Source organism: Dactylosporangium sucinum, from assembly GCF_014647515.1.
Taxonomy (GTDB): Bacteria; Actinomycetota; Actinomycetes; order Mycobacteriales; family Micromonosporaceae; genus Dactylosporangium; species Dactylosporangium sucinum.
Window position 1 is genome coordinate 1 of the sequence record NZ_BMPI01000041.1, and the last position, 57,671, is coordinate 57,671.

General features: G+C 72.6%; 53 protein-coding genes and 2 pseudogenes (1 of these 55 running past the window's edge). 41 read left to right on the forward strand and 14 right to left on the reverse strand.

Going from position 1 to position 57,671, the window contains the following annotated elements:
- Nucleotides 1–74: 74 nt before the first annotated feature.
- The gene (locus IEZ31_RS34445; RefSeq protein ID WP_190254245.1) at nt 75–545 is read right to left on the reverse strand and encodes a hypothetical protein; all 471 of its coding nucleotides are present in this window, start codon (nt 543–545) and stop codon (nt 75–77) included.
- A 190-nt stretch (nt 546–735) separates the two neighbouring features.
- Here IEZ31_RS34445 and rimP point away from each other — a divergent pair, with 190 nt between their 5' ends.
- The 13 genes from rimP (at nt 736) to truB (ending at nt 13,050) form a co-directional block, all read left to right on the forward strand.
- Nucleotides 736–1,263 (forward strand): ribosome maturation factor RimP, encoded by a 528-nt coding sequence (rimP, locus tag IEZ31_RS34450; RefSeq protein WP_373294736.1) that lies wholly within the window; start codon nt 736–738, stop codon nt 1,261–1,263.
- Nucleotides 1,260–2,294 carry a transcription termination factor NusA gene (gene nusA, locus IEZ31_RS34455; RefSeq protein WP_190254247.1) on the forward strand — a complete coding sequence of 345 codons (1,035 nt, stop codon included), beginning with the start codon at nt 1,260–1,262 and terminating at the stop codon, nt 2,292–2,294. Before rimP ends, nusA begins: the two co-directional genes overlap by 4 nt.
- 35 nt (nt 2,295–2,329) lie before the next feature.
- The gene (locus tag IEZ31_RS34460; protein WP_190254323.1) at nt 2,330–2,620 is read left to right on the forward strand and encodes a YlxR family protein; all 291 of its coding nucleotides are present in this window, start codon (nt 2,330–2,332) and stop codon (nt 2,618–2,620) included.
- A gap of 161 nt (nt 2,621–2,781) precedes the next feature.
- Nucleotides 2,782–5,847 carry a translation initiation factor IF-2 gene (infB, locus tag IEZ31_RS34465; RefSeq protein WP_190254248.1) on the forward strand — a complete coding sequence of 1,022 codons (3,066 nt, stop codon included), beginning with the start codon at nt 2,782–2,784 and terminating at the stop codon, nt 5,845–5,847.
- A gap of 102 nt (nt 5,848–5,949) precedes the next feature.
- Nucleotides 5,950–6,354, forward strand: coding sequence for a hypothetical protein (locus IEZ31_RS34470; protein WP_190254249.1), 405 nt, complete (start codon nt 5,950–5,952; stop codon nt 6,352–6,354).
- Between the two features lie 52 nt (nt 6,355–6,406).
- Entirely contained in the window at nt 6,407–6,703 is a 297-nt protein-coding gene (locus tag IEZ31_RS34475; RefSeq protein WP_190254250.1) for a DUF503 domain-containing protein, read from the forward strand.
- Between the two features lie 123 nt (nt 6,704–6,826).
- Nucleotides 6,827–7,312 (forward strand): 30S ribosome-binding factor RbfA, encoded by a 486-nt coding sequence (rbfA, locus tag IEZ31_RS34480; RefSeq protein WP_190254251.1) that lies wholly within the window; start codon nt 6,827–6,829, stop codon nt 7,310–7,312.
- Nucleotides 7,313–7,516: 204 nt separating this feature from the next.
- Entirely contained in the window at nt 7,517–8,551 is a 1,035-nt protein-coding gene (locus IEZ31_RS34485; RefSeq protein ID WP_190254252.1) for a DHH family phosphoesterase, read from the forward strand.
- Nucleotides 8,552–8,591: 40 nt separating this feature from the next.
- The gene (locus IEZ31_RS34490; RefSeq protein ID WP_190254253.1) at nt 8,592–8,993 is read left to right on the forward strand and encodes a hypothetical protein; all 402 of its coding nucleotides are present in this window, start codon (nt 8,592–8,594) and stop codon (nt 8,991–8,993) included.
- On the forward strand, nt 8,990–9,208 hold the full coding sequence (locus IEZ31_RS34495) for a DUF6186 family protein (protein WP_190254254.1): 219 nt from the start codon (nt 8,990–8,992) through the stop codon (nt 9,206–9,208). The genes IEZ31_RS34490 and IEZ31_RS34495 overlap by 4 nt, the downstream gene beginning before the upstream one ends.
- A gap of 737 nt (nt 9,209–9,945) precedes the next feature.
- Nucleotides 9,946–11,238, forward strand: coding sequence for an MATE family efflux transporter (locus tag IEZ31_RS34500; protein ID WP_190254324.1), 1,293 nt, complete (start codon nt 9,946–9,948; stop codon nt 11,236–11,238).
- Nucleotides 11,228–12,148, forward strand: coding sequence for a DUF3626 domain-containing protein (locus IEZ31_RS34505; RefSeq protein ID WP_190254255.1), 921 nt, complete (start codon nt 11,228–11,230; stop codon nt 12,146–12,148). Before IEZ31_RS34500 ends, IEZ31_RS34505 begins: the two co-directional genes overlap by 11 nt.
- Before the next feature lie 11 nt (nt 12,149–12,159).
- On the forward strand, nt 12,160–13,050 hold the full coding sequence (truB, locus tag IEZ31_RS34510) for a tRNA pseudouridine(55) synthase TruB (protein WP_268241710.1): 891 nt from the start codon (nt 12,160–12,162) through the stop codon (nt 13,048–13,050).
- A gap of 96 nt (nt 13,051–13,146) precedes the next feature.
- On the opposite strand, the gene IEZ31_RS34515 is transcribed toward truB, so the two are convergent.
- A complete protein-coding gene (locus IEZ31_RS34515; RefSeq protein WP_190254256.1) occupies nt 13,147–13,794 on the reverse strand; it encodes an HAD-IA family hydrolase in 648 nt (215 codons plus the stop codon).
- Between the two features lie 34 nt (nt 13,795–13,828).
- On the opposite strand from IEZ31_RS34515, the gene IEZ31_RS34520 reads away from it, so the two are divergent.
- The 5 genes from IEZ31_RS34520 to dapB all read left to right on the forward strand — a co-directional run bounded on the left by IEZ31_RS34520 (nt 13,829) and on the right by dapB (nt 19,827).
- Nucleotides 13,829–14,761 carry a bifunctional riboflavin kinase/FAD synthetase gene (locus IEZ31_RS34520; RefSeq protein ID WP_190254257.1) on the forward strand — a complete coding sequence of 311 codons (933 nt, stop codon included), beginning with the start codon at nt 13,829–13,831 and terminating at the stop codon, nt 14,759–14,761.
- A gap of 109 nt (nt 14,762–14,870) precedes the next feature.
- On the forward strand, nt 14,871–15,140 hold the full coding sequence (gene rpsO, locus IEZ31_RS34525; protein ID WP_190254258.1) for a 30S ribosomal protein S15: 270 nt from the start codon (nt 14,871–14,873) through the stop codon (nt 15,138–15,140).
- A 204-nt stretch (nt 15,141–15,344) separates the two neighbouring features.
- On the forward strand, nt 15,345–17,738 hold the full coding sequence (locus IEZ31_RS34530) for a polyribonucleotide nucleotidyltransferase (protein ID WP_190254259.1): 2,394 nt from the start codon (nt 15,345–15,347) through the stop codon (nt 17,736–17,738).
- Nucleotides 17,739–17,741: 3 nt separating this feature from the next.
- Complete coding sequence (locus tag IEZ31_RS34535) at nt 17,742–19,061, forward strand: M16 family metallopeptidase (protein WP_190254260.1); 1,320 nt, start codon at nt 17,742–17,744, stop codon at nt 19,059–19,061.
- A gap of 10 nt (nt 19,062–19,071) precedes the next feature.
- Nucleotides 19,072–19,827 (forward strand): 4-hydroxy-tetrahydrodipicolinate reductase, encoded by a 756-nt coding sequence (gene dapB, locus IEZ31_RS34540; RefSeq protein ID WP_190254261.1) that lies wholly within the window; start codon nt 19,072–19,074, stop codon nt 19,825–19,827.
- Between the two features lie 119 nt (nt 19,828–19,946).
- Here the strand turns inward: dapB and IEZ31_RS34545 are convergent, their stop codons facing one another.
- A complete protein-coding gene (locus IEZ31_RS34545) occupies nt 19,947–20,567 on the reverse strand; it encodes a GNAT family N-acetyltransferase (RefSeq protein ID WP_190254262.1) in 621 nt (206 codons plus the stop codon).
- A gap of 156 nt (nt 20,568–20,723) precedes the next feature.
- Between IEZ31_RS34545 and IEZ31_RS34550 the strand changes: the two genes are divergently transcribed.
- From IEZ31_RS34550 to pspM, 19 genes are all read left to right on the forward strand, one after another.
- Nucleotides 20,724–22,058 carry a glycosyltransferase 87 family protein gene (locus tag IEZ31_RS34550; protein WP_229836100.1) on the forward strand — a complete coding sequence of 445 codons (1,335 nt, stop codon included), beginning with the start codon at nt 20,724–20,726 and terminating at the stop codon, nt 22,056–22,058.
- A gap of 70 nt (nt 22,059–22,128) precedes the next feature.
- Nucleotides 22,129–23,376, forward strand: coding sequence for a winged helix-turn-helix domain-containing protein (locus tag IEZ31_RS34555; protein ID WP_190254263.1), 1,248 nt, complete (start codon nt 22,129–22,131; stop codon nt 23,374–23,376).
- Between the two features lie 10 nt (nt 23,377–23,386).
- Nucleotides 23,387–23,938 carry a DUF2752 domain-containing protein gene (locus IEZ31_RS57075; RefSeq protein WP_229836101.1) on the forward strand — a complete coding sequence of 184 codons (552 nt, stop codon included), beginning with the start codon at nt 23,387–23,389 and terminating at the stop codon, nt 23,936–23,938.
- Between the two features lie 9 nt (nt 23,939–23,947).
- Nucleotides 23,948–24,685, forward strand: coding sequence for an FAD-dependent thymidylate synthase (gene thyX / locus IEZ31_RS34565; protein ID WP_190254264.1), 738 nt, complete (start codon nt 23,948–23,950; stop codon nt 24,683–24,685).
- 36 nt (nt 24,686–24,721) lie between these two features.
- Entirely contained in the window at nt 24,722–25,675 is a 954-nt protein-coding gene (gene dapA / locus IEZ31_RS34570) for a 4-hydroxy-tetrahydrodipicolinate synthase (protein WP_190254265.1), read from the forward strand.
- On the forward strand, nt 25,672–27,360 hold the full coding sequence (locus tag IEZ31_RS34575) for a ribonuclease J (protein WP_190254266.1): 1,689 nt from the start codon (nt 25,672–25,674) through the stop codon (nt 27,358–27,360). The genes dapA and IEZ31_RS34575 overlap by 4 nt, the downstream gene beginning before the upstream one ends.
- Nucleotides 27,361–27,364: 4 nt before the next feature.
- Nucleotides 27,365–27,766 carry a DUF2784 domain-containing protein gene (locus IEZ31_RS34580; protein WP_190254267.1) on the forward strand — a complete coding sequence of 134 codons (402 nt, stop codon included), beginning with the start codon at nt 27,365–27,367 and terminating at the stop codon, nt 27,764–27,766.
- Between the two features lie 2 nt (nt 27,767–27,768).
- Nucleotides 27,769–30,366, forward strand: a complete 2,598-nt coding sequence (locus IEZ31_RS34585; RefSeq protein WP_190254268.1) for an FtsK/SpoIIIE family DNA translocase — start codon at nt 27,769–27,771, stop codon at nt 30,364–30,366.
- 344 nt (nt 30,367–30,710) lie between these two features.
- On the forward strand, nt 30,711–31,625 hold the full coding sequence (locus IEZ31_RS34590) for an AEC family transporter (RefSeq protein WP_268241711.1): 915 nt from the start codon (nt 30,711–30,713) through the stop codon (nt 31,623–31,625).
- Between the two features lie 8 nt (nt 31,626–31,633).
- Nucleotides 31,634–32,227 carry a helix-turn-helix transcriptional regulator gene (locus IEZ31_RS34595; protein WP_190254270.1) on the forward strand — a complete coding sequence of 198 codons (594 nt, stop codon included), beginning with the start codon at nt 31,634–31,636 and terminating at the stop codon, nt 32,225–32,227.
- A 31-nt stretch (nt 32,228–32,258) separates the two neighbouring features.
- Complete coding sequence (locus IEZ31_RS34600; protein WP_190254271.1) at nt 32,259–32,714, forward strand: DUF3291 domain-containing protein; 456 nt, start codon at nt 32,259–32,261, stop codon at nt 32,712–32,714.
- Nucleotides 32,715–32,764: 50 nt separating this feature from the next.
- On the forward strand, nt 32,765–34,207 hold the full coding sequence (rimO, locus tag IEZ31_RS34605; RefSeq protein ID WP_190254272.1) for a 30S ribosomal protein S12 methylthiotransferase RimO: 1,443 nt from the start codon (nt 32,765–32,767) through the stop codon (nt 34,205–34,207).
- A complete protein-coding gene (pgsA, locus tag IEZ31_RS34610; RefSeq protein ID WP_190254273.1) occupies nt 34,204–34,824 on the forward strand; it encodes a CDP-diacylglycerol--glycerol-3-phosphate 3-phosphatidyltransferase in 621 nt (206 codons plus the stop codon). Before rimO ends, pgsA begins: the two co-directional genes overlap by 4 nt.
- Nucleotides 34,821–35,324 (forward strand): CinA family protein, encoded by a 504-nt coding sequence (locus tag IEZ31_RS34615; protein WP_190254274.1) that lies wholly within the window; start codon nt 34,821–34,823, stop codon nt 35,322–35,324. Before pgsA ends, IEZ31_RS34615 begins: the two co-directional genes overlap by 4 nt.
- Before the next feature lie 96 nt (nt 35,325–35,420).
- Nucleotides 35,421–35,948, forward strand: coding sequence for a helix-turn-helix domain-containing protein (locus tag IEZ31_RS34620; protein WP_190254275.1), 528 nt, complete (start codon nt 35,421–35,423; stop codon nt 35,946–35,948).
- 394 nt (nt 35,949–36,342) lie between these two features.
- Nucleotides 36,343–38,100, forward strand: coding sequence for a substrate-binding domain-containing protein (locus tag IEZ31_RS34625; protein ID WP_229836103.1), 1,758 nt, complete (start codon nt 36,343–36,345; stop codon nt 38,098–38,100).
- A 15-nt stretch (nt 38,101–38,115) separates the two neighbouring features.
- A complete protein-coding gene (locus IEZ31_RS34630) occupies nt 38,116–38,925 on the forward strand; it encodes a hypothetical protein (RefSeq protein WP_190254277.1) in 810 nt (269 codons plus the stop codon).
- Between the two features lie 158 nt (nt 38,926–39,083).
- Nucleotides 39,084–39,944 carry a PspA/IM30 family protein gene (locus IEZ31_RS34635; RefSeq protein WP_190254278.1) on the forward strand — a complete coding sequence of 287 codons (861 nt, stop codon included), beginning with the start codon at nt 39,084–39,086 and terminating at the stop codon, nt 39,942–39,944.
- Between the two features lie 29 nt (nt 39,945–39,973).
- A complete protein-coding gene (pspM, locus tag IEZ31_RS34640) occupies nt 39,974–40,732 on the forward strand; it encodes a phage shock envelope stress response protein PspM (protein ID WP_190254279.1) in 759 nt (252 codons plus the stop codon).
- A gap of 3 nt (nt 40,733–40,735) precedes the next feature.
- Here the strand turns inward: pspM and IEZ31_RS34645 are convergent, their stop codons facing one another.
- From IEZ31_RS34645 to IEZ31_RS34675, 7 genes are all read right to left on the reverse strand, one after another.
- The gene (locus IEZ31_RS34645; protein ID WP_190254280.1) at nt 40,736–41,524 is read right to left on the reverse strand and encodes a hypothetical protein; all 789 of its coding nucleotides are present in this window, start codon (nt 41,522–41,524) and stop codon (nt 40,736–40,738) included.
- A 178-nt stretch (nt 41,525–41,702) separates the two neighbouring features.
- Complete coding sequence (locus IEZ31_RS34650; protein WP_190254281.1) at nt 41,703–42,506, reverse strand: DNA-formamidopyrimidine glycosylase family protein; 804 nt, start codon at nt 42,504–42,506, stop codon at nt 41,703–41,705.
- Between the two features lie 67 nt (nt 42,507–42,573).
- Nucleotides 42,574–43,011 (reverse strand): hypothetical protein, encoded by a 438-nt coding sequence (locus IEZ31_RS34655; RefSeq protein WP_190254336.1) that lies wholly within the window; start codon nt 43,009–43,011, stop codon nt 42,574–42,576.
- Nucleotides 43,008–44,405 carry an MFS transporter gene (locus tag IEZ31_RS34660; RefSeq protein WP_190254282.1) on the reverse strand — a complete coding sequence of 466 codons (1,398 nt, stop codon included), beginning with the start codon at nt 44,403–44,405 and terminating at the stop codon, nt 43,008–43,010. Before IEZ31_RS34660 ends, IEZ31_RS34655 begins: the two co-directional genes overlap by 4 nt.
- A complete protein-coding gene (locus IEZ31_RS34665; protein ID WP_190254283.1) occupies nt 44,398–45,606 on the reverse strand; it encodes a glycoside hydrolase family 5 protein in 1,209 nt (402 codons plus the stop codon). The genes IEZ31_RS34660 and IEZ31_RS34665 overlap by 8 nt, the downstream gene beginning before the upstream one ends.
- 54 nt (nt 45,607–45,660) lie before the next feature.
- On the reverse strand, nt 45,661–46,503 hold the full coding sequence (locus tag IEZ31_RS34670; protein ID WP_229836104.1) for an SAM-dependent methyltransferase: 843 nt from the start codon (nt 46,501–46,503) through the stop codon (nt 45,661–45,663).
- Between the two features lie 69 nt (nt 46,504–46,572).
- Nucleotides 46,573–47,358, reverse strand: a complete 786-nt coding sequence (locus tag IEZ31_RS34675) for an SAM hydrolase/SAM-dependent halogenase family protein (RefSeq protein ID WP_190254285.1) — start codon at nt 47,356–47,358, stop codon at nt 46,573–46,575.
- A 15-nt stretch (nt 47,359–47,373) separates the two neighbouring features.
- Between IEZ31_RS34675 and IEZ31_RS34680 the strand changes: the two genes are divergently transcribed.
- Nucleotides 47,374–48,312, forward strand: a complete 939-nt coding sequence (locus IEZ31_RS34680; protein WP_190254286.1) for an LLM class F420-dependent oxidoreductase — start codon at nt 47,374–47,376, stop codon at nt 48,310–48,312.
- Nucleotides 48,313–48,470: 158 nt separating this feature from the next.
- Here IEZ31_RS34680 and IEZ31_RS60020 read toward each other — a convergent pair.
- Nucleotides 48,471–49,331: pseudogene (locus tag IEZ31_RS60020) on the reverse strand (Lhr family helicase); the annotation flags it as partial.
- Between the two features lie 366 nt (nt 49,332–49,697).
- A pseudogene (locus IEZ31_RS34685) lies at nt 49,698–53,321 on the reverse strand (Lhr family ATP-dependent helicase); the annotation flags it as partial.
- Nucleotides 53,322–53,500: 179 nt separating this feature from the next.
- Between IEZ31_RS34685 and IEZ31_RS34690 the strand changes: the two are divergent.
- A complete protein-coding gene (locus IEZ31_RS34690; protein ID WP_190254287.1) occupies nt 53,501–53,890 on the forward strand; it encodes a hypothetical protein in 390 nt (129 codons plus the stop codon).
- Between the two features lie 80 nt (nt 53,891–53,970).
- Here the strand turns inward: IEZ31_RS34690 and leuE are convergent, their stop codons facing one another.
- Nucleotides 53,971–54,624 (reverse strand): leucine efflux protein LeuE, encoded by a 654-nt coding sequence (leuE, locus tag IEZ31_RS34695; protein ID WP_190254288.1) that lies wholly within the window; start codon nt 54,622–54,624, stop codon nt 53,971–53,973.
- Entirely contained in the window at nt 54,625–55,857 is a 1,233-nt protein-coding gene (locus tag IEZ31_RS34700) for a bifunctional pyridoxamine 5'-phosphate oxidase family protein/GNAT family N-acetyltransferase (protein WP_190254289.1), read from the reverse strand.
- Between the two features lie 37 nt (nt 55,858–55,894).
- Between IEZ31_RS34700 and IEZ31_RS34705 the strand changes: the two genes are divergently transcribed.
- Together IEZ31_RS34705 and IEZ31_RS34710 are read left to right on the forward strand one after the other, a co-directional pair.
- Entirely contained in the window at nt 55,895–57,217 is a 1,323-nt protein-coding gene (locus tag IEZ31_RS34705; RefSeq protein ID WP_190254290.1) for an aminotransferase class I/II-fold pyridoxal phosphate-dependent enzyme, read from the forward strand.
- 124 nt (nt 57,218–57,341) lie between these two features.
- Nucleotides 57,342–57,671 carry the beginning of an LppX_LprAFG lipoprotein gene (locus IEZ31_RS34710; RefSeq protein WP_190254291.1) on the forward strand. It continues 468 nt past the right edge of the window, so the window shows 330 of its 798 coding nt (coding positions 1–330); its start codon is at nt 57,342–57,344; its stop codon lies beyond the right edge, outside the window.

A 57,671-nucleotide genomic window follows, 5' to 3' on the forward strand; every position in this document is an offset into this window, starting at 1 on the left:
CGCTCCGCTCCGGCCGCATGCCCTCCAAACTGAGCCCATGATGACCGGCCTCCTCCGCTGCGCTCCGGAACCGGTCACGTCAACACCTCCACGTGGCCGGCGCGGCAGGCGGCGATGGAACCGAGTAGGGCGGCCCGGTACGACGGGGCCGCGATGCAGGCGCCCTCGGCGTCCTCGCGCCCCTTGCGCTCCAGGTTGATCAGCTCGGTCAGGGCGGCGCCCTGCTCGGTCGGCAGTGCCGACGCCGACGCGGACGGCTGCGGGAACGGGCCCTCCTCGGGCATGCCGATCTCCCGGGCGAGCGCGACCACGTGCTGGGCGTGATCGTCCTTGAGCGGGCCGAGCCGGTCCTGCAGGGCCGGGAACGCGGCCAGCACCTCGCCATAGCGATCACGCAGCTCCACCGTGCGCTGCAGCAGCGGCAGCAGCACGTCGGGCGCCGGGTGCCACACGGCGGTGCGCTGGGTCGGGATGTCGCACCCCGAGGCCAGCCCGGCCGCGAGCGCGGCGGCGCCGGCGAGCACGGCTCTGCGCGGGATGGACACGCGCAATAGTCAACACCATCCGGACCGCTCCCGGTGTACCAGACTCACCGAGCGGGTCGCCTTTGGAGCGCCGCTGGGACGCTTCGAGCCCCGTCGCGTTACGCTCTGCCTGAGCCGCCCGCGAGTTCTGACGCAGGCGGCGTGAGGCCGTGCGCCCGTGCATCGGGTGTTACCAGGGAGGGTGTCGACCGTGGTTCAGCATCGTCAGCGCCTGCTTGCGGTGGTCGAGCCCGTCGTCGCCGCGGCGGGCTACGACCTGGAGGACCTGTCGGTCAGCCGGGTCGGCCGCCGCCATCTCGTCCGGATCGCGGTCGACAGCGACCACGGCGTCGACCTCGACCGGGTCGCCGACCTGTCGCGGTCGATCTCCACCGCGCTCGACAAGGCCGAGGCGGAGGGCGACGAGCTCGTCGCGGGGGAGTACGAGCTGGAGGTCGGTTCGCCGGGTGTCGACCGGCCGCTGACCGAGCCCCGGCACTGGCGGCGCAACCGCACCCGCCTGGTGAAGGTGAAGGTGGACGGGCGCCAGGTGATCGGCCGCGTGCTGGCCGCCGACGACGCCGGCGTGACGCTGGACGTCGACGGCGCGAAGCAGGCGGTGGCCTATGGCTCGCTGGGGCCGGGCCGGGTGCAGGTCGAGCTCAAGCGCCTGGAGGAGCTGCCCGACCTGCCGGACCTTGATGAGGACGACGACGAGGAAGAGGAGGACGGGGAGTGAACATCGACCTTGCGGCCCTTCGCGCGCTGGAGCGCGAGCGGGAGATCCCGTTCGAGACCATCCTCGCGGCGATCGAGACGGCCCTGCTGACCGCCTACCGGCACACCGAGGGCGCCAACTCGCACGCCCGGGTCGAGATCGACCGGCGGACCGGCGCGGCCTCCGTGCTGGCCCAGGACCTCGACGAGGACGGCACGATCGTCCGTGAGTACGACGACACACCGCACGACTTCGGCCGCATCGCCGCGATGACCGCCAAGCAGGTCATCCTGCAGCGGCTGCGCGAGGCGACCGACGAGGCGCACTTCGGCGAGTACGTGGGGCGCGACGGCGACCTGGTCACCGGCGTGATCCAGGCACACGAGGCCCGGACCGAGAAGGGCATCGTCACCATCGACCTCGGCAAGATCGAGGGTATGCTCCCGGCCGCCGAGCAGGTGCCGGGCGAGCGCTACGAGCACGGGCAGCGGATCAAGGCGATCGTCGTCCACGTCGCCAAGGGGTTCCGCGGCCCGCAGGTGACCCTGTCCCGCTCCCACCCGAACCTGGTGAAGCGGCTGTTCGCGCTGGAGGTGCCGGAGATCGCCGACGGCACCGTGGAGATCGCGGCCATCGCCCGGGAGGCCGGCCATCGGACGAAGATCGCGGTCCGCTCGACGGTGTCCGGGGTGAATGCGAAGGGGGCCTGCATCGGCCCGATGGGCCAGCGGGTCCGGGCCGTCATGAGCGAGTTGCACGGCGAAAAGATCGACATCATCGACTGGTCGGATGATCCGGCGCAGTTCGTCGGAAATGCCCTTTCTCCCGCAAAAGCGCTCAACGTCGAGGTGGTCGACGCGGCCAACCGGGCAGCCCGGGTGACCGTCCCCGACTTCCAACTTTCCCTGGCCATCGGCCGTGAGGGCCAGAACGCACGGCTCGCCGCGCGCCTCACCGGCTGGCGTATCGACATCCGCCCAGACAATGCGGCGGACGGCAACGTCGATCACGTCACCGGACCGGGCGCGGCGCGAGCCGAAAGCGCAGGGTAGACTTCTTGACGGTACGTCGCACGCCCCCGGCTGGCTTGCCCGCGGACCCGGCTGCGCCGGTTCGCACCTGCATTGGTTGCCGGAAGCGTGCGTCTTCCTCCGAGTTGTTGCGGTTTGTCGCGATCGAGTCCAGCCCTGACCAGTTCACGGCTGTCCCCGATCCGGCCCGCAAACGGCCGGGTCGGGGAGCGCACCTGCATCCTGATCCGGCTTGCCTCGTGCTGGCGGAACGCAAGCGCGCCTTCGGGCGGGCCCTGCGTCTCACCGGGGTCTTCGATTCCGGTCCGCTGGCCGAAGTGATTGCGGCTGTCGGCACTTCGCAGTGATTTCGGAACCGCCGGTGGTGAGTGCGCGACGCACTCGCCCGGACACGCAAGGTAGGACGACGGACATGAGCACACGATGAAGTCCCTGAGATGACCAGGCTTCAAGTGCACGAGTGAGGTCGGAGCGGAACTTGCCGCCCGGCCTCGAGGTGAGGAGTGTAGTGGCAGGCAAGGCCCGCGTACACGAGCTGGCGAAAGAGCTCGGGGTCGAAAGCAAGACCGTGCTCGCGAAGCTGCAGGAGCTTGGCGAGTACGTGAAGTCCGCATCCAGCACGGTTGAAGCGCCTGTGGCGCGCCGGCTGCGTGCGAGCTTCGAATCCGGAGGGTCCGCCCCGGCGCCCTCGGCGCCTCCTGCGCCGGCACCATCGGCTCCGGCCGCGCCCGTTCCGACGGCACCGCGCCCGACGCCGACCGGCCCGGCAGCCAAGCCCTTTGCGCCTCCGAAGCGGCCCCAGCCGCCGACGAGCGGTGGCCCGGGTGGCGGGCAGGGTGGTGGACGTGGCCCCGTGCCCGGTCCGCCGCGCCCGACGCCGCCGGCGGTCAAGCCGACGAGCGCACACGACATCGAAGTGGCGGCCGCCGAGCAGCGCGCCGCCGCGCTGAAGGCTGAGCAGGAAGCGACCATGAAGGCCGCTCAGCAGGCCCGTCAGCGCGAGAACACCCGGCGCGAGGCACCCCCGTCAGGTGGCCCCGCACCCACGCCCGGCCCGCGTCCCGGCCCCGCCCCGGCCCCGCCGGGTGGCGGTGGTGGACCGACGCCCGGTCCGCGTCCCGGTCAGGGTCCGCGGCCCGGTGGCGGCCCGCGCCCGCCGGCGCGTTCCCCGGGCAACAACCCCTTCGGCGTGTCCGGTGGCGCGGCCCCGCGTCCCCCGGCGGCCGGCGGTGGCAACATCCCGCGGCCGAACCCGTCCTCGATGCCGCCGCGGCCCAACCCCGCCTCGATGGGCGGCCCCCGGCCGAACCCGTCGCAGATGCCGAGCCAGCGCCCGGGTCGCCCGGGTGGTGGCCCCGGTGGTGACCGTCCCGGTCGCCCGGGCGGCGGTGGCGGTGGCTTCCGCGGCGGTCCCGGTGGTGGCGGTGCCGGTCGTCCCGGCGGTCCCGGTGGCGGCGGTGGCGGTGGCGGCTTCCGCGGCGGCCCCGGTGGCGGTGGCGGTGGCGGTGGCTTCCGCGGCGGTCCCGGTGGCGGCGGTGGCGGTGGCGGCTTCCGCGGCGGTCCCGGTGGTGGCGGTGGCGGCGCGCCCGGCGCGGGTGCCGGCACTGCCGGTCGCCCCGGCGGCGGTGCCGGCGGTCGCGGCCGTGGCGGCGGTGCCGCGGGTGCCTTCGGGCGTCCGGGCGGTCGCCCGACCCGTGGCCGGAAGTCGAAGAAGCAGCGCAGACAAGAGTTCGACAATCTGTCCGCGCCCACCATGGGCTCGGGCGCCCCGCGGGGCCAGGGTCAGACGATCCGCCTCCCGCAGGGCGCGTCGCTGTCGGACTTTGCGGACCGGATCAATGCCAACCCGGGCTCGCTCGTCCAGGAGATGTTCAACCTGGGCGAGATGGTGACGGCCACCCAGTCGTGCACCAACGAGACGCTGCTGCTGCTCGGCGAGCACCTCGGCTTCGACGTGCAGATCGTCAGCCCCGAGGACGAGGACCGCGAGCTGCTGGCCCGCTTCGACATCGACCTCGACGCCGACGTCGACGAGGAGCGCCTCGTCACCCGGCCGCCGGTCGTGACCGTCATGGGTCACGTCGACCACGGCAAGACGAAGCTGCTGGACGCGATCCGGCAGACCAACGTCGCCGCGGGCGAGGCCGGTGGCATCACCCAGCACATCGGTGCCTACCAGGTGCACGTCGACCACGACGGCGAAGACCGCGCGATCACCTTCATCGACACCCCGGGTCACGAGGCGTTCACCGCCATGCGTGCCCGTGGTGCCCAGGCCACGGACATCGTGGTTCTGGTGGTGGCGGCCGACGACGGTGTGATGCCCCAGACGATCGAGGCGCTGAACCACGCCCAGGCGGCCGAGGTGCCGATCGTGGTCGCGGTCAACAAGATCGACAAGCCGGAGGCGAACCCGGGCAAGGTCCGCCAGGAGCTGACGCAGTATGGGCTGGTGGCCGAGGAGTACGGCGGCGAGACCATGTTCGTCGACATCTCCGCGAAGAGCCGCATCAACATCGAGGGTCTTCTCGAAGCGGTGCTGCTCACGGCCGACGCCGCGCTCGACCTGCGGGCTCCGGTCGACGGCCCGGCCCAGGGCATCGCGATCGAGTCGCACCTCGACCGCGGCCGTGGTCCGGTCGCGACCGTGCTGGTCGAGAAGGGCACGCTCAACGTCGGTGACTCGATCGTCGCCGGTAGGGCGTACGGTCGCGTCCGCGCGATGCTCGACGAGAACGGCAAGCCCGTCCCGCACGCCGGCCCGGCCCGTCCGGTGCTGGTGCTCGGTCTGACCTCGGTGCCCGGCGCCGGCGACACGTTCCTCGCCGCCGACGACGACCGCACCGCGCGGCAGATCGCCGAGCAGCGGCAGGCCCGCCGCCGCGCGGCCGAGATGGCCTCGCGCACCGGCCGGGTCACGCTCGAGACGCTGTTCGAGCAGCTCAAGGAGGGCGAGAAGACCACGCTCAACCTGATCCTCAAGGGTGACGGTTCGGGTTCGGTCGAGGCGCTCGAGGACGCCCTGGTCAAGATCGTGGTCTCGGACGAGGTCCAGCTGCGCATCATCCACCGGGGTGTCGGTGCGGTCACCCAGGACGACGTCAACCTGGCGAGCGCGTCGGACGCGATCATCATCGGGTTCAACGTGCGGGCCGAGGGTCGCACCCGGGAGCTGGCCGACCGCGAGGGCGTGGAGATCCGGTACTACACGGTCATCTACCAGGCCATCGAGGAGATCGAGACCGCGCTCAAGGGCATGCTCAAGCCGATCTACGAGGAGGTCGAGCTCGGCACGGCGGAGATCCGCGAGGTCTTCCGGTCGTCCCGGTTCGGCAACATCGCCGGCTGCATCGTCCGGACGGGTCTCATCCGGCGCAACAGCAAGGCGCGTCTCATCCGCGACGGCGCGGTGGTGTCCGACAGCCTGTCGATCGCCGGCCTGCGGCGGTTCAAGGACGACGCCACGGAGGTCCGCGAAGGGTTCGAGTGTGGTATCACGCTCGGCAACTACAACGACATCCAGGTGGGTGACGTCATCGAGACCTGGGAGCTGCGCGAGAAGCCGCGCGGCTGACCCAGCCGATCACCGGAGGGGCCGCGGGTGCATCCCGCGGCCCCTTTTGGCACGTCAAAGGCATCGACTGCGGCCGAACCGGGGCGTAGCGTCGACTGCGTCATGAGCCTCTCCTGGTGGTCGATCGAGGTCCGCGACGGGGAGCGCCCGGCGCGGCAGTGGCGCGACGCCTACGCGGCCGCGCTCGTCGAGTCCGCCGTCACCCACGGCGCCCGCGACTGGGCCTGGCGCTTCGAGTCGTTCGGCGTGGTCCTGGAGCTCGGCTTCGCCGAGGAGGACGACTGGCACCGCTTCCGCGCCCTGCCGGCCGTCGTGGCGGCGCTGGACGCGGTGGAGCCGGCGACGCTGTACGTCTACCCGGGCCGCGGCGGCAGCGCCGGCGCCGGCCTGCCCCGGCGCCGCGGCCCCTTCCCGGCCGCCGGCGCGGCGCCCCTGCCGATGGAGCCGGAGCCGCCGCTGGTGGCGCGCCCGCCGCTCGACGCCCGCCCGCCGATCCTCGTCCCCTGAGCGCGAAATATCGGGCGGCATTCCGCGCATCCGGCCGTTAAGATCATGCGCCGTGTACACCGGAACTGCCGTGTTCGACGTGCTGCTGCCCAGTGACTCCCGCTCGCTGAAGGCCAAGCGGTCGTATGTGCGGCCGATCGTGGCGGCGCTGCGCAAGTTCGAGGTCTCGGCCGCCGAGGTCGGGGCCCTTGACCTGCACGGACGAGCCGAGATCGGGGTCGCGGTGGTGGCCGCGGAGGCGGCGCACGTGCGCGAGGTGCTCGACAGCTGCGAGCGGGCGGTCGCCGGCCGGCCCGAGCTGGAGTTGCTCTCTGTTCGCCGTCGGCTGCACGGCGACGACGACGAGTAATCCTGGGCTTCGAAAGCGGCCTCGAGGGCGAGGCGCGGGTACTGTCAGAGCGTTGGTCAGATCTTCAGATCCGCGGTGGTCTAGGACCGGCCAGCGGATCGTTTGGCTGCGGAGGTGTTCGAGATGACGGATCCGGCAAAGGTGCGGCGGCACGCGGAGCGCGTGCGGGAACTGGTCGCATCGGTGGTGCGGACGCAGATCAAGGACCCGCGGCTGGGCATGATCACGATCACGGACGCGCGGATCACGGCCGACCTGCGGGAAGCCACCGTGTTCTACACGGTCCTCGGCGACGCGGCCGCCCAGGCGGGCACCGCGGCCGCGCTGGAGAGCGCCAAGGGTCTGCTCCGCTCGACCGTGGGCAAGGCACTCGGCCTGCGCCACTCGCCGAGCCTGACGTTCGTGCACGACGACGTGTCGGACCACGTGAAGCACATCGACGAGCTGCTGGCCAGCGCCCGGAATGCGGACGCCGAGGTCCAGCGACTCGCGGCGGATGCGCACTACGCGGGTGATCCCCAGCCGTACAAGCTGGACGACGACCACGAGGACGACCTGGGAGCCGACGGCGCCGACGACGAGGTGGTCGTCGGCCAGGACCGGCGGTGACCGGTTCCGGAGCGCAGCGGAGGACGCGTGACCGGGCCCGCGCCCGGTAACCCGCTGGGCGCGGGCGCCGAGCTCACCGCGGAGACCTCACCTGCCGCGGGGGACCAGCTCGCGGGAGGCGAGCTGATCGCACAACCCGAGCCCACGACACGGACCCCGCCCGGCACGCCGGGCGGGGCGCCGGCGTCGGACGGGAGGCGACGGGTGGAACGAGAAGAGGGGCCGCGGCCGTCCGCGGCGGAGTGGGATGCGGCCGTCAGCGCGCTGCGGGGGCTGCCCGCCGGGGCGCGGGTGCTGCTCGCCTGCCACGTGAACCCCGACGGTGACGCGCTCGGCAGCATGCTCGCCGTGGGGCTCGGGCTGCGCCAGGTCGCCCCGGAGCTTGCCGTCACCGCGACCTTTCCCGGGCCCATGGAGGTGCCGCCGCCGTTCGACCGCCTGCCGGGCGTCGAGCTGCTCGTCGACGCCGCCGTGGCGGACCCCGCGCCCGACGCCGTGCTCGTGTTCGACGTGGCCAGCATCGAGCGGCTGGGCGGGCTGGCCGAGCGGCTGCGCGCGGCGCCGGTCGGGATCGTGCTCGACCATCATGCCTCCAACCCCCTGTTCGGGCAGCTGAACCTCGTCGATCCCACCGCCGCCGCCACCTCGGTGCTGTCCGAGGGGTTGCTGCGGCGGCTCGGGGTACAGCTGGATCCCGACATCGCCGAGTGCCTCTATGTGGCGTTGGCCACCGACACGGGCTCGTTCAAGTTCGCGTCCACCACGCCCGCCGTGCACGAGCTGGCCGCGCGGCTCATCGCCACCGGCATTCCCGTGGGGGACATCTCGCGGCGGCTGTTCGACACGCGGCCGATCGGCGCCCTGCGGCTGTTCGGCCACGCGCTGGCCCGGGCCGTGCTGGAGCCCGAGGCGGCGGGCGGGCTCGGGATGGTCTGGACGTATGTCACGCTCGACGAGCTCGCCGCGCACGGCCAGCCGCCGGCCGCGGTCGAGGCGCTCATCGACTCGGTGCGCTGCGCCGCCGAGGCCGACGTCGCCTGCGTGGTGAAGCCGGTCCGGCCGGGGGAGTGGTCGGTCTCACTGCGCAGCAAGGGCGGGGTGGACGTCAGCGCGGTCGCCGTCGCGCTCGGTGGGGGCGGGCATCGGTTCGCGGCCGGCTTCAGCGCCGGCGGCACCGTTGAGGAAATTCTCGCGTCGATTCGCATCAGGGTGAATTCCGGGCCAATTCCGGGTCCCTGATGGCTGGCCGGGTGATGGTCGGTCCAGGGACAATCGGTGAATGGAACGACCCGAGCTGGTTGCGGAGGTCGACCGGGCCTGGACCCGGCCGGTGGTGCTCACGCCCGTCTTCGCCCTGATCTCCCTCGTGGGCGGGGCCCTGCCCTCCTTCTCGATGCGCGCCAACCTGCTCGTGCTCGGCGCCGGCGGCGCGCTCGCGTGGCTCGGCCTGTCGACCGCCGTCCAGCGGCGCCCAACCCCGGCCCGGCTGCCCCGCGCGGCGGCCTGGTGGCTGGTGCCGCTGTTGCTGTTCGGCGCGGTCGAGGGCGTCACGTTCCTGATCGGCACGGACGCCTATCCGACGCTGTCCCGGCTGGCCGATCCGGTGCTGGAGCACTATCTCGCCCGAGCCGCCGCGTATTTCGGCTGGCTGTGGGCGTTCTGGGCGATGGTGCGCCGATGACGACGGGGCAGGTGTTCATCGCCGCGTTGTTCGCGGTCGCGCTTGGGCTCTTCGGCGTGGTCGAGATCGTCGCCCGCCGGGAGGGCTCCAAGGTGCCGACGCTCGGCGAGGTCTGCGGGGTCGTCATGCGCTACCGCGTGGGCCCGCTGCCGGTCGGCCGGATCGCGATGTTCGGCTTCTGGTGGTGGCTGGGGTGGCACTTCCTGGCGCGCTGACGCGGCGGGCTGAGCGCGCTGACGCGGCGGGCTGACGCGGCGGGCTGACGCGCGGCGCTGACGCGGCGGGCTGACGCGCGGCGCTGACGCGGCGGGCTGACGCGCGGCGCTGACGCGCGGCGCTGAGCGTGCTGACGCGGGCCCGCGAGGGTGATGATCGCCCGCTGAGCTGGGAATTTGACATTCCAAATTCCGGGATAACGTCGCACATGCTGGACCTGAACGATAACTTAGTTGTCATGCGCACAGTACGAATTCTTCGCTGCCCGTCCCGGGGCAACCGCTTCTAGACAGCGGACCCGGTGGCGGGGAAACGGCCCATGACCAGCCGCCGGAAGCGAGGAAACCCCCAGTGCGCACCAATCACGTCGTCAGGCCGACACCACCCTGGTCGGTCTCCTTCGCGTGCGCTCGCGTGGTTGCCGGCGACCCCGGCAGAACCGTCCACACGCATTCCACCAGCACCGCGTCACGAGGAGACACCGATCATGCCTGACCAGCCGAAGCCGCAGCCCAAGCCGCAGGAGCAGACCCCCGACACGCGTGAGCGCGCCCGCGCCGCGCTGCAGATGTCGATGGACCGCCGCGGCTGAGCAGCCGCCGCCGACACAACCTCCGGGAAACCGTGACGCCAATGACGTCAAGGTTTCCCGGAGGTTGTGCCGTGTAAGTGGCCTTCCGGAGCCACTCTCCTTACGCTGGCAGCCGTGAGCGTGACCGCGACGAATCCCGCGACCATGCGCCGGGTGGCCGCCCTGGCCCTGCCGGCCCTGGTCGTGCTGGCCGCCGAGCCGCTGTACGTCCTGGTCGACACCGCCGTCGTCGGCCACCTCGGCCGCACCCAGCTCGCCGGCCTCGCCATCGGCGGCTCGGTGATGTCCTTCGCCGTCTGGCTCGGCACGGTGCTCGCGTACGGCACGACCGGGCGGGCCGCCCGCCGGTTCGGCGCCGGCCAGCGCGCCGCCGCCGTCGAGGAGGGCGTGCAGGCCTCCTGGCTCGCCCTGGCCGGCGGCCTGGTGATCCTGCTGGTGCTGGAGGCGGTCGCCGGTCCGCTCACGCGGGCGCTCGCCGGCGGCGCCGGCCCGGTCGCCACCAACGCCGAGCACTGGCTGCGCGTCGCGGCGCTCGGCGCCCCCGGCCTGATGCTCGGCACGGCCGGCAACGGCTGGATGCGCGGCGTCCAGGACACCCGCCGCCCGCTGTACTACGTGCTCGGCGCGAACGCCCTCTCCGCCGTCCTCTGCCCGGTGCTGGTCTACCCGGCCGGCCTCGGCCTGGTCGGCTCCGCCGTCGCGAACGTCGCCGCCCAGACCGTCGTCGGCGCGCTGTTCGTGCGCGCGCTGGTCACCGAGCGGGTGCCCCTGCGGCCGCAGCTCGCCGTCATCGGGCGGCAGGTCGCGCTCGGCCGCGACCTGCTGCTGCGCGGCGCCGCGTTCCAGGCCTGCTTCCTGTCGGCGTCGGCCGTCGCCGCCCGGTTCGGCGACGCCGCCCTGGCCGCCCACCAGATCGCCATCCAACTGTTCTTCTTCACCGCGCTCGCCCTCGACGCGGTGGCCATCGCCGCCCAGTCGCTCGTCGGCGCCGCGCTCGGCGGCGAGCGGGTGGACGAGGCCAAGCACCTGGCCCGCCGGATCAGCGTCGCCGGCCTGCTCTCCGGCCTCGGGTTCGCGGTGCTGGTGGCGGCCGCCCTGGCGGCGGTGCGTCCCTGGTTCGGGGCCGACGTCGAGGTGTACGGGCAGGCGCGGCCGGCCTGGTGGTTCTTCGTCGCCATGATGCCGGCGGCGGGCGTCGTGTTCGCGCTCGACGGCGTGTTCCTCGGCGCCGGCGACGTGCGGTACCTGCGCAACCTGACCCTGGTGTCCGCGCTCGGGGGCTTCCTGCCCGGCATCTGGCTGGCATACTTCTTCGAGCTCGGCCTGCGCGGGGTGTGGGCCGCGTTGACCCTGTTCATCGTGCTGCGCCTGGCCGGCCTGCTGTGGCGGCTGGCGGGCGACGCCTGGGCCGTCGCAGGGGCCGACCGTGCTCACTGACGCGCAGCTGGCCGCGCTGGCCTTCGTCCGCGCCCGCGGCGGCGGGCGCTACGACACCGATGCCGCGATCACGATCAACTTCCATCCCGACCGTACCGCCGGCGACCGGACCGTCATCGAGGGCCTCCTCGCCGACGGGCGCTTCCGCAGCCAGTTCGAGACGGGGATCTCCAACGGCGGCCTGACCGCGTACCCGGGCGGCGACCGCGACCGCTGGGAGGAGCGGATGTTCGGCGGTGCCTACCAGCGGCCGGGCGTGATGGCGATCGATCGGCCGAAGTACGGTGCGCTGAATGTCTTCCACCACCCCGACGGCGCCGCGCCGCGCTTCGGCTCGGCGTACCTGCGGTTGCGCCCCGCGGTGCTGGAGCGCGCCACCTACACCTTCGGCGACAGCTACCGCGATCCGGCCGAGTTCGGGACGATCGACGCTTTTTCGGCGGTACTGCATGGGCTGGAACGACACTGGGGTGCCTCGGCGCTGACCGGTCCGCGGTCGCCACTACCCGGCCGGGCGCTCGACGACTACGTCGAGGCCCAGGTCCACGGCCCGGTCGACCTGGCGACGGACGTGTCGGCGCTGGTGCTCGACACCGCGTTCCGGGACACGGCGTGCGCGTCGGTGGCCGTTGCCGTCACGGCCCGATACGGCGTGCCGGTCGAGTGGCGGGACGGCTTCCGGATCGCGCCCGCCGACGTCCCGGAGGAGTTCCGCGGCCCCGAGGTCCCGCCGCTGGCCGTGCACCTGTGCTCGTTCTACGAGCGGGACCTGGTCGACGCGGAGTTGATCGGCCGCGCCGCGCGGGCGGTGGTCGCGACGCCGGGCGAGTGGGCCCGCTGGGGCACGCCGGCCGAGACGCTGACGCTCCTCAAGTACCTCTGGCACGTCCTGGTCCAGCACGGTCACTAGGCTCTGTCGTCGTGGCGAACAAGGTGGCGACGCAGGGCGGCCTGGTGATCGTGGACAAGCCGGGCGGGATGACCTCGCACGACGTGGTGTCCCGGATGCGCCGGCTGGCCCGCACGCGGCGGGTCGGTCACGGCGGCACGCTCGACCCGATGGCGACCGGCGTGCTCGTCGTCGGCGTGGAGAAGGCGACGCGCCTGCTCACCTACGTCATCGGCAGCACCAAGGAGTACCGCGCGACGATCCGCCTCGGCCAGGCGACGGTCACCGACGACGCCGAGGGCGATGTCGTGTCCACTGTGGACGCGACGGGGATCACCGACGCCGACGTCCACGCCGGGCTGGCCCCGCTGCGGGGCGAGATCATGCAGGTGCCCAGCGCCGTCTCGGCCATCAAGATCAACGGAGTCCGGTCGTACCACCGGGTCCGCACCGGCGAGGAGGTCGCCCTGGAGGCCCGTCCGGTGACCGTCTCGCGGCTCGACGTCCTGGCGATCCGGCGCGCCGAGGCCGTGGTCGACGTGGACGTCGACGTGGCGTGCTCCTCGGGCACCTACATTCGCGCGCTGGCCCGCGACCTGGGCGCCGCGCTCGGCGTCGGCGGCCACCTGACCGCGCTGCGCCGCACGGCCGTGGGCGCGTTCACGCTGGCCGAGGCCTTTTCGCTGGAGGAGCTGGCGGCGCTGGACGACCCGGTGACGATGCCGCTGCCGGCGGCGGTGGCCCGCTCGTTCCCGCGCCGGGACGCCACCGAGGCGGAGGCGAAGGTCCTGTCGCACGGCGGGCCGCTGCCGGCGGTGGGCATCGCCGGGGCGTATGCGGTGTTCGCCCCGGACGGCACCGTGCTGGCGATCGTGTCGGAACGCGAGGGCAGGGCCCGCCCGGAGATCGTCCTCGTCCCGTAACACCCCTCCCACTCGCGTCGATCTTGCAGTTGTGGTGCCTGACAAACCCGGACATCGTGGGAGTGTCCTGGCACCACAACTGCAAGATCGACGCGGTTATGACGGGACGCGCACGGAGAGTTTGCCGTTCGCCGGGCTTAGCAGGGCGTGCAGGGCCGGTAGGTCGGGGACGTCGAAGTCGGCGCCCGGGACCCCGCGCAGGCCGGCGACCAGGCTGCCGGCGGACCTGCCCGCCAGTACACCTGCCGGAGCGTCCTCCACGACGAGCGTCGTGGCCGGGTCCACGCCCAGCTGGCCGGCCGCGGAAAGGTACCCCTCCGGGTGCGGCTTGGCCCGCTCGACCTCCGAGATCGTGACCAGCACCGGCGGCGGGGCGATCCCGGCGGCCGCCAGCCGGACCAGCGCGAGCGGCCGGTCCGACGAGGTCACCACCGCCCACGGCACGCCCCACTCGTCGAGCGCCCGCAGCAGGTCGTGGGCGCCGTGCGTGGCGACCACGCCGTCGACGTCGGCGCGCTCCAGGTCCAGCAGCGCGGCCGCGTCGGCGGCCTGCTCGTCGGGGCTGAGCCAGGGGGCCAGCTCGGGGATCGTCTCCCGGGCCGGTCGCCCGGGTGTGACCCGCATGACGTGGGCGTGGTCGACCCCGCGCAGGCGCGACCAGCGCAGCCAGGTTCGCGCCACGACCGCGTCGGAGTCGACGATCGTGCCGTCCATGTCGAAGAGCACCGCGGTGACATCCGCCATGGGCGGATCATGCCCCGGCGCTAGGCTCGGTGGCATGCAGCGGTGGCGGGGAACACAGGCGGCGCCCGGCGGGTGGGGCCGCGCGGTCGCGACGATCGGCGTCTTCGACGGCGTGCACCGGGGGCACCAGCAGATCATCGGGCACACCGTGAAGCGGGCCGGTGAGCTGGGCGTCCAGTCGGTCGTGATCACGTTCGACCCGCATCCGTCGGAGGTCGTCCGGCCGGGGTCGCACCCGGCGGTGCTGACCGAGCCGGCCCGCAAGGCCGAGCTGATCGAGGCGCTCGGCGTCGACGTGCTCTGCGTCATTCCTTTCACGGTGGAGTACAGCAGGCTGTCGCCCGAGGCGTTCGTCCACGACGCGCTGGTCGAGCACCTGCACACGGCCCTGATCGTGGTCGGGGAGAACTTCCGGTTCGGTCACAAGGCGGCCGGCGACGTGGACCTGCTGCGCCGGCTCGGGCGGACCTTCGGCTTCGGGGTCGAGGGAGCGCCGCTCGTGGCGGACGAGGGCACGGTGTTCTCCTCGACGTACATCCGCGCCTGCGTCGACGCCGGGGACGTCGTGGCGGCCTCCCGCGCGCTCGGCCGGCCGCACCGGCTGGAGGGCGTGGTGGTGCGGGGCGACCAGCGCGGCCGCGAGCTGGGCTTCCCGACCGCCAACCTGCTCACCCCGCCCAACGCGGCGGTCCCGGCCGACGGCATCTACGCGGCCTGGCTGGTGCGCGACCGCAGCCCCGAGCCGCTCCCGGCCTCCGTGTCGATCGGCACAAACCCGACATTTGCCGGAAAAGAGCGGCGGGTTGAGGCGTTCGTCCTCGATTTCCAGGGCGATCTTTACGGCGAACGGGTGAGCCTGGATTTCGTCGCCCGGCTGCGGGAACAGCGCACCTACAGCGCCATCGAGCCGCTTGTCGCGCAGATCCGGGAGGACGTCGAGCAGACCAGACAGGTGCTCGGGAAGTAGGTCTGTTAGCCTTGAGTTCACGCCGGGTGACCGGCGGGGGTCAGGCTGCCTGCACGACGCCGCGGGTGCCTCGACTCATCTTTCCGCTGACCCAGTATTAAGGGAGAACATGGCGCTCGATTCTGCGCAGAAGACCGAGATCATGACGAAGTACGCGACGGCCGAGGGTGACACCGGTTCGCCCGAGGTGCAGGTCGCGATGCTGACCAAGCGGATCGCGGATCTGACGGAACACCTCAAGCAGCACAAGCACGACCACCACAGCCGCCGCGGCCTGCTGCTGCTGGTCGGCCGCCGCCGCCGCCTGCTCAACTACCTGCAGCGCAGCGACATCGCCCGCTACCGCTCGTTGATCGAGCGGCTCGGCCTGCGGCGATAACGACGCACCGACGGGGGAGTGGCGACAATTCGCCGCTCCCCCGTCCGGTAGTGACACACTGAAATGGAGTGCCCGGCCGAGCGAGTCGGCGCACCGGTCCTCGGTAGTGGCTTCCGGGCATCAGCCCCGTGAGCTTCGATCGAAGACCGGCCGCGGACAGCTCCGCCAGGGCGCACCTACGACCTGAAGGAGCATCGGAACAACATGACCGAGCAGAGCACTCTCGGTACTCACACCAGCACCGCGACCATCGACAACGGCCCGTTCGGCACCCGCGAGATCAAGTTCTCGACCGGTCGCCTCGCGCGGCAGGCGGCGGGCTCCGCCCTCGCCCAGCTCGGTGAGACGGTGGTGCTGTCCGCCACGACGGCGGGCAAGCAGCCGAAGGACCAGTTCGACTTCTTCCCGCTGACGGTCGACGTCGAAGAGCGGATGTATGCGGCCGGGCGCATTCCCGGCTCGTTCTTCCGCCGCGAGGGCCGGCCCAGCGAGGACGCGATCCTCACCTGCCGCCTGATCGACCGCCCGCTGCGGCCCAGCTTCGTCAAGGGCCTGCGCAACGAGGTCCAGGTCGTCGAGACCGTGCTGGCGCTCGACCCGGCCCACCCCTACGACGTCGTCGCGATCAACGCCGCCTCGATGTCGACCAAGCTGTCCGGCCTGCCGTTCTCCGGCCCGATCGGCGCGACCCGCATGGCGCACGTCGACGGCCAATGGGTGGCGTTCCCGACCGTCGAGGAGCTCGGCCGGGCCACGTTCGACATGGTCGTCGCCGGTCGCGTCCTGCCCGACGGCGACGTAGCGATCATGATGGTCGAGGCCGAGGCCACCGAGCACACCGTCGGCCTGGTCGCCGCCGGTGCCCCGGCGCCGACCGAGGAGGTCGTGGCGAGCGGCCTGGAGGCCTCGAAGCCGGCCATCCGCGAGCTGTGCCGGGCGCAGTCCGAGCTGGCCGACGTCGCCGCCAAGCCGGTGCAGGAGTTCCCGGTCTTCCTCGACTACCAGCCCGACGCCTACGAGGCCGTCGCCGGCGCGGTGAAGGACGAGGTCGCCGAGGCCCTGCGCATCGCCTCGAAGGCGGAGCGCGAGGAGGCCCTCGACCGGGTCAAGGAGGCCGCGTTCGAGCGGCTCGCCGCCCAGTTCGAGGGGCGCGAGAAGGAGATCGGCGCCGCCCTGCGGTCGCTGACCAAGAACGAGGTCCGGGCCCGCGTCCTGCGCGACCAGGTCCGCATCGACGGCCGCGGCCCGCGCGACATCCGGCCGCTGACCGCCGAGGTGCAGGTCCTGCCGCGCGTGCACGGCTCGGCGCTGTTCGAGCGGGGCGAGACGCAGATCCTCGGCGTCACCACGCTGAACATGCTGCGCATGGAGCAGACGCTCGACACGCTGGCGCCGGAGAAGTCCAAGCGCTACATGCACAACTACAACTTCCCGCCGTATTCGACGGGTGAGACCGGCCGGGTCGGTGCGCCGAAGCGCCGCGAGATCGGCCACGGCGCGCTCGCCGAGCGGGCGCTGATCCCGGTCCTGCCGGCCCGCGAGGAGTTCCCCTACGCGATCCGTCAGGTCTCCGAGGCCCTCGGCTCCAACGGCTCGACGAGCATGGGCTCGGTCTGCGCCTCCACCATGGCGCTGCTGTCCGCCGGTGTGCCGCTGAAGGCGCCGGTCGCCGGCATCGCGATGGGTCTGATCTCCGACGAGGTCGACGGCAAGACGCAGTTCGTGACGCTCACCGACATCCTCGGCGCCGAGGACGCGTTCGGCGACATGGACTTCAAGGTCGCCGGCACCCGCGACTTCGTGACCGCGCTGCAGCTGGACACCAAGCTCGACGGCATCCCGTCGGACGTGCTGGCCGGCGCCCTGCAGCAGGCCCACGACGCGCGCCACGTCATCCTCGACGTGATGGCCGAGGCGATCGAGTCGCCGGCCGGCATGAGTCAGTACGCGCCTCGCGTCACCACGGTGCGCATCCCCGTCGACAAGATCGGCATGGTCATCGGCCCGAAGGGCCAGACCATCAACGCGATCCAGGACGAGACCGGCGCCGAGATCAGCATCGAGGACGACGGCACGATCTACGTCGGCGCGACCGACGGCCCGTCGGCCGAGGCCGCGGTGGAGCGGATCAACGCGATCGCCAACCCGACCATGCCGAAGGTCGGCGACAAGTTCCTCGGCACCGTGGTGAAGACCGCCGCGTTCGGCGCCTTCATCTCGCTGCTGCCCGGCCGCGACGGCCTGCTGCACATCTCCAAGGTGGGCAACGGCAAGCGGGTCGAGAAGGTCGAGGACTTCCTCAACGTCGGCGACAAGGTCGAGGTGCAGATCGCGGACATCGACAACCGCGGCAAGATCTACCTCGACAAGGTGCTGGCCGAGGGCGAGCAGCCGCCGGCGCCGGCCGAGGGCGGCGAGCGCCCGCCGGCGCGCGACCGCGGTGACCGCGGCCCGCGTGGCCGGGACCGGGGCGACCGTGGCCCGCGCCAGGCGTCCGCGCCGTCGGCCGAGGGCTCCTCGGACGCGCCGGGCCCGGACGAGGGTGGCGAGGGCGGCGAGGGCGGCGAGTTCCGTCGTCGGCGTAACCGGCACAGCTGACCCATGGCGAGTCGAACGCTGACCCAGACGCTGTCGCACGACCCGCTGGGTGGCACGGTGCGCCGCACCGTGCTGCCCAACGGGCTGCGCATCCTCACCGAGTCCATTCCGGCGATGCGCAGCGTGTCGTTCGGCGTCTGGGTCGGCATCGGCTCGCGCGACGAGACGCCCACCCTGTCGGGCGTCTCGCACTTCCTGGAGCACCTGCTCTTCAAGGGGACCAAGCGCCGCTCGGCGCTGGACATCTCCTCGCAGATCGAGGCCGTGGGCGGCGAGACCAACGCGTTCACGGCCAAGGAGTACACGTGCTACTACGCGCGGGTGCTCGACGCGGACCTGCCGCTCGCCATCGACGTGGTGTGCGACCTGGTGACCGACTCGGTGCTCACCGAGGCGGACGTCGAGACCGAGCGCGGCGTGATCCTCGAAGAGATCGCGATGCACGACGACGAGCCCGGTGACGAGGTCCACGACGTCTTCACCGAGGCCATCTACGGCAACCACCCGCTCGGTCGGCAGATCTCCGGCACGGTGTCGAGCATCTCGGCGCTGAGCCGCAAGCAGATCGACGGGTTCTACCGCCGGCGGTATCAGCCCTCGACCATGGTCGTCGCCGCCGCCGGCAACCTCGACCACGCGAAGGTCGTCCGGGCCGTGCGCGCCGCGTTCGACCGGGCCGGGTTCGGCGACCCGGCGGCCCCCGCGGACCGCCGGTCCCGCACCACCCGCGTGCCGGCCCGCTCCGGGCAGGTCGTCGTGCGCAACAAGGACACCGAGCAGGCGCACGTGGTGCTGGGCTGCGTGGGGTATCCGCGCCAGCACGACAACCGGTTCGCCCTCGGCGCGCTCAACAACGTGCTCGGCGGCGGCATGTCCAGCCGGCTGTTCCAGCAGATCCGGGAGCAGCGCGGCCTCGCCTACTCGGTGTATTCCTTCACGTCGCAGTACAGCGACTCGGGGCTCTTCGGCGTCTACGCCGGCTGCGCGCCGGGGAAGGTCGAGGAGGTCCTCGACATCACCCGCGCGGAGCTCGCCCGGGTCGCCGCCGACGGGGTGAGCGACACCGAGGTCGAGCGGGGCAAGGGCATGCTGAAGGGCGCCGTCGTCCTGGGCCTGGAGGACACCGGGTCGCGGATGAGCCGGCTGGGCAAGGGTGAGCTGCTGTACGACGAGATGCTCTCGGTCGACGACGTGCTCCGGCGGGTCGACGCGGTCACCCCGGAGATGGTCCGGGAGGTGGCCGCCGAGCTGCTGGCCCGCCCCATGTCCCTGGCTGTCATCGGCGAGTTCGACGATCAGGATTTCGCCGGCGCCTTGGGATAAGTTGTCCCGCGTGAGCGATGTTGAGCCGATCCGGGTCGGCGTGCTGGGCGCACGCGGCCGCATGGGGACCGAGGCGTCCCGCGCCGTCGACGGTGCCGACGACCTCGAACTGGTCGCGATGGTGGACGAGGGCGACTGGCTGCACAGCGTGGCCGACGCCGGCGCGCAGGTGGTCGTCGACTTCACCAACCCCGGTGCGGTGATGGAGAACCTGCGCTGGTGCATCGACCAGGACATCCACGTCGTGGTCGGCACGTCCGGGTTCACCACCGAGCGGCTCGACCAGGTGCGTGCCTGGCTGGAGCCGAAGCCGGACCTCGGCGTCGTCGTCGCGCCGAACTTCGCGATCGGCGCCGTGCTCATGATGGAGTTCGCGGCCCGTGCCGCGCGCTACTTCGAGTCGGTCGAGGTCGTCGAGATGCATCACCCGCAGAAGCTCGACGCGCCGAGCGGCACCGCGCTACGCACCGCGCAGCTGATCGCCGCGGCCCGGGCCGAGGCCGGCCTGGCGAAGGCGCCGGACGCGACCGAGGAGGAGATGCTCGGCGCGCGGGGCAGCGACGTCGAGGGCGTGCGCGTCCACTCGCTGCGCGCCTCCGGTCTCGTCGCCCATCAGGAGGTGCTCTTCGGCGCCGCCGGCGAGACGCTGACGATCCGGCACGACTCCTTCGATCGGAAGTCGTTCATGCCCGGCGTGCTGCTGGCCGTCCGGGAGGTCGTCAAGCGGCCGGGGCTGACGGTCGGGCTGGGCGCGTTGCTGGCTTAGCGTCACCTTTCGTGTGTCTTTGGTGGTCCTCTTGACGGACACGCTGTGTGACGCCGTTATGTCCCTTTGGCGGCGTCCACATCGTGGGATGCCGAGGACCCGATTGGGTCGCAACACCATCACGTGGCGGTAACGGCGGGCTCTTCCGCGGTCTCGATCGAGACGTGCCAGCGGATCTGCGGGACGAGCAGGTCATCAACGTCGAGTGACCGGCTGACTCCGTCGGGGGCCCAGCCGGAACTCTCCAGAAATCGGGACGTAACACGGTCGTCAGCGAACGTCCACGCGAGTGCTGTCGTAAACCCGTCAGTACGCCACAAATCGACACTAGCCGCCAGCAATCGGCTGCCGTGCCCGCGCCGCCCCCACCGCGGCTCGACCAGCAGGTCAGTGATCGCTGCCGTGTCCTTCAGTGCCTTGTCAAGGGCCGTGTGATCTTCGTCCGGGGCGAGTGCGGTGTCGTCTGCCGGACCTGACGCGACGAAACCCACGACATATGATGACTCCGGTCCGGCTTCGGGTGACTCGCGTTGTTCGACCGCGACCAGGACCCGGTGTCGTGGTGACGGTGGTTGGGCGATTGCCTCCCGCCACCTTCGGGTAATCCAGTCCTCGTCCAGTTGGTCGAGGATGTGTTTGGGCAGGAGTCGCCGATAAGCGACCCGCCAGGTCGTGAGTTGGACCCGCGTGATCTCGACGACGTCGTCGATTCGCGCCGGTCGGACGAACCCGAGCGTCATGTTGCAGCAGCCTACGGATTTTGTGTGAAGTGCCACGTGGCGGGGTAGCGCCGGGACGTCACAGTTGGACCCGGGCCACCGTTGAGGAAACAGCAGCAGGTTCAGCCAGCGAGTGAGTGGAGGGCAGCACAAGTGGCGGAGCGTGGACGAGTCGCCGTGTTGACGGCCGTCCGGCCCATCCTCCGGCGACCCGCCGTCAAGAAGGTGCTCATCGTCGCGGGCCTCTGGGCCGTGGTGTGGGCCTTCCTGATGGTGGCGGCCGCGAGGAACGGGTATTTCGACCTGAAGGTCTACTACGGCGCCATGGACTACTGGGTCAACCGTGGTGGCGACATCTACGACTACCTGGTCCCCGGCACGCCGTACGGGTTCACCTATCCGCCGTTCGCCGCGGCGCTCATGACCCCGATGGCGCTCATCGGCTGGCACACCGCCATCGCCATCAGCGTGACGATGAACGTGCTCGCACTGCTCGCCATCCTCACCTGGCTCGTCGGCCCGGTCATCAAGCGCCAGGGCTGGCAGTTCTGGTTCTCGATGGCGATCGCGTTCGGGCTCGTCGCCGCGTTCGAGCCGGTGCGCGAGACGGTCAACTTCGGCCAGGTCAACATCGTGCTGCTCTTCCTGGTCGTCGGCGACGTGCTGCTGCTGGTCCGCGGCGGGAGCCGCCTGGGCGGTATCGGCATCGGCCTGGCCACGGCGATCAAGCTGACGCCGGGCGTCTTCATCATCTATCTGCTCGTGACCCGGCGCTGGCGGGCCGCCGCCGTGTCGGCCGCGACCGCCGCGACGGCGACCTGGGCCGCCGCGACGTTCGCGCCCGACGCCTCGCGCGTCTTCTGGACCGACGCGATGTGGAACACCGACCGCGTCGGCTCCTCGAGCTTCGTGTCGAACCAGGCGCTGAGCGGCCTCGTCGCGCGCCTCTTCAACCCCGACCCGATGAAGCCGCTGTGGATGCTGCTGGTCCTCGTGACGCTGGTGATCTGGGCGTGGCGGGTGCGGCGCGCGATCAAGGCCCGCGACGAGGTCGCCGGGCTGGCGCTCACCGGCCTCGTCGGCTGCATGGTCAGCCCGATCAGCTGGATCCACCACCTGGTGTGGGTGCTCCCGGCGATCGTGGTGCTGTTCGACTACGCCACCGACAAGTCGCTCGACGCCCGTCGCCGGCGCAACTTCGCGCTGTTCTTCGGCTTCTCGTTCCTGCTGCTGTGCAGCCGCACGCCGTGGGCGTTCCACGAGAAGTTCGACGGGCTGGGCCTCATCGGCAGCAACGCGTACATCCTGCTGATGATCGGGCTGCTCATCGGCCTGCCGATCCGGGAGCCCGCCGACGCGAGCACCGGCCCGGCCCGCTCGGCGGACCCGGGCCAGTCGACCGGGCCGGGCGTCGAGGACGTGCCCGACCTCGTCGAGATCGACCGGAAGGTCAGCGCGGCGTTCGACGCGAAGGACGCCGGAGTTGAGCGTCGCCCACTCGTCGGCGCCTGATTCGTGAGTTCGGCGGCCGTCCCCGTTGGGGGCGGCCGCCGATTTTTGTCGTACCCCGGAGATAGCCTGCGTGGCGATGACCGAGACACTGTCGCTCACGCAGGCCCGGCGGATCGCCCTCGCCGCCCAGGGCTTCACCGACCGCGTCCCTTCGGGCGAGCCGGAGCGCCGCCACCTGCGCCGGGTGGTGGCCCGCACCGGCCTGCTGCAGATCGACTCGGTCAACGTGGTCCAGCGCGCCCACTACTTACCCGCCTACAGCCGCCTCGGGCCCTACAGCACCGACCTCCTCGACCGGCTGGCCTATCGCCGCCCCCGCGACCTGTTCGAATACTGGGCGCATGAGGCCTCCCTGGTCCCGGTGCACCTGCACCCGATGCTGCGCTGGCGGATGCGCTCGGGCGGGGCCTGGGGCCGCATGGTCCGCATCGCCCGCGAGCAGCCGGAGCTGGTGCGCTGGGTGCTGGAGGAGATCCGGGCCAAGGGGCCGATGACCGCCACCGAGGTCGAGGGCGACCTGGTCCAGCCGCGGCGCAAGGACCACTGGGGGTGGAACTGGTCGGACACGAAGACCGCGATCGAGTGGCTCTTCTACTCCGGTGAGGTGAGCGTCGCCCGGCGCAACTCGTCGTTCGCCCGGGTCTACGACGTTCCCGAGCGCATCCTGCCGGCCGAGGTGCTGGCCACGCCCGACCCGGAGCCGGCCGACGCCTTCCGTGAGCTGGTCCGGGTCGCCGCCCGCGCGCTGGGCGTGTCGGCCGAGGCGGAGCTGCGCGACTACTTCCGGTTGCCGCTCGACGGCGCCCGCACCGCGATCTCCGAGCTGGTCGAGGCGGGGGAGCTGACACCGGTGCGGGTCGAGGGCTGGGTCCCGCAGGGCTACCTGCACGCCGAGGCCCGCCTGCCGCGACGCGTGTCGGCGGCGACCCTGGTCAGCCCGTTCGACCCGCTGATGTGGGAGCGGGCGCGGGTGCAGCGGCTGTTCGGGCTCAACTACCGCATCGAGATCTACGTCCCGCCGTTGCAGCGGCTGTATGGCTACTACGTCCTGCCCTTCCTCCTGGGCGACCGGCTGGTCGCCCGGGTCGACCTCAAGGCCGACCGGAAGGCGGGCGTGCTGCAGGTGCCGGCGGCCTGGGCCGAGCCGCCGGCGGGGCGGGGCGCGCCCACCCCGGAGGTGGTGGCCGAGGCCCTCGCCGCCGAGCTGCACCGGTTCTCAGCGTGGCTGGGGCTGGGCGAGGTGGAGGCCCCGCAGCGCGGCGACTTCGCCGACCTTCTGACGAAAGCGCTGGGGTCGCCGCTGGCGAGTGCGGTGTAGCGTGAAGGGCGTGACGTCACCAGTCCCGGTTGCGCTCCCGGCGACGCCCGTCGGTGAAGCGGCGGTGCCGCACGCCTCGGAGCAGGTGCCGCCCTATTACCACTACGCCTTCCCGCCGCCGCCCAAGAGCCGCTTCCAGCGGCTGATCGACCGGCTGCCGGCCTGGGCCGGGCCGGCGGGGGTCGGGGCGCTCATCGGCGGCGGCGTGGCCTACACGCTGCTCATGAAGCCGACGTCCGCCGGGGCGGCCGACACGCCGACCTGCATCGTCAAGCTGCTGACCGGGTTCGACTGCCCGGGCTGCGGCGGCACCCGCGCAGCGTGGTACATGCTGCATGGCGACATCCCGGCCGCCGCGCACCACCACGCGCCGCTGGTCTTCGCCGCGCCGTTCCTCGCGTATCTGTACGTGAGCTGGACGGTCAACCGGCTCAACCTGCCGTTCAAGCTGCCGCAGCTGCGCATCTCCAACGGGGCGATGATCGGGTTCCTGGTGGCGTGGCTCGCATTCTCGGTGTTGCGCAACCTTCCCTGGGCGCCTTTCACCTGGTTCTTCGTCTAGGCTCAGCGGATGCTCTCCGTCAAAGCGATCGCCTGGACCCACTTCGAGCCGCCGGGCGACGTGCCCTGGGAGACCGATGCTGAGGGCGGCGAGGCGCTGGCCGAGTTCGCCGGGCGCGCCTGCTACCAGTCGTGGAGCAAGCCCAATCCCGCCACGGCCACCAACGCGGGGTATCTCCGCCACATCCTCGAGGTCGGCCACCTGAGCGTGCTCGAGCACGGGTCGGTGACGTTCTACCTGCAGGGCGTGTCGCGGTCGTTCACGCACGAGCTGATCCGCCACCGGCACTTCTCGTATTCGCAGCTGTCGCAGCGGTACGTGCCGGGGCGCGAGGCGGCGATGGTGGAGCCGGCCGTGATCGCCGAGGACCCGGCGCTGCACAAGACGTTCGTGGAGGCCGCCGAGGCCGCCCAGCGGGCCTACAACGAGCTGCTGGAGGGCCTGGAGGCGAAGTTCGCCGACGTCGCCGGCGGCACCTCGCGGCGCAAGCAGGCCCGGCAGGCCGCGCGGTCGGTGCTGCCCAACGCCGCCGAGACGCGGATCGTGGTCACCGGCAACTACCGGGCCTGGCGGCACTTCGTGACGATGCGCGCGACCGAGGCCGCCGACGTGGAGATCCGCGAGGTGGCGGTCGCCTGCCTGCACGAGTTGCGGCGGATCGCGCCGAGCGTGTTCGGCGACTTCACGATCACCAAACTGCCGGACGGCACCGAGGTCGCCGCCCCGCAGTTCAGTTGGGAATCTTGAGAAGAGCGAGCGAGAGGCGTCCGCTAGGTTGTGCGTATGACACGCACCGGTTCCGTCCCCGGCCGTCCGTTCGGGCGGCTGCTCAGCGCGATGGTCACGCCGTTCCAGGCTGACGGTTCGCTCGACGTCGCCGGCGCCGCCCGCTTGGCCACCCACCTGGTTGACGAGCAGGAGCACGACGGCCTCGTGATCAACGGCACCACCGGCGAGTCCGCGACCACGTCGGACGCGGAGAAGGACCAGGTGCTGCGCGCGGTCGTCGAGGCCGTCGGCGACCGGGCCACCGTGATCGCCGGCGTGGGCACCAACGACACCGCGCACACGATCGAGCTGGCGCGCGCCGCCGAGAAGGCGGGCGCCGACGGCCTGCTCGTCGTGACGCCGTATTACAACAAGCCGCCCCAGGCCGGCATCCTGCAGCATTTCCGGACCGTGGCCGACGCCTCCGGCCTGCCGGTCATGGTGTACGACATCCCGGGCCGCTCCGGCGTGCCGATCGAGACCGAGACCATGTGCCGGCTGGCCGAGCACGAGCGGATCATCGCCGTCAAGGACGCCAAGGGTGACCTCGGCGAGAGCGCCTGGGTGATCAAGCGGACGAACCTGGCGTACTACTCGGGCGAGGACAAGCTGACCCTGCCGCTGCTCTCGGTGGGCGCCGTCGGCGTTGTCGGTGTGCCGACACACGTGTTCGGCCCCGACACCAAGCGGATGATCCTCGCGCACGAGGCCGGCGACGTCGAGCAGGCCCGTGAGCTGCACCTGAAGCTGCTTCCGGCGTACTGCGGGTTCTTCCGCACGCAGGGCGTGATGCTGACCAAGGCGGCGCTGACCCTGCTCGGCCTGCCCGCCGGCCCCGTTCGCCCGCCGCTTGTCGCGGCGAATGCGGCGGAAGTCGGCCGGTTGCGAGAGGATTGCGCAGAGGCGGGCCGCACGATCGGCACCGCCGATCAGATGGCGCACCACAACGAACTCGGAGTGGCCCTATGACGGTGGCGCACGTCGAGCTCGATCCGCCGCCCCCACCGGGGCTCGACACCCTCCGGGTGACGCCACTGGGTGGCCTGGGCGCGATCGGCCGGAACATGACGCTGCTCGAGCACGGCGGCAAGCTGTTGATCATCGACTGCGGCGTGCTGTTCCCCGACGTCGAGCAGCCCGGCGTCGACCTCATCCTGCCGGACTTCTCCTCCATCCTCGACCGCCTCGACCGGGTTCAGGCGATCGTGTTGACGCACGGCCACGAGGACCACATCGGCGCGGTGCCCTACCTGCTGGCGCACAAGCCCGACATTCCGCTGGTGGGCTCGAAGTTCACCCTCGCGCTGGTCGAGGCGAAGCTGGCCGAGCGCCGCATCGAGCCGTATTCGCTGACGGTCAAGGAGGGGCAGGTCGAGCGGCTCGGGCCGTTCGAGTGCGAGTTCTTCGCCGTCAACCACTCGATCCCCGACGCGCTCGCGGTCGCGGTGACCACGACGGCCGGCACGCTGCTGCACACCGGCGACTTCAAGATGGACCAGCTGCCGCTCGACGGGCGGATCACCGACCTGGCCGGCTTCGCGCGGCTCGGCGCGCAGGGCGTCGACCTGCTGCTGTCCGACTCGACCAACGCGGAGATCCCCGGGTTCGTCACCCCGGAGCGGGAGATCGGCCCGGTCCTGGAGGGCATCTTCGGGCGTGCGACCGGCCGGATCATCGTCGCCTCCTTCGCCTCGCACGTGCACCGCGTGCAGCAGGTCTTCGACGCCGCCCACGCGCACGGCCGCAAGGTCGCGCTGATCGGCCGGTCGATGGTGCGCAACATGGGCATCGCGCGCGACCTCGGCCTGCTGCGCATTCCCGCCGGCCTGGTCGTGGCGATCGACGAGGCGATGAGCCTGCCGCCCGAGCGGATCGTGCTGATGTCGACCGGGTCGCAGGGCGAGCCGATGAGCGCGCTGGGCCGCATGGCCAACGGCGACCACCGGCACATCGTCATCGGTGAGGGCGACACGGTCGTGCTCGCCTCCTCCCTGGTGCCGGGGAACGAGACCGCGGTGTATCGCGTGATCAACCAGCTCTCGCGGGCCGGCGCGATCGTCGTGCACAAGGACGTCGCCAAGGTGCACGTGTCGGGCCACTCGCCCGCCGGTGAGCTGCTCTACCTGCTCAACGTCGTCAAACCGCGCAACTTCATGCCGGTGCACGGCGAGTGGCGCCACCTGCGGGCCCACGCCCAGCTGGCGCGCGAGGCCGGCGTGCCCGCCGACCGGGTGGTGCTGTGCGAGGACGGCGACGTCGTGGACCTGGTCGACGGGCAGGCCACGCTCGTCGGGCACATCCGCTCGCGGTACGTGTACGTCGACGGGCTCGCGATCGGGGACGTCGGCGAGTCGCTGCTCACCGAGCGCCGCATCCTCGGCGACGGCGGGTTCATCGCGGCGACCGTGGTCATCGACTCCGTCACCGGCAAGGTGGTGGCCGGGCCGACGGTGTCCGCGAAGGGCTTCTCCGACGATCCCGCGGTGTTCAACGCGGTGCTGCCGCTGGTCACCGAGGCGCTCAACAAGGCGGCCACGGACGGGATCACCGACCCGCACCAGCTCCAGCAGATCGTGCGCCGCACGGTCGGCCGCTGGGTCAACGAGGCGTACCGGCGGCGGCCGATGATCGTCCCCACGGTGGTCGAGGTGTAGGACCGTGTACCGGGCGTTGGCGACGACGGTGCTGGTGGTGCACTTCGCCTTCCTCGCGTACGTGGTGCTCGGCGGGTTCGTCGCCTGGCGGTGGCCCAGGGCCTTCTGGCCGCACCTGGTGGCCGCCGCCTGGGGGCTCGCCGTGGTCACGATCCCGTTGACGTGCCCGCTGACCTACGTCGAGCACTGGGCGCGCCGGCGGGCCGGCGAGGCGGGGGTCGGCCGGGGATTCATCGACCAGTACGTCGAGGGCGTGCTCTATCCCGAGCGGCACACGCACTTGTTGCAGGTCATCGTCGGTCTGGTCGTGTTCGGATCGTATGCCGGGGTGTACGTGAAGTACAGAAACCGGCGGGACACGAAGCGCGGAACCGAAGAAATGTCGGAGCCCCCCGCTACGGTGTGACCATGGCGGGCCGCACCTCCCAGGCCGGCCGCGGCGGAGGCGCGTCCAACGCCCGCGGCGGTTCGAACACGCGTGCGACCAGTTCGGCGGCGAAGCGGACGCCGCCGCGGGCCCGCACCACGTCCGCGACGCCGGCCCGCACGCGGGCGGCGACCCCCCGGGTGACGCCGACCCCGGTGCGGCGCCGGCGCACGGGCGCCGTCGTGGCCACGCCGCTCGGCCTGCTCGGCCGGGGCATGATCGCGGTCTGGATGGGCATCGCGCACGGTGTCGGCTGGGGCGCCCGCGCCATCGGCCGCCAGGCGGCCAACGCCCGCGACCTCGACCCCGAGCACCGCCGCGACGGCGCCGGCCTCGGGCTCATCGGCCTCGCGGTGCTGCTCACCGCCGCGCTGTGGTTCCAGGCGGCCGGGCCGGTCGGCCGCTGGCTGGCCGGGGTCTGCCACACGTTCATCGGCGCCACCTCGGCGGCGCTGCCCGTGCTGCTGCTCATCGGCGGCATCCGCGTGATGCGGTCCAACCCCGACGACGAGCACCGCGGCCGCGGCATCGTCGGCTGGACCGCGCTCTCGATCGGCATCACCGGCCTCCTGCACCTGGCCGCCGACAGCCCCACCAAGCCGCCGCAGATGGACCGGGCGGGCGGCCTGCTCGGCCGGGCGGGCGGCGGGCTGCTGGAGATGGCCGTGACCGCCTGGGTCGCGGTGCCGCTGCTCCTGCTGCTGTCGGGCTTCGGGCTCCTGGTGGTCACGTCGACCCCGATCAGCCGCATCCCGCACCGGTGGCGCCAGCTGCGCGACCTCGCGCTGGGCCGGGTCGAGGACCCGACGCTCGCCAGCGACGAGGAGGAGTTCGAGGAGCTCTACGACGAGCCCGAGCCGAAGCCCCGGCGCAGCCCGTCCCGGCGCCGGCAGGGCGCGATGCCGCACCCGCTCGACGACGACTCCGCCGAGGCGGGCCGCGGTGTGCTGTTCGACGAGGCCGCGCCCGACCTGGTCCCCGACCCGGTCCACGACACGGTCGTGCTCGACCGGGTGGCGCCGCCCGCCAAGCGCAAGAAGGCGAAGGAGCCGCCGGAGCACTCGCCGCTGCCGACGCGCGCCGAGCAGCTCGCGCTGACCGACGCCGACTACAAGCTGCCGCCGCCGACGCTGCTGGGCACCGGTGACGCGCCGCGCGGCCGGACGCGGGCCAACGACGAGGTGATGGCGGCGCTGCAGGGCGTCTTCGAGCAGTTCGGCGTCGACGCGCTGGTCACCGGCTTCACGCGCGGGCCGACGGTGACGCGCTACGAGGTCGAGATCGGCCACGGCGTGAAGGTCGAGCGGATCACGGCGCTGTCGCGCAACATCGCCTATGCGGTGAAGTCGCCGGACGTGCGGATCCAGAGCCCGATCCCGGGCAAGAGCGCGGTCGGGGTGGAGATCCCCAACCCCGACCGGGAGAACGTGGTGCTGGGCGACGTGCTGCGGTCGCGGCCGGCGACGTCCGACCATCATCCGCTGGTGGTGGCGCTGGGCAAGGACATCGAGGGTGGCTACGTGCTGGCCAACCTGGCGAAGATGCCGCACATCCTGATCGCGGGCGCGACGGGGGCGGGCAAGTCCTCGTGTCTGAACAGTCTGCTGGTGTCGTTGCTGACGCGGTCGACGCCGGACGAGGTGCGGTTGCTGCTGGTGGACCCGAAGCGGGTCGAGCTGACCAGCTACGAGGGGATTCCGCACCTGGTGACGCCGATCGTGACCAACCCGAAGAAGGCGGCCGACGCCCTCGAGTGGGTCGTGCGCGAGATGGACATGCGTTACGACGACCTGGCCGCGGCCGGGGTGCGGCACATCGACGACTACAACCGGAAGGTTCGGGCGGGCCAGATCACGGCGCCCCCGGGCAGCGAGCGCGTGATCCGGCCCTATCCGTATCTGCTGGTCGTGGTCGACGAGCTGGCCGACCTGATGATGGTCGCGCCGCGTGACGTCGAGGACTCGATCGTGCGGATCACGCAGCTGGCCCGCGCGGCCGGCATCCACCTGGTGCTGGCCACGCAGCGGCCGTCGGTGGACGTGGTCACGGGCCTGATCAAGGCGAACGTGCCGTCCCGGCTGGCGTTCGCGACGTCGAGCCTGGCCGACTCGCGGGTCATCCTGGACCAGCCGGGTGCGGAGAAGCTGATCGGGCGCGGCGACGCGCTGTTCCTGCCGATGGGCGCGTCGAAGCCGATCCGCATTCAGGGCGCGTGGGTCTCCGAGACCGAGATCGCCGACGTGGTGAGGTTCTGCAAGGACCAGCGCGAGCCGGAGTTCCGCCCCGACGTGCTGGTCAAGGCCGAGGAGAGCAAGAAGAAGGTCGACGAGGAGATCGGCGACGACCTCGACCTGCTGCTGCAGGCCATCGAACTGGTGGTGACCAGCCAGTTCGGCTCCACGAGCATGCTGCAGCGCAAGCTGCGCGTCGGCTTCGCCAAGGCCGGCCGCTTGATGGACCTGATGGAGACCCGCGGCATCGTCGGCCCGTCGGAGGGCTCGAAGGCCCGCGATGTGCTGATCAAACCGGACGAGCTGTCGGAGGCGCTGGCCGCCCTCCGCGAGGACGAGGACGCTTAACGCGCCCCTGGGTCCCCGGCCCGGCTTCCGGGTTCGTTGTCCGTCTGGTCCTGCGCTGTCGGCCCGGGACCCATCGGCGTGATCGCCGGGCTTGTCGGTCGTCATCAGGCAGCGGCTGCGGTGACCTTCGCCGGCCCGAGCATCTAGAGACGTTGGTCGATCTACCCTCTCGCATCGAGATCATTTGAGGGTAGATCGACCAACGTCGAACGGGTTGCCCGGCGTCGCGCGTCCTCGGGTGTGTGGTGCGTCTCAGCGGCGGCGGGTGGGAGTCGTCCGGTGCCCGTGGTTGGGTGGTCCACGGCGGTGAGCGGCTGTGACCCGGGGCGGTTGACGCGGTGCTGGTGGCGTTTGTGCCCATTTGGGCGTTGACCGCGGTCGGGTTCGTCGCCGGGCGCACCGGAGTGCTCGGAGCGGGCGCGGTTGACGTGCTCGGGCGGTTCGTCTTCTACGTTGCCATGCCCGCGGCGCTGCTCGACACGCTCACCCGGCAGCCCGTCGGCGGGGCCGCGGGGCGGGGCATCGCCGCCTTTGTGTGCGCCACGCTGCTCATGGGGGCGGGCGGGTTCCTCGCGGCGCGGTACGTGTTCAAGCGGCCGCTCGCCGAGCAGACCGTCGCCGCTATGGCGTCCGGGTACGTCAATGCGGGCAACCTCGGGATTCCGGTCGCCGCGCAGGTGCTCGGCAACGCCTCGTTCATCGCCGTCGTGCTGCTGATCCAGACCGTGATCCTGACGCCGATCATTCTCAGCACGCTCGACTTCGCGCAGGCCGAGCATCCGGGTGGGCGGTGGCGGCGGCTGCTCACCGTGCCGTTGCGGAGTCCGGTGCTGCTCGCCTGCCTGTCCGGGGTCGTGCTCGGCAGCCTCGGCGTGCGGCTGCCGAAGCTCGTCGCCGACGTGGTGGGGCTGCTCGGGGACGCGGCGGTGCCGTCGGCGCTGGTGGCGCTCGGGCTGTCCTTGGTACCCACGCGAAATCCGGACGCAGAAGCGCGCCGGCCCGTCGAGGTCGGGCTCGCCGTGTTCCTGAAATCGTGCCTGCAGCCCGTCGTGTGCCTGGTCGTGGCGCGGGTCGGGTTCGGGCTCACCGGCTGCGACCTGCTCGCGGCGGTGCTCTGCTCGGCGCTGCCGACGGCGCAGAACACGTTCGTGTACGCCCGGGCCCACGGGGTCGACGGGACCTATTCGCGCGACGTCATCGTGGTCTCCACGGCCGTGTCGATGGTGACCCTGACGGTGGCGGCCACGCTGCTGCAATAGTTGTCGGCGTGGAAGTCGAGTCGCTGGCGGTGCTGGGCGAGCCGCAGCGCCGGGCGGTGTACGAGCACGTGGCCGCGGCCGCCGAGCCGGTGAGCCGCGACGAGGTCGCTGCCGCGCTCGGGATCGGGCGGAACCTGGCCGCGCACCACCTCGACAAGCTGGCCGAGGCCGGGCTGCTGGAGGTCTCGTTCGCGCGGCGGGCCGGGCCCAGGGCCGGGCGGCCCGCCAAGGTGTACCGCCGGGCGCCCGTGGAACTCTCCGTGAGCCTGCCGCCGCGCGGGTACCGCGTGCTGGCCGAGGTGTTCGCCGACGCGGTGGAGGAGGTCGGCGCGGAGCCGGCGCTGTACGCGGCCGCGCGCAAGCGGGGGGAGCGGCTCGCGGGGGAGGGTGCCGCGGAGGAGGTGCTGCGGCGGCTCGGCTACGAGCCGTTCGAGGACGGGGAGGTCTGGCGGCTGCGGAACTGCCCGTTCGACGGCGTGGCACGGACCCACCCCGGGGTGGTCTGTGGCGCGAATCTTGCGCTGCTGGAAGGGGCTCTTGGCCCCCGGGTCCGCATCGACCCGCGACCGGACGGGTGCTGCGTCGTCGTGGACCGGGATTAAAAACAATAGACGTTTGTTTTAGACTCCCCGCATGACCTCACACCTCGCGCAGCTCAACGTCGGCCGCCTGCTCGCGACCAAGGGCGACCCCCGGGTGGCCGCCTTCTTCGGCGACCTCGACCGGATCAACGCCATCGCCGACGCCTCGCCCGGCTTCGTGTGGCGGCTCGTCGACGACGGTGGGGCCGATGCGACCTCGTTGCGCCCGTTCGGCCCGGATGTCCTGGTCAACCTGTCGGTCTGGGAGAGCCTGGACGCGCTGCGCGAGTTCACGTTCCGGAGTCCGCATCTGGAGGTCCTGCGAAGGCGGCGCGAGTGGTTCGAGCCCTACGGCGACGTCTCCGCGGTCCTGTGGTGGCTCCCGGCGGGGCACATCCCGACGCCGACGGAGGCCGGGGAGCGGCTCGACCTGCTGCGACGCAACGGCTCGACGCCTGACGCGTTCAGCTTCCGTGACCCGTTTCCCGCCCCGATCACGGCGGGTTAGGGCAGGATCCGCCCGGCAAATTGTCAGTCCCGGTCGGTACCCTCGACAGCATGTCCACCAACGCTGACCGTCGCGTAGCCCTGCTCACACTGGGCTGTGCCCGCAACGAGGTGGACTCCGAGGAGCTCGCCGCGCGCCTGGCCGAGGGCGGCTGGTCCGTCACCACCGACGGCACCGACGCCGACGTCGTGCTCGTCAACACCTGCGGGTTCGTCGCCAAGGCCAAGCAGGACTCGATCGACACGTTACTCGCGGCGGCGGACACCGGCGCCAAGGTGGTGGCGACCGGCTGCCTCGCCGAGCGCTACGGCGAGCAGCTGGCGGGCGAGCTGCCGGAGGCGCACGCGGTGCTCGGCTTCGACCACTATCCGGACATGGCGGCGCGGCTCGACGCGATCCTCGCCGGCGAGACGATCGCGTCGCACGCACCGCGCGACCGGCGCACGCTGCTGCCGATCAGTCCCGTGCAGCGGCGGGCGGCGGCCGAGACGGTCGTCACACCCGGCCACCTGCCGGCGCACCTGCGCGGCGTGCTGCGGCAGCGGCTCGAGTCGGGGCCGGTCGCGCCGCTCAAGCTCGCGAGTGGCTGCGACCGGCGGTGCTCGTTCTGCGCGATCCCGTCGTTCCGCGGCGCCTTCGTGTCGCGCACGCCCGACGAGGTGCTCGCCGAGGCCGAGTGGCTGGCCCGCGCCGGCGTCCGCGAGCTGGTCCTCGTGAGTGAGAACTCGACGTCATACGGCAAGGACCTGGGCGACCCGCGCCTGCTGGAGAAGCTGCTGCCCCAGCTGGCCGAGGTCGACGGCATCGTGCGGGTGCGCGTGTCGTATCTGCAGCCGGCCGAGACCCGCCCGGGCCTGGTCGAGGCGATCGCCACCACGCCCGGCGTCGCGCCCTACTTCGACCTGTCGTTCCAGCACTCCAGCGAGCCGGTGCTGCGCCGCATGCGCCGGTTCGGCTCGACGGAGCGCTTCCTCGAGCTGCTGCAGACCGTGCGGCAGCTCGACCCCGAGGCCGGCGCACGCAGCAACGTCATCGTCGGGTTCCCCGGGGAGACGCGGGCCGACATCGACGAGCTTGCGCGGTTCCTGACCGAGGCGCGGCTCGACGCGGTCGGCGTGTTCGACTACAGCGACGAGGACGGCACCGAGGCCGCCGACCTGCCGGACAAGGTCTCCGCAGGGACGATCAAGAAGCGGTATGACTGGATGAGCGCCCTCGCCGAGGAGCTGTGCGCGCAGCGCGCCGGCGACCGGGTGGGGTCGATCGTCGAGGTGCTCGTCGACCAGATCGAGGACGGCGAGGTGGAGGGCCGGGCCGCGCACCAGGCGCCCGAGGTCGACGGCTCGACCACGCTCGTCGCCGGCGCCGGGCTGGACCCGGGCGTGCTGCGCCCAGGCGACTTCGTGCGCGCCAAAGTCACGGAAAGTATCGGCGTCGACCTGGTGGCGGTGCCGATCGAGATGATCAGTCCGGCTGTGAGCTTCCGGCCATGACGCCGGTCAAGCCCGTTCCGTTGCTCAACGCGGCCAACGTCCTCACGGTCGCGCGGATGGTGCTCGTGCCGGTGTTCGTCGGCTGCGTCGTCGCGAGCGGCATGACGCGCGACGGCTGGCAGCTCGCGGCGGGCATCATCTTCGTCATCGCCTCGGCGACCGACTACGTCGACGGCTGGATCGCCCGGGCGCACAACCTGGTCACGTCGTTCGGCAAGGTCGCCGACCCGATCGCCGACAAGGCGCTCACCGGCGCGGCACTCGTCCTGCTGTCGATCTACGACGAGCTGCCCTGGTGGGTGACCGTGGTCATCCTGGTCCGCGAGTGGGGCGTGACCGCGCTGCGGCTCTGGGTGATCCGGCACGGGGTCATCCCGGCCAGCCGGGGCGGCAAGGTCAAGACGGCCCTGCAGATCCTGGCCATCGGGTGGTATCTGACGCCACTGCCCGACGGCCTCGCCGCCGTCGGCCCGTGGCTGATGTTCGCCGCCGTGGCGGTGACCGTCGTCACAGGTGCCGACTACGTCCTACGTGCGATCCGCCTCCGGCGATCGCCGTTACCCTTTCCCGGCCCGGCGCCGGCCGTGGCGCCCCCGGCGGACGAGCCGGTCGCATGACGAGCGACACCGAGACGATCCTGACGACGCTCGCCGCCCGCGGTGAGACGCTCGCGGTGGCCGAGTCGCTGACCGGCGGGCTGCTGGCGGCCGCCTTCGTGGAGGTGCCGGGGGCGAGCCGGGTGTTCCGCGGGGGCATCGTGGCGTACGCAACAGCCCTCAAGGCGACACTTCTCGGTGTGCCCGCGCCGTTGCTCGACGCACACGGCCCGGTCGACCCGTCGGTGGCGGCGGCGCTCGCCGCCGGGGCCCGCGAGCGATGCGGCTCCGACTGGGCGGCGGCCACCACCGGAGTGGCCGGGCCCGACCCGCAGGCTGGTCAGCCGGTCGGGCGGGTCTACGTGGCGGTCGTCGGGCCACCGGCGGCGCACGGGGAGCCGGAGCGGGTCGAGGTGCGCGAGTTCACCCTGGAAGGTGACCGGCCGGCGATCCGCCGGGGGGCCGTGCGGGCGGCCGTTGACCTGCTGGCCGAGACCCTCGCGGTCACCCTCACCCCTTGATAACCGCGGGGCGGGGTGTCGATCGGCTCCACACCAGGTACCGTGACGGGTACCAGTTTTCGCGGTCTTGCCAGCTGCGTCAGAGGGGGTGCCACCGTGCTGCTTCGTCGAGTCATCGGTGACGCGCTGCGAGCGCGACGGCAGGCCCAGCACCGCACGCTGCGCGAGGTGTCCACGGCCGCCAACGTGAGCCTGGGCTACCTGTCGGAGATCGAGCGCGGCCAGAAGGAAGCATCGAGCGAGCTGCTGGCCGCGATCTGCGAGGCGCTGGGCGCCGCGCTGTCCGAGGTCCTGCGTGACGTGAGCGACACGCTGGCGCTGTCGGAGGACCTGCCACCGGTGCTGGTTCCGGTCGGCGCCCCCGACTCCGCGTCGCAGTCCGCCGCCTCCCCGGTCGCCGCACCCGGGTCGTCCGACGAGGCCGCCGTGCCCGCCGTGGAGCCGGCGGCGGCCGCCGCGTCCGCGGGGCCGGAGGCGCGGCTGAACCGTGGGACGCCGAAGGCCAAGATCTCGGCCGACGCGAAGCTGTCGGTCGCCGTCCACCACGACGGGCCGCTGCGCACCACCCTGCGTGCGAGCCGCGGGCCGATCGACCGCGAGCGCGAGGTCGTGTACGCCGCCTGACCGAGCTTCGGTCGCCGGTCTGGCCACCGCCGTTCTCTCTCCGGGTGTCGGCCGACGTCCTCTTCCGTGATGTGTCGGCGGACGTCCTCTTCCGTGATCACGAGGCGCCGGCAGCCGCCGTTCTGTTCCGTCGTGGGGCGCCGGCCCGCCGCCGTCCCGTCCCGCCGTGCGGTGGCGTGCGCGGGGCGCGACTTCCAGCCGGCGGTGCTCGGCCGCATGAGGCAAGGTCAACCGGGTGGCCGGGGGGCACCGGGCGGCTCGACCGCACCTGCCACACTGGTGCAACGCCGGGCACTCGGCGCACCGGCAGGCTTCTCGCGGAGGCGGACGAACCGTGACCTTCCCGGCACCGAACCAGCGGCGGCGTAGCCCCTTACCGATCATCATCGCGGTCGTGGTCGGTCTGGTCGCGATCTGCGGCGTCTACTTCGTGCTGACGTCCACCAAGGACGGCGACGAGCCGGAGGCCAACCCGCACCGGGACGGCTGCATCACGCTCAACATCGCCGCCTCCAGCGAGAAGGCCGCGCTCCTGCAGCAGATCGCCAAGAGCTACATCCAGGACGACCGGCGGTTCGACGGCAAGTGCGCCGATCCGGTCGTGACCTCGAAGGCCTCGGGCGCCGCGCTCGACGCGCTGGCCGCGGGCTGGAACGCGGACAAGGACGGGCCGGTGCCGCAGGTCTGGACGCCGGCGGCGTCGTCCTGGGTGTCGTTGCTGAAGCAGCGGCTCGCCGCCGGTGACAAGGGCACCCTCGTGCCGGACGGGAAGCTGCCGACGGTCGCGCAGTCGCCGCTGGTGCTCGCGATGCCCAAGCCGATGGCGGAGGCGCTCGGCTGGCCGTCGAAGCCGATCGGCTGGAGCGACGTGCTCGGGCTCACCAACGACCCCAACGGGTGGGGCTCGAAGGGGCACCCGGAGTGGGGGCGCTTCAAGCTCGGCAAGACCAACCCGCACTACTCGACGTCGGGGCTCAACGCCACGGTCGGCGCCTACTTCGCGGCGACCGGCCGGTCGACCGACCTCACCGACAAGGACCTGTCGAACGCGGGCGTGCTGCAGTACGTCAAGTCGGTCGAGTCCGGCGTCGTGCACTACGGCGACACGACGCTGACGTTCCTGTCCAACCTCGCCGCCGCCGACCAGGCGGGGCGCGGCATGACGTACGTGAGCGCGGTCGCCGTCGAGGAGAAGTCGGTCTACGACTACAACCAGGGCAACCCGACCGGCGACCCGGCGCTCGCGGGCAAGGGCCCCAAGCCGCGGGTGCCGCTGGTGGCGATCTACCCGAAGGAAGGCACGCTGCTGTCCGACCACCCGTACGTCGTGCTGACGAACGCGAGTGACGAGCAGAAGGCGGCCGCCAACGACTTCCTGGGGTACGTGAAGGACTCCCAGCAGCAGAAGCGCTTCACCGACCTGGCGTTCCGCACGTTCGAGGGCAAGGGCGGGGCCGGTCTGAGCACCGCGAACGGGCTGCTGCCCGACGCGAAGTTCACCGTCATCGACCCGCCGGCGCCGCAGGTGCTGGAGAAGGCCCTGACGACGTGGGACGCCCAGCGCAAGCGGGCCAAGGTGCTGCTCGTGCTGGACGTGTCCGGCTCGATGAACACCGACGCCGGCAACGGGATGTCCCGCATCGAGCTGGCCAAGAAGGCCGCGCTGCAGTCGCTGACGCTGTTCGCCCCCGACGACGAGGTCGGCCTCTGGACGTTCTCGACCGAGATCAACGGGGCCGCGACGCCGTATACGGAGCAGGTCCCGATCGGCGCGCTGTCGGCCAACCGGGCGCGGCTGGAGCAGGTCGTCAAGTCGCTCAGCGCCGAGGGCGGTACCGCCCTCTACGCGACGACGCGGGCGGCCCAGAACAAGGTCGCGGCGTCGGCCGACCCGAGCCGCATCAACGCGGTCGTGGTGCTCACCGACGGCAAGAACGAGTACCCGAAGGACAGCGACGTCGACGGGCTGATCCGCGACATCGACACCTCCGAGAAAGAGATCCCGGTGCGCGTTTTCACCATTGCGTACGGCGGGCAGGCCGATCTGGGCGTCCTGCAGCGGATCTCGTCGGCGTCGCGGGCGGCGGCGTACGATGCCAGCGATCCGACGACGATCGACAAGGTTCTGGTCAACGTCCTGAGCAACTTCTAGGGCACACTTACGGGCGTGGGCGTCAAGGAGCAGCTGACCGAGCCGTGGGGCCTCGTCGCGGCCGGCATCCTGGGCGGCATGGGCGGGGCGGTCGCGGCCGCGCTCGCCCCGGCCGGCCTGCTGGTCGGCGTGCCGGTGGGGCTCGCCGTCGCGGGCGCCGTCTACGGCATCCGGGTCGGGCTCGGCGCGATGACCGACCGCGGCGGCTCCACGCGCCCGCAGGTCAAGCCGGCGGCCAACCTGCCGTCCCCGCCGCGGGGCAGCGACGCCGAGCGGTGGCTGCGCCGGGCCGAGGCCGCCGTCCGCACGCTGCGGCAGCAGTCGGAGGGCTCGCCCGACCCGGTCCTGCGCGGCCAGATCGGCGAGGTCGACGACCAGGCCGCCGCCGCGCTCGACGACCTGGCCCGCTTCGCCGGGCAGGTCACCCTCATCGAGCAGTCCGCGGCCCGGATCAACGCGCCGCAGCTGGAGCAGGACCGCGGCCAGCTGCACCGCGGGCTGCGCGGCGTGCCGGCCGGGCCGCTGCGCGAGGAGCGGGAGCGGGCGCTGCGGGCGATCACCGACCAGCTCGACGTCGCCCGGCGGCTGCGCGAGGCCCGCGAGATGCTGCTCGCCCGGATGCAGGCGGCGGTGCTGGGCCTGGAGGGCCTCGTCGCCCGCATGTCGGAGCTGCTCGCCCTGCACGCCACCACGGCCGGCGGCACGTCGCTCACGGCGTCGCGGGTCGCGGAGCTCACCAACGATCTCGAGGGGCTGCGTGCGGGCCTCGCGGAGGCGGAGCAGCTGTCGCGCTCCGCGCTCTCGGGTGGAGGTGAGGGAAAGTGAGGAGGGGCGGCCCTGAGATCACCCTGAGTTGCGTGAAGTTTCACCCGGTTTGACCGTAATTTCCGGGGGTTTGCCCTCAACGTGGGCGTGACGCTCTAGCGCGCGCCTGACACGATGGAAAGCGCACGTTCCTGTGCAGGCCGAGAGAGGACCGCGAAATGGCGAATCCGTTCGCTAAGGGCTGGAAGTACCTCATGGCGCTCTTCGGGGCCAAGATCGACGAGTATGCCGATCCGAAGGTGCAGATCCAGCAGGCGATCGAGGACGCGCAGCGTCAGCACCAGGCGCTGGTGCAGCAGGCCGCGGCCGTGATCGGCAACCAGCGGCAGCTCGAGATGCGGCTGTCGCGGCAGATGTCCGAGGTCGAGAAGCTGCAGGGGTCGGCCCGCCAGGCGCTCGTGCTCGCCGACAAGGCGCGCGCCGAGGGCGACGAGGCCAAGGCCACGCAGTATGAGCAGACCGCCCAGGTGTTCGCCACCCAGCTGGTCGCCGCCGAGCAGGGCATGGAGGACCTCAAGACCCTCCATGACCAGTCGCTCAACGCCGCCGCTCAGGCGCGCAAGGCGGTCGAGAACAACGCCATGATGCTCCAGCAGAAGCTCGCCGAGCGCACCAAGCTGCTCAGCCAGCTGGAGCAGGCGAAGATGCAGGAGACGGTCGCCAAGTCGCTGGAGTCGATGAGCGGCCTCGCCGCCCCCGGCAACACCCCGTCGCTCGACGAGGTGCGCGAGAAGATCGAGCGCCGCTACGCCAACGCGATGGGCCGCGCCGAGCTCGCCTCCAACTCCGTCGAGGGCCGGATGCTCGAGGTGCAGCGCTCGACGCTCGACATGGCCGGCAGCTCCCGCCTGGACCAGATCCGCGCCAGCATGGCCGGCGAGAAGCTCGCAGCCACCCCGGAATCGCCCGCCGTCTCGGCGCCGACCGGGCAGAAGGACGCGAGCGTCGCCCGCCTCGACGAGATCCGGGCCAGCATGAACAAGGACAAGGCGGCGGGAGACTCCGCCAGCGCGAGCTGAACCTGAGCGAACCCCGGGGGGCGGGCACCATGGCCACGGCACGGACCAAGCACCTGAAGCGACTGCGGAGGCTGCACCGCTCCGCGCGGGGCTGGTCCGTGCGGGCCGGACTGCTCACCGGTGCCACGGCAGTCCTCGTGCCGTACAGCGGGCTCGGCCTCCCCGACGCGTTCTGGGCGGCGGGAGCGGGTGGCTCCATCGCCATCGCGGTCTGGCGGTGGCTCGACTACCGCGCCTTCCGCCGGCTCCCCGTCCCCGAGGAGCCCGACCCGGCGCTGGTCGGCGCGGCCGCCCGCGAGAAGCTCGTCGGCCTGGTCCAGCGGTTCCCGGCCGGCAAGACCGTGCTGTCGGAGTTCGACCGCCAGCGCGAGGCGTTCCGGCTGCGCGGCCTGACGGTGGCGGAGCCGTGGAAGCGGCTCGACCGGGCCTCGGCGATGCTCAGCGGCCTGATCGGCCGGCTGGGCCCGGCCGCCGAGGCCGCCGTGCTCGACGCCACCGTGGCCGAGCAGTCGCTGCGCGACCTGGCACAGCGCACGGCGTCGGTCGAGCGGGCGATGGGCCTGGGCCCGGCGGGTGAGTCGCTGCGCCCGGCGCACGCGATGCTCGCGGCCCAGCTGGAGCAGGGCGTGACGGCCTACGAGCAGTTCGTCACCGCCGCGGCCGGATGTGTCGCCGAGGACAGCGCCACGGTCGGCAACCTGACGGACGCGACGGCGTTCCTGCGCGGCGTCGCCGAGGGCCTGGCCGACCTGCGCACGGCCCCGAACCCTCGGCCCCAGCCCGCTTAGGCCCTACTCGTTGGGCAGCAGGTAGCGCCAGCTGGCGCGGATCAGCTTGCCGTCCACCAGGCGGTAGGCGGGCCAGGCGCCGCGCTGGTCCAGGTCGCGGGTGAGCACCCGGACGACGGCCCGGGCCGCGTCGCCGTCCAGGTCGGCCTTGCGCAGCCCCTCCGCGTCGGCCGCGGGCATCGTCACCTCGGCCGGCCAGGCCACCGCGTCGAGGACGTCGTCCTCCGCCGGTGCCGCCACCATTCGCACGCGCGCCGCCAGATACGGCTGGGCCTTCGTCGACACCATCTTGTGGACCGTCGCCAGGCGGTCACGGGCGTTGTACAGCACGTCGGCGTACAGATGATCGTTCTTCGTCTCGTCGAGGGCCTCGGCGCTGAAGGAGAGCACGCCCGCGTCGGACCACACGGAGACCTTGGTGACCGGGGCGTCGACGACGGTCGGCGTCGCCGTCGGCTTCTTCTGGGCGCCGGCCGAGCGCAGGTCGCCGGCCAGCCCGGACGCCAGGGACTGGAGCTGGTCGGCGTCGAGGCGCGCCCGGTATGCGGCGTCGGCGATCGCCTCGCCGTCGCCGTAGACGACCAGGCGCGGGGCGCGGAGGGCGAGCATGCCGGGGCCGGTGAAGCCGCCGGCGAGCTCCCAGGTCGCGAGCGCGGTGTCGGCGGGCGGGAGCACGGCCGGCGACTCGGTCAGCGTGACCCCGGGCGCGCTGTCGCAGGCGCCGAGCAGGGTCGCGACGAGCGACGCGCCGGCCCCGCCGAGGAGCCCTCGCCGGCTCAGCCGGTGGTCCACCGCGGCCCCGCGGTCGTCGTGCCCATCGCTCCTCCCCAGAAACGCACCGGCTTGCACGCCCGCCGGAAAGCCCTCACCGGAAGACCCCGCGAGCGGGCCCGGCGGTCCGCAGGCGTGCCACCAAGACCCTACCGGGTGCCCGCACGGGGTTTTCGCCCGGCGGCAGCCGGACGTTCGCTCAGGGCGGCGGGTAGCCGGGCTGGCAGTGGTCGCACCAGTAGGTGAGGCGTTCGTGGTCGCCGCCCGTCCAGCGGCGGATCGTCGTTCCGCAGCGGCGGCACGGGCGGCCGGAGCGCTCGAAGACCCAGTTCGTCTCGCCTCGGCGCAGGGAGCCGGTGGTCGCCTGGGTCCACCGGCCGCGGTTCGAGTTCAGCAGGCGGTGGGCCAGGTCCACCACCGCCTCCAGGCCGGGCACCTCGCCGACCGGGGTCCACGGGGACAGGCCACGCAGGAACAGGGTCTCCGCCTTGTACAGGTTGCCGATCCCGGCCAGGTTCCGCTGGTCGAGCAGCGCGTCGGCGATCCAGCGGTCGGGGCGGCGGCGCAGGCGTGCCACCGCCTCGGCCGGGTCCCAGTCGTCGCCCATCAGGTCGGGGCCGAGGTGGCCCACGAGCCGGGCCTCGTCGGCCGTGGGCACCAGTTGCAGCTCGTGCAGGTGGTAGCCGACGCCGACCGCCGCCGGGGTGTGCAGGGCCACGCGGATGAGGTGGGCGGGGCGGCCCGTCCAGCGCTCGCCGGCCTTGTACGTGCGCCAGGTCCCGTCCATGCGCAGGTGTGAGTGGAGGGTGATGCCCGGCTCGCCGTCCCGCATGAACCGCAGGAGCAGGTGCTTGCCGCGGCAGGCGGAGTCGGCGATCGTCCAGCCGGCCAGGTCGGCGGTGGCCAGGCGCGGCACCCGGAAGTCGCTGCGCTCGACGACCTGGCCCGCCAGGACCTCGCCGATGACGCGCGCGGTGTTCCAGACGGTGTCGCCTTCGGGCATGCCCCCATCCTGCCCTGCGGAGGCGGCCGCGTGCCTGGTCGGCGGCGGCCGACGGACGGCCGCGCGCTCAGTCGGCCGCGGCGGCGACCCAGAACAGCTGCCGGTGGCCGCGTGCCTCCATCGCCGTCGCCAGGGTGTCGGCGGCCGCGCGGGAGTTGACCCGGGCGACCTCGGCCCGGTTGCCGTTGTCGTCCTGCCGCCACACCACCCACGACTCGCCGCGGATTCGCGAGGCCTGGGTGTGGGCGTCGGCGACGATCTCGCCGGCCTGGTGCTCGGCGACGCTCAGGATGCGGTCGACCTCCGAGCCGAGCCCCGAGAACACCGGAGCGACCGCGGGGTCCGGGGCCGGCGCCGGCGCGGGGCGGTCGCCGGTCAGCGCGTACCAGAGCAGCGCCGCGACGACCAGGCCGGCGCCCGTCCACATCGCGGTCGGGGACGCGAGCAGCGCGCCCGCGAACGCGCCGGCGCCGAGGCCCAGCATGAAGATCGACCAGCGTCTCATTGTTCAGAGCGTAGGCGGCGGGCGCCACGGATGTCGGCCAGGGCCGCCACCAGGGCGAGCAGGAGGAAGCCGATCGCGCTGAGCAACGCCGCCGAGAGCGCCGCCGTCCAGTCGGCGCCGGTCGCGCTCAGGCGGGCGAAGAACACCGAGCCGATCGCCGCGATGCCGAACGCCGCCCCGATGCGCTGCGCGGTCTGCATGACGCCCGACGCGCTGCCGGCCCGGTCGACCGGCACCTCGGCGAGGGTCAGCGTCTGGTTCGGCGTGATCACCAGCCCGCTCCCGGCGCCGGCCAGCAGGAGTGGCAGGGTCAGGATCAGGGGCGCCGGCACCTGCGGTACAACCTGAATCACCACGATCGAAGCGGCGAAGCCCGTCATGACCGCGGCCAGGCCCGTGGCCACCAGGGGGCGGCCGAAGCGGTTGACGATCCGGCCGCCGACGAACGCGGCCACGCCGGAGCCGACCGCGAACGGTGTCAGCGTGAGCCCGGCGGCGAGCGCGGAGTAGCCGTGGCCCTGCTGGAGGTACAGCGTGAAGATGAAGAAATTGGCCGTGAAGCCGGCGAAGTAGACGAGCACCACGATCGTGCCGAGGCGGTAGGAGCGCACCCGGAAGAGGCCGAGCTCGACCAGCGGCACCGTCCGGCGGCCGAACCGCCGCTCCCAGGCGACGAACGCCGCGAGCGTGGCCAGGCCGGTCGGCACCAGCAGCCACTTCAACGGCGTGTGCCACTGCCGGTCCTGCACCAGCGGCAGCAGGATCTGCACCACGGCCAGGCCGAGCAGCACCACGCCGACCGGGTCGAGGCTCTCCTTCCGGCGACGCTCGGCCGGCCGGCGCGGGATGATCCGCCAGCCCAGCACCGCCGCCACCAGCCCGACCGGCACGTTGATGTAGAAGATCCAGCGCCACCCCTGGGCCGGGCCGGCGACCTGGATGAGCAGGCCGCCGAGCAGCGGGCCGATCGCCGTTGCCAGGCCGACCGTGGCGCCGAGCAGGCCGAAGGGGCGGGCCCGCTCGGCCGGCCGGTACAGGCGCTGGATCAGGCCGGTGACCTGCGGATTGAGCACGCCGGCGGCGGCGCCCTGCAACAGCCGCGCGACGACCAGCCAGGCCTCGCTGCGGGCCGCGCCCGCGAGCGCGCTGGTGAGCGTGAAGCCGAGCAGGCCGGCGACGAACACGCCGCGGATGCCGCGCGCGTCGCCGAGCCGGCCGGCGGGCACCAGGAGCAGGCCGAACGTCAGGGCGTAGCCGGAGAGCACCCACTGCAGGCCGCTGTCGCCCACGTCGAGGCCGGCCTGGATCGAGGGGATCGCCACGTTCACGATGCTCACGTCGAGCAGGGTCATGAACGCTGCCACCAGGCCGACCGCGAGTGCGCGGTCACGCATGGAGGACCTGGCGGTTCATCGGGGTCAGGCGCTGGCAGAGCGCGGGGGGCGGCCAGGTGACGCTGCGCAGCTCGTCGGCGTAGGACATCCAGTACTTGCCGCTGCCGTCGTGGTCGAAGTACGCGTGCGACTCGTAGGCGACGTTGTTCTCCGGGTCGGTGATCCAGGCGACCGGGTGCATCTGCCCCCACGAGGGTGGCCCCATCGGGACGTACCCGCTGACGAGGATCGCCCGCCGGTCGCCGATGCGGCGCAAGGCGTCGACCGACTGCTGCGCCGCCCGCTCCCAGATGAGCGCGCCGGCCCGCCCGTCGGCGGCCAGCCGGGTCGGCTCGTTGAGCAGGCCCAGCCCGATGACCGCGGGGTTGTCGGCGACCCGGCTCATCCGCTTCCAGAAGTCGGCGAGCGCGGTCGTCGGCAGCTCGTCGTCGCCGAGCCGCAGCATGCGCAAGTGGCCCGCTTGCCCGCCGCCGTCCGCGTAGTCGCCGTAGTTGTGCAGGTCGACGATCACCTGGAGGCCGGCCGCCTGCGCGTGGTTGAGCGCCTGGCGGACCCGCTCGACCTCGACCTGGTCGAGCGGGCCGAACGGCCGGGGCTGGAGCCGCTCCCAGTTCACCGCCAGCCGCACGAGGTGGATGCCGCGGCTCGCCAGGAACCGGTAGCTCTCCGGCGTCTCGTAGGTGTAGTCGTGCCCGTAGCGGCCGGGGTTGCCGGTGCCGAAGCCGCCGTTGCTGTCCGAGGCCGCGAAGGAGCCCGCGGCGAGGTTGACTCCCCGGAGGTACCGCGGAGTCGTCCCGTGCGCCTCGACGACCTTCGCCTGCGGTCCGGCCACGTCGACGTCGAGCTGCTGGCCGAGCGCCACGGGCCGGTAGACGGCCATCGGGTAGTTGGCCGGCCACGCGCCGGCCGCCCACGCGGTGACCGGCAGCCCGACGATGTCCGCCGCCTCGTACCAGGCCTCCGCGACGCCGCTCCACTGCGCGGCGTCGCGGTCGGCGGGCCAGCCCATCTCGCCGATGAACCCGCTCGCGTGGTTGCGGCGCAGCCACGCGGAGAAGTTGGCGAGACCGGCGACGGCTCTGGCCTGCACGATGTCCTGCACGCACAGCTCTTTCGACAGCCTCGGCGGCTGCAGGGGTACCACGAGCGCCGCCACCAGCAGCAGCACGACCGCGACCAGCGGCGGGGCCTTGCGCACCACGAAGGGGCTCTGCCCGCCGCCGGAGGGCTTATGCGTTGTGGATCTCTCGCTTGTCTACGCCTTCCGCGCCACGCCTCCGTAGACCGCGACCTGGGTGTCGGTGGCGTCGGGGTTGACGTCGGCGTCCGGGCGCCACTTCGTGACGATCGGCAGGCCCGGCTCGACCAGCTCCAGGCCGGTGAAGAAGCGGGCGATGTCGTCGTGCGGGCGCACCTGCATGGTCACGCCCTGCTTCGCGTAGATCGCCGCGACCCGGTCCCACGCGGCCGCGTCGAAGTCGCCCGTCAGGTGCGTCAGCGTGAGGAAGCTGCCCGACGGCAGCGCGTCGACGAGCCGCTGCACGATCTCGTACGGCTTGTCGGCGTCGCCCACGAAGTGCATGATCGCGATGAGCAGCAGCGCGACCGGCTGGTTGAAGTCGATGACCTCGCGCAGCTCGGGCGCGTTGAGGATGCGGTCGACGTCGCGCAGGTCGGCGTCGATGTACTCGGTCCGGCCCTCGGGCTTGCTCGTCAGCAGCGCCCGCGCGTGCGCCAGCACGATCGGGTCGTTGTCCACGTAGACGATTCGCGAGTCGGGCGCGATGCCCTGGGCGACCTCGTGCACGTTGGGTGAGGTCGGGATGCCGGTCCCGATGTCGAGGAACTGGCGGATGCCCTGCTCGGCCGCCAGATACTCGACCGCGCGGCGCAGGAAGTTGCGGTTCTCGCGCGGAGGGATCCGGCTGTTGGGGTTGGCCTTGAGGCCGGCCTCGGCGGCCGTCCGGTCGGCCGGGAAGTTGTCCTTGCCGCCGAGCAGGTAGTCGTAGACCCGGGCCGGGTGGGGCCGGTCGGTCTGCAGGTCGACCGGTTGCTTGGTCGCGTCGGGCTTGGGCTTCATCCAGTCGGCGCCTGACATGTCCGCTCTCCGCACGTGTGATCGGCTTATGTATCCCCGTCCGGCTCGGATCATATGCCGGGAACCCCGCTAACCGAGAGTGGCCGAATCGCCGATCGTCAGCGTGACCCGGTCGCCCGGCTGCACGGTGAGCCGCTCGGCGGCGCTGCCCTGGTTCACGGCCACGGCCAGGTAGCCGGCGGAGTCGACGAAGACGACCAGCTCACCGGGCTCTACGGCGCCGAACGTGCTTCTGCTGCGGGCCGCTTGCCCGTCGACCGCGGTGATTTTGACGTTTCCCGTGGCCGCGAGCTGCACGTTGCCGAACCGGTCCACGGTCAGCACCTCGGCGACGATCGTGGTTCGCGTCTGCTCGACGTGCGGCGGCCGCGGTCGTATCACGTCGTCGATCTCTTCGCCGGCGGCGCTCAGGTCGTCGCCACGGGCCAGGCGGGCGGCCACGGGCGCGAAGACGTCCCTGCCGTGGAAGGTGTGCGACACGGTACCGCCGAACCACCGCCTGTTGGTGAGATGTACTGCGCTCGATATGCCGCCCAGCGCCTCGGCCGCCGGGACCAACAGGCCGTTGTCGGGGCCGACGAGCAGGTGACCGCTCGCCGTCCGGATCGCGATCGGCCGGCGCTGCGTGCCGACGCCCGGGTCGACGACCGCGAGGTGCACCGACGTGGGCAGCGACGGCACCGTCTGGGCGAGCACGAGCGAGGCCCTCCTGACGTCGCCCGGCGGGATCAGGTGCGTCACGTCGATGATCCGCGCCTCGGGCGCGATCTGTGCGATGACACCGTGACAGGCGGCGACGAACCCGTCCTCGAGCCCGTAGTCGGTGGTGAACGAGATCCATGGCACGGCCCCCACGATAGTGTCGGACTCATGCGGCTTTGCGTGTTCACCGAACCCCAGCAGGGTGCCAGCTACGAGGACCAGCTCGCCATCGCCCAGCGGGCCGAGGCGCTCGGCTTCGAGGCGTTCTTCCGTTCCGACCACTACGTCTCGATGGGCGGCACCGGCCTGCCCGGCCCGACCGACTCGTGGGTCACGCTGGGTGCGCTCGCCCGCGAGACGTCGACGATCCGGCTCGGCACGCTCGTCACCTCGGCGACGTTCCGCTACCCGGGCCCGCTGGCGGTCGCGATCGCCCAGGTCGACGCGATGAGCAACGGCCGGGTCGAGGTCGGCTTGGGCGCGGGCTGGTTCGAGGTCGAACACACCGCGTACGGCATTCCGTTCCCACCCGTCGGCGAGCGCTTCGACCGCCTGTCCGAGCAGTTGGCGATCCTGACCGGCCTGTGGTCGACGCCGCCGGGCTCGACGTTCTCCTTCGAGGGCCGGTACTACGACATCGTGGACTCCCCGGCCCTCCCCAAGCCGGTCCAGCAGCCCGGCCCGCCGGTGATCATCGGCGGCAAGGGCCCGCGCCGCACGCCGCAGCTCGCGGCCCGCTACGGCGACGAGTTCAACGTCCCGTTCTCGACGCTGGCCGACACCGACGCCGCCTACAAGCGCGTCGTGGCGGCCATCGAGGAAGAAGGCCGCGACGGCCGCGCCCCGATCGTCTTCTCGTTCGCCCAGACCATCATCTGCGGCGAGAACGAGCCGGAGATCCGCCGCCGCGCCGAGGCGGTCGGCCTGGACCCGAACGGCCCCCGCGAGCGAGGCGGCCAGATCTACGGCACCCCGTCCCAGGTGGCCGAGCAGCTGAACGAGTTCGCCAAGGCGGGTGCCTCACGCGCCTTCCTGCAGCTCCTCGACATGCGCGACCTGGACCACTTGGAGCTGATCGCGGCCGAGGTGGCCCCGCTCCTCCCGTAGGCGCTTCCGCGATCGGTGGGGACAACTGACGGCGGTTCCCACCGAACCCGCGCTCGGCTGACGGTGGCCTGGGCCGGCCGGTGGCCTGGGCCAGCCGGCGTCTCTTCGGCCGGCGTCTCTTCGGCTGGCGTCTCTTCGGCTGGCGGTGGTCGGTGTCGTCAGCCGCGGAGGCGGAGTCCCCGCGGCGTGCTGCGGAAGCCGGCCGCGGACAGCGCGTCGCGTAACGGGGAGGCCAGGATCGACTCCCCGTCCGCGCGTTCGACGGACAGCGCCCCGAGGGCACCGGCGTGGACGGCGTCGGCGAGGGCCTTGGCCGCGAGGGCGAGCAGGTCGGCATCGTCGACGTACGACAGGAGGGTCCGGCCGCCCCGCTCCACGTACAGCACGAGATCGCCGCCCACGGTCACGACCAGTGCGCCCGCCTTCCGCCCGGCCCGGTGACCGGAGCGCTCGCCGTCGCCGGCGTCGACGACGCGGTCGGGCCAGGGGAGGGCCGCCCCATACGGATTCGCGGGATCCGTGGCCGCCAGCACCAGCGAGTCGCGGCTCTCGGTGCCGCCCCGCAGCCGGTCGACGGCGCCCGGCAACGCGAACTGGGCGGCGCCCAGCCCCTCGACGAAATACCCCCGCCGCGCCGCCCCGCGCTCCTCCATCGCCGCGAGCACCGGATAGACACCGGCGAACGCGCCGGGCAGGTCCTCGGCCATGACCGCCCCGCGCGTGACGACGCCGTGCCGGTCGAGCAGCAGCTCGGCGTTGGCGGTCGCGCGCCGGGTCGGGTCGAGGTCGCGGTCGGGCAGGCGGTGCCAGCGCCCGGCCGCGGTGGGCGGGCCGGTCCGCGCGACCGCGAGCGACGCGCGGACCATCGCCGATCCCGGCCGCCGGTAGCGGGAGCGCGGCGCCGACGGCCGCGACCGGTGCGCGCCGCCCCCGCCGAGCTTCGCCCGCAGCGGCGCCAGCGTGTCGTTGGAGATCCGACCGGCCCACACGAGGTCCCACAGCGCCGCGACGAGATCCGCCTCCGAGAAAGTCCCGGCCGCTCGCGCGATCCCGCCCGCCGGGGCCTGGTCGTCGGTCCGTCCAGCGACCCGGTCATCGGATCGGCCTACGGCCCGGCCACGGGTCCCGTCTGGACTGTCTGCCCCGGCTCTTCCCGTTGCGGCGCTTTCGGTTGCGGCTCTTCCCGCTCCGGCGCCGTTGCCGGTCCTGGCCCGGGCCTCAGCTCGGCCGCCGGTCACGCTCGGACCCTCGGCCCCCGCTCGGCCGCCGGTCCCGGTCGGACCTTCGGCCCCCGCTCGGCCATCGGTGCCGGCCGGGCCGGGTTGTCCGTGCCCGTTGAGCGGCGCGATGGGGTCCGTCGGGCGAGTGGTGGCGAGGATCTCGGCGACGCGGTCGGCGAGGGTGCGCAGGAACAGGGCCTGGCCGCCCTCCAGGGCGGTCAGGATGGCGTCGTGGAGGGGGCCGCCGACGTCGGTCGGCGGTGGGAGCAGGAGCGGGGCGGTGTCGGCGAACGCCAGGCTGAGCCAGCCGTCGTGCTCGCCGATGGCGCCGGCACCGGCCCAGACCAGGTCGCCGGAGGCGCACAGCTCGTCGAGATACGCCGGGGTGTAGTCGGCGACGCGGGCCGGCAGGATCAGGCGCTCCAGCGCGGACGCCGGCATGGCGACGCCCTGGAGCTGCTCGATGGCCGACGCGACGGCGTCGACGCCGCGGGCCCGCGAGGCGCCGATGTGGTGCCACTGCGGCAGGAAGCGGGCGAGCGCGCGGGGCGGCACGGGCTCGATCTCGCGGCGCAGGGCGGCGAGCGAGCGACGGCGCAGCAGACGGAGGATCTCGGCTTCACACCACTCGGTGCCGGCGCCGCCCGGCGAGAACTCGCCCGACACCACCGAGGCGAGGCGGCGCAGCGCCTGCTCGACGACGAACACCCCGAGTCCGAACCGCGCCGCGCAGGTCATCGCCAGGAACGGCCCGTGCGTGCGCGCATAGCGGGAGACCAGGTCGCCGAGCGGGTCGGCGACCGGCTCCAGATAGGCGGCCGGCAGGCCGACCGGCAGCGCCACGCCGAGCGCGTCGCGGAACCGGCCGGCGTCCTCGACCGAGATCCAGCGCGCCTCGCCCGCGACCCGCACCTGGATCGCCCGCCGCCGGGCGGCGAGCTCGACGGCCCAGGCCGGGTCGGCGCCGCGCTCGGTCAGCTCGGCGTCGGACAGGTCGCCGAGCACGCGCAGCATCTCGGCCACGTCCTCGGCGTCGCGCGGGGTGCGCTGGGCGCCGAGCCACTGCAGGCTTCGCTCGGTCTCGGTGACCACGTCGGGGTCGAGCAGCTCGCGCAGCTCCACCCGGCCGAGCAGCTCGGCGAGCAGCGTCGGGTCGAGCGCGAGCGCGGCGGCCCGCCGCTCGGCCAGCGGCGCGTCGCCCTCGTAGAGGAACGCCCCGACGTAGCCGAACAGCAGCGACCGGGCGAACGGCGACGGCCGCTGCGTCTCGACCTCGACCAGGCGCAGCTTGCGGCCGGCGATGTCGCGCATGACGCCGACGAGGCCGGCGACGTCGAACACGTCCTGCAGGCACTCGCGGGCGGCCTCCAGCGTGATCGGGAAGTCGGCGTAGTCCCGGGCCACGTCGAGCAGCTGGGCCGAGCGCTGACGCTGCTGCCAGAGCGGCTGGCGGCGGCGCGGGTCGCGGCGGGGCAGCAGCAGCGCGCGGGCCGCGCACTCGCGGAACCGGGCGGCGAACATCGCCGACGTGCCGACCGTCTCCTCGACGATGCCGGCGATCTCGTCGGGGTCGAACGCCACCAGGTCGGCCCCGGGCGGCTCGTCGACCACGTCGGGGAGCCGGACCACGATGCCGTCGTCGCTCGGCATCACCTGACCGTCGACGCCATACCGCTCGTTGAGCCGCCGCCCGATCGCCAGCGCCCACGGGGCGTTGACCCGCGCGCCGAGGACACAGTGGACGGTCAGCCGCCAGTCGCCGAGCTCGTCGCGGAACCGCTCCACCAGCACGGTGCGGTCGTCGGGCAGGTGCCGGGTCGCCTCGCGCTGCTCCCGCAGATAGGCCAGGAGGTTGTCGGCGGCCCAGTCGTCCAGCCCGCCGGTGCGCAGGTGGGCGCGGGCCGCCTCGTCGCCCGACTTCACGAACCCGCGCAGCCGCGCGCCGATCGCCCGGCCCAGCTCGACGGGCCGGCCGGGGGAGTCGCCCTTCCAGAACGGCATCTTGGCGGCGGCGCCGGGCGCCGGGGAGACCAGCACGCGGTCGGGCGTGATGTCCTCGATGCGCCACGAGGTGGAGCCGAGCAGGAAGACGTCGCCGACGCGTGACTCGTAGACCATCTCCTCGTCGAGCTCACCCACCCGCGCCGCCTTCTCGGCGCCGGCCAGGAACACGCCGAACAGGCCGCGGTCGGGGATCGTCCCGCCGCTCGTCACGGCCAGCCGCTGGGCGCCCGGCCGCGCGGTGAGGACGCCCTCGGTGCGGTCCCAGACCACGCGCGGGCGCAGCTCGGCGAACGCCGTCGACGGATAGCGGCCGGCGAGCATGTCGAGCACCGCGAACAGCGCCGACTCGGGCAGGTCGGCGAAGACCGCGGTGCGGCGGAGGAGCGCCGCCAGCTCGTCGACGTGCCAGGGCTCCATCGCCACCATCGCGATGATCTGCTGGGCCAGCACGTCGAGCGGGTTGCGCGGATAACGCAGCTCCTCGATGCCGCCCTCGACCATCCGCTCGGCCACGACCGCGCACGAGACCAGGTCGCCCCGGTGCTTGGGGAACACCACGCCGCGGGAGACGGCGCCGACCTGGTGCCCGGCCCGGCCGACCCGCTGCAGGCCGGCCGCGACGCTCGGCGGCGCCTCGATCTGCACCACCAGGTCGACCGAGCCCATGTCGATGCCGAGCTCCAGGCTGGAGGTGGCGACCACGGCGGGCAGCTGCCCGGACTTGAGCGCCTCCTCGATGTGCTTGCGCTCCTCGCGGGACACGCTGCCGTGGTGTGCGCGGGCGACGACGGGCGGCGCCCCGTTGGCGGTGCCGGCCTGGGCCATCATCTCGGCCGGCGTGCGCGCCTGGTCGGGCTGCGGCACCCCGGCCCGCGCGCCGGCGAGCTCGTTGATCCGCGCGCAGAGCCGCTCGGCGCCGCGCCGCGAGTTGGTGAACACGATCGTCGACCGGTGCGCCTCGATGAGGTCGAGCACCCGCTCCTCGACCGCGGGCCAGATCGATGCCTGCCGCGGCCCGTCCTCGTCGTCGTCGCCGTTGAACGCCTCGCCGAGCGCGGTCATGTCCTCGACCGGCACCTGGACCTCGACCTCGATGGTCTTGGCCGTGGGCGGCTGGACGATCTCGACCGGCGCGGCGCCGCCGAGGAACCGGGCGGTCTCGTCGATCGGCCGCACGGTCGCCGACAGGCCGACCCGCTGGGCGGGCCGCTCCAGCAGGGCGTCGAGCCGCTCCAACGACAGCGCCAGGTGCGCGCCGCGCTTGGTGGCGCACACGGCGTGCACCTCGTCGATGATCACCGTCTCGACGCCGCGCAGCGACTCCCGGGCCTGCGACGTGAGCAGCAGATAGAGCGACTCCGGCGTGGTGATCAGAATGTCGGGCGGGGTGCGGGTGAACGCGCGCCGCTCGTCGGCCGGGGTGTCGCCCGTGCGCATCGCCACCCGGATGTCCGGCGGCTCCAGCCCGAGCCGGGCGGCGGCCTGCCGGATGCCGGTCAGCGGGGCGCGCAGGTTGCGCTCGACGTCGACCGCGAGGGCCTTCAGCGGGCTGACATAGAGCACGCGGCAGCGTTTGGCCGGGTCGGCCGGCGGGTGCGCGGCGAGCTGGTCGAGGGACCACAGGAACGCCGCGAGGGTCTTGCCGGAGCCGGTCGGCGCCACGACGAGCGCGTGCCGGCCGGCGGAGATCGCCTTCCACGCCCCCGCCTGTGCCGCGGTCGGCGCCGCGAACGCGGCGCGGAACCACTCGCGCGTCGCTGCCCCGAACCCACCGAGCTCCTTCATGCCACCCATCCTGCCTCGGGGGTACGACACTTTCCGAACCATCGGCCGATCGGATTATGGCTATTTGCCCGAATTGAGGAGTTTGGCTAATGTGTGCGAATCCCCGCGCGGCGGCACGACGCCGCGAAGGGTGAACGTAGCCGCGCCCAGCGGGCGGGCAGGACGCACAGGAGTCGCCGGTGGCAGGACAGCGCACGATCGCCGCGCGGGCGGTCCGGCAGGAGTCCGACGTGCTGCTGCGGCAGCTGGACACGTACCTCGCGGCGCTGCGCTCCGGCCGCCCGGAGGCCGACGTCGACCACGCCGAGCGGGTCGCCGCCGCCCTGCGCCGCCTCATCGCCGAGACGTCCGGCGCCAGCGCCGTCGACCGGGCGCGCGTCCGCGCCGCCGTCCACTACTTCGTCTACCAGGGCCACCAGCGCCCGGCCCGCGGCGGCGCCCGCCTCACGCTGCTGACCGGTGGCCGCGCCGCGCCGGAGCGGCGCCGCAACGACCACCGCGTGGTCAACGACCTGCTGCGCGAGCTCGGCCGCCCCGATCTCGTGGTGGCCGACCCGCCGTCCACCTGACGCACCGAGCTTGCCTGGCCGGGCAGCGAAGGGGTCCCTCACCGACCGCTGGTGAGGGACCCCCATGCGTTCGCGCACTGTCAGGACAGGTTGGCCGTCGCGAGCTTCACGCTGAACGCCACGAACGCGCCGCCGACCGTCGCGCTCAGCCCGGCCGCCAGCTTGCGGCGCGACCGGAACTGGTCGGCGAGGTAGCGCCCGCCGAAGATCAGCACGGTGAGGTACAGCGCGGAAAGCACCTCGGCGATCACGCCGAGGATCGCGAAGCTCACCACCGGGTGCGGATAGGCCGGGTCGACGAACTGGATGAAGAACGAGACGAAGAACAGGATCGCCTTCGGGTTGAGCAGGCTGATCACCAGTGCGCGGCGCAACGGCCGGTCGGCCGGCGCCTCGGGCTGCGCGGCCACGGCCGCCGGCACCGCGGGCGGGCGGCGGAACCGCCGGACGGTGTCGATCACCAGCCGCAGGCCGATGTAGGCGAGGTAGACCGCGCCCGCGTACTTCACCAGGTTGAACAGCCACGGGTAGGTGTGCAGCAGGGAGGCCACGCCGCCGGCCGACAGCGTCATGAGCACCGCGTCGCCGAGCCACACGCCGGCCGCCGCCCGGTAGCCGTCGCGCACCCCGCGGCGGGCCGCGACGGACAGCACGTAGATCGAGTTGGGCCCGGGCAGCAGCACGATCGCGGCCGTGCCGAGCACATAGGTCCAGGGATTGGTGACGCCGAGCACTTACCGACCTCCAGCTGCCAGCGCCGCAGCGAGCCGGTCCCGCGCTCCGGGCCACTCGTCGGCGATCATCGCGAACGAGACGGTATCGCGCCAGCTGCCGTCGGGCCGCTGGCGGTGGGCCCGCAGCACGCCCTCGCGCTGGGCGCCGAGCCGCACGATGGCCTGCTGTGACCGCTCGTTGCGGACGTCGGTGTGCCACTCCACCCGGATCGCGCCGAGCGTGTCGAACGCGTGCCCCATGAGCAGTAACTTCGACTCGGTGTTGATCGCGGTGCGCCACCACGGGCGGCCGAGCATCGTGTGGCCGATCGCGATGGACCGCCGAGCCGGGTCGACCGCGTAGTAGGACGTCGAGCCGAGAATCTTCCCCGTCGCCGGGTCGCGCTGCACGAGCGCCACGCGCCCCGGGTCGTCGACCGCGGCCGCCACGACCTGCGCCATCTCGGCGACGGAGGCCGGCCGCGGGACGGTCAGGTGCGTCCATACGTCGGGATCGTCCAGCGCCGCGAACAGCCCCTCGGCATGGACGCGGTCGAGCGGCTCGATCACCACATGCGAGCCGCGGAGCGTGGGCGCGGCATGCCAGGGCGAGGCGTCCTGCCGCAGATACTTCGGCAGCGGCACGGCCGAGGCGGGATCCGGCTCGGGGCGGCCCATCGTCAGGCGCAGGGGCACGACGCCCGCCCAGTGCGGCAGCTCGAGGTCGGCCTCGTCGTCGCCGACGCCCTTGGCGCGGGTCTTCGCCGAGACCTCCTCGAGCCGCAGGGCCAGCAGGGCCGTCTGTGCGAGCTCCTTGGCGCTGGCCGGCCGGCTGTCGTCGGCGCGGCCGGGCACCACCTTGTCGACCAGGGCGGCGAACGCCTCCTCCCGCTCCTGCGGGTCGGTGACCAGCCGCGCGGTGCCGTGGGCGACCACCGAGCGGTAGTTGATGCTGTGGTTGAACTGGGAGCGGGCCAGCACCAGGCCGTCGATGAGGGTCACGGTGACGCAGACGGGCAGGCCCTCGTGCCGCGCGGCGAGCATGGGGCCGCTGCCGGTGGAGCCGTGGAGATAGAGCACGTCGCCGATCCGGGCGTGCAGGGTCGGCAGCACGCGGGGCGCGCCGTCGACGACGAAGCCGAGGTGGCAGACATACGCCTCGTCGAGGATCGCGTGGATCAGGCCCGCGTCATAGGAGGCGCGGTCGCCGAGCCGCCGGGTCGTCGTCCGCGCCGTCTTCTGGTAGGTGTCCACCGCAGCACCTCGTTTGTTCTAGTACAATCTCCGAACTGTGGCAGTACAATATCAGCCGAGCGGCGGCACCGCAGCCGAGATCTCGGCCAGCATCGAGACCGGCGTCCGCACCGGCGGGCTCGACGCGGGCGCCCCGTTGCCGCCCGTGCGCAGCCTGGCCGCGGCGCTCGGGGTCAGTCCGGCGACGGTCGCAGCCGCCTATCGTGCGTTACGCGAACGCGGCGTGATCGAGACCGCCGGCCGCGGCGGCACGCGCGTCCGGCCGCGCCCGCCGGTGGCCCGCCGCACCGTGCACGCGCTCCCGGTCCCCGAGGGCGTCGTCGACCTCGCCGCCGGCGGTCCCGACCCGCACCTGTTACCGGGCCTGGCCCGGCACCTCATCCGGCTCTCGCACGACCTGCCCCCGGGAGGCTACGAGCACGGCGGGCCGCTGCCCGAGCTGCTCGACCTGGCCGGCGAGCGGTTCGCGGCCGACGGCATCCCCGCCGGTCGGCTGACGGTCACCGGCGGCGCCCTCGATGGCATCGAGCGGGCGCTGGTCGCCCACTTACGCCCCGGCGACCGGGTCGGGGTCGAGGACCCGGGCTGGGCCAACCTGCTGGACCTGGTCGCCGCGCTCGGGCTCACGGCGGTGCCGGTGCCGGTCGACGACGAGGGGCCGACCGAGGCCGGGCTGGCCGCCGCGCTGGCCGCCGGGGTCGCGGCCCTGGTGGTGACCGGTCGCGCGCAGAACCCGACCGGCGCGTTCGTCACCCGCAGGCGGGCCGAGGCCTTGCGGCGGAGGCTCATGCTGTACCGCCAAGTCCTCGTTCTTGAAGACGATCACGCGGCGGAACTGGCGCACGAGCCGGCGCACCCGCTGGCCGGAGCGACCGGCTCGTGGGCCTACATCCGCTCGTTGTCCAAGCCGTACGGGCCCGATCTGCGCATGGCGCTGGTGGCCGGCGACGACACGACGATCGCGCGCATCGAGGGCCGCATGCGGCTGGGCACCGGCTGGGTCTCGACCGTCCTGCAGCGGCTCGCCGTGGAGCTGTGGCGCGATCCCGGGACGCGGGACACGGTGGCGCGGGCGCGCGACGTCTACGCGGTGCGACGCCAGGCCCTGCGTGACGCGTTCGACGGGATGCCGACACACGGTGTGAGCGGGATCAACGTGTGGGTGCCGGTCGCCGACGAGACGTCGATGGTCGCCGGGCTGCGGGAGGAGGGGCTCGCGGTCGCGCCAGGTTCGATGTACCGCCTGGTCAGCCCGCCGGCGATCCGTATCACGACGGCCGCGCTCGATCCCCGCGACGCGCCGCGCGTGGCCGGAGCGGTGCTGCGCCGGGCCGCCGGAACCATTCAGCGACAAGTGTGACATTTGGTGCTTGTTAGTCATTCGTGACGGCCGTTGACCCTAAGTTGTCGGACCCGACCGCTACTCTGCCAGCGCGTGGACACCAGTACGGGGTGGTGTCGCCATCCAGGGAGGAAGAGACAGCGTGAAGATTGCGAAGAGCGTCGTCATCGGCGCCATCGCCGTGGCCTCGTTGGCCTTCGTCGCCGCGTGCGGTGACGACAAGGGTGGTTCGAGCCCGTCGGCCGGTTCGTCGGCGACGGCGCCGTCGCCGACCAAGGCGCCGACCGGCACCGAGCTGCTCACCGCGGCGATCAACAAGACGACCGGGGCGAGCTACAAGTTCAAGGGGACGATCTCCGGCGGCACCGTCGACGGCGCCACCGACCCCGCGGCCGGTGTGAGCGTCGGGAAGGTCGCCATCCAGGAGGAGGGTGTGTCGCTCTCCATCGAGTCGCAGCTCACCCCGACGGCC

Excerpts from the sequence above, each read along its gene's own strand:
- IEZ31_RS34660 (WP_190254282.1), bottom strand. The coding sequence starts at position 44,405 with ATGCGTGACCGCGCACTCGCGGTCGGCCTGGTGGCAGCGTTCATGACC.
- pgsA (WP_190254273.1), top strand. The coding sequence starts at position 34,204 with ATGACGCCGGTCAAGCCCGTTCCGTTGCTCAACGCGGCCAACGTCCTC.
- IEZ31_RS34575 (WP_190254266.1), top strand. The coding sequence starts at position 25,672 with ATGACGGTGGCGCACGTCGAGCTCGATCCGCCGCCCCCACCGGGGCTC.
- IEZ31_RS34585 (WP_190254268.1), top strand. The coding sequence starts at position 27,769 with ATGGCGGGCCGCACCTCCCAGGCCGGCCGCGGCGGAGGCGCGTCCAAC.
- IEZ31_RS34615 (WP_190254274.1), top strand. The coding sequence starts at position 34,821 with ATGACGAGCGACACCGAGACGATCCTGACGACGCTCGCCGCCCGCGGT.
- rimO (WP_190254272.1), top strand. The coding sequence starts at position 32,765 with ATGTCCACCAACGCTGACCGTCGCGTAGCCCTGCTCACACTGGGCTGT.
- IEZ31_RS34680 (WP_190254286.1), top strand. The coding sequence starts at position 47,374 with ATGCGGCTTTGCGTGTTCACCGAACCCCAGCAGGGTGCCAGCTACGAG.
- IEZ31_RS34530 (WP_190254259.1), top strand. The coding sequence starts at position 15,345 with ATGACCGAGCAGAGCACTCTCGGTACTCACACCAGCACCGCGACCATC.
- dapA (WP_190254265.1), top strand. The coding sequence starts at position 24,722 with ATGACACGCACCGGTTCCGTCCCCGGCCGTCCGTTCGGGCGGCTGCTC.
- rpsO (WP_190254258.1), top strand. The coding sequence starts at position 14,871 with ATGGCGCTCGATTCTGCGCAGAAGACCGAGATCATGACGAAGTACGCG.
- IEZ31_RS34520 (WP_190254257.1), top strand. The coding sequence starts at position 13,829 with ATGCAGCGGTGGCGGGGAACACAGGCGGCGCCCGGCGGGTGGGGCCGC.
- IEZ31_RS34495 (WP_190254254.1), top strand. The coding sequence starts at position 8,990 with ATGACGACGGGGCAGGTGTTCATCGCCGCGTTGTTCGCGGTCGCGCTT.
- thyX (WP_190254264.1), top strand. The coding sequence starts at position 23,948 with ATGCTCTCCGTCAAAGCGATCGCCTGGACCCACTTCGAGCCGCCGGGC.
- IEZ31_RS34500 (WP_190254324.1), top strand. The coding sequence starts at position 9,946 with ATGCGCCGGGTGGCCGCCCTGGCCCTGCCGGCCCTGGTCGTGCTGGCC.
- IEZ31_RS34535 (WP_190254260.1), top strand. The coding sequence starts at position 17,742 with ATGGCGAGTCGAACGCTGACCCAGACGCTGTCGCACGACCCGCTGGGT.
- IEZ31_RS34490 (WP_190254253.1), top strand. The coding sequence starts at position 8,592 with ATGGAACGACCCGAGCTGGTTGCGGAGGTCGACCGGGCCTGGACCCGG.
- IEZ31_RS34545 (WP_190254262.1), bottom strand. The coding sequence starts at position 20,567 with ATGACGCTCGGGTTCGTCCGACCGGCGCGAATCGACGACGTCGTCGAG.
- IEZ31_RS34670 (WP_229836104.1), bottom strand. The coding sequence starts at position 46,503 with ATGTCAGGCGCCGACTGGATGAAGCCCAAGCCCGACGCGACCAAGCAA.
- rbfA (WP_190254251.1), top strand. The coding sequence starts at position 6,827 with ATGACGGATCCGGCAAAGGTGCGGCGGCACGCGGAGCGCGTGCGGGAA.
- IEZ31_RS34635 (WP_190254278.1), top strand. The coding sequence starts at position 39,084 with ATGGCGAATCCGTTCGCTAAGGGCTGGAAGTACCTCATGGCGCTCTTC.
- pspM (WP_190254279.1), top strand. The coding sequence starts at position 39,974 with ATGGCCACGGCACGGACCAAGCACCTGAAGCGACTGCGGAGGCTGCAC.
- IEZ31_RS34650 (WP_190254281.1), bottom strand. The coding sequence starts at position 42,506 with ATGCCCGAAGGCGACACCGTCTGGAACACCGCGCGCGTCATCGGCGAG.
- IEZ31_RS34655 (WP_190254336.1), bottom strand. The coding sequence starts at position 43,011 with ATGAGACGCTGGTCGATCTTCATGCTGGGCCTCGGCGCCGGCGCGTTC.
- IEZ31_RS34470 (WP_190254249.1), top strand. The coding sequence starts at position 5,950 with ATGAGCCTCTCCTGGTGGTCGATCGAGGTCCGCGACGGGGAGCGCCCG.
- IEZ31_RS34515 (WP_190254256.1), bottom strand. The coding sequence starts at position 13,794 with ATGGCGGATGTCACCGCGGTGCTCTTCGACATGGACGGCACGATCGTC.
- IEZ31_RS34600 (WP_190254271.1), top strand. The coding sequence starts at position 32,259 with ATGACCTCACACCTCGCGCAGCTCAACGTCGGCCGCCTGCTCGCGACC.